A 52292-nucleotide genomic window follows, 5' to 3' on the forward strand; every position below is an offset into this window, starting at 1 on the left:
AGCTCCGCGAGCCGGTCCAAGTGGCCTTTCTCCACGACCCACATGTGGCGCAGGTCGGGCAGCCGGTTGAGCTCCGGGCCGAGCGCCGAGGCCTGTCCCGCGGTCTCCGTGACGAGGGCGACCGCGCCGGAGTCCTGAAGGATCCAGCGGGTCTGGAAGACCGAGGAGGTGGGGTAGATCGGGACGGTGACGAGACCGGCGGCCCACGCGGCGAAGTCGAGCAGGGTCCACTCGTAGATCGTCCGGGCCATGACGGCGATCCGGTCGCCGGGCACAAGTCCCTCCGCGATCAGCCCTTTTGCCAGGGCCAGCACCTCGTCCGCGAATCCCGCGGCCGTCACATCGGCCCAATCCCCGTCCTGCGTACGGCGGCTGAGGACGCGCGCCTCGGGCGCGGCGGCCGCGTTGTCGAACGGCAGGTCCGCGAGCGAGCCGTGCGTGGACGGCATGACGAACGCGGGCACGGACACCTCCCGCACCACCCCGTCCAGCCGCACGATCTCGGGTTCCACGAGCTGAGGCACGCCGTCGTAGTCGGCGGCGGACGGGTAGGGCACGGACATGGCAGCTCCTGGGGCGCGCAGCTCGGTACCGCTCTGCTGCTTTGGTACGGGTATCGCATACCAAGTCGTTCACCGGCGGCCTGCGGCGGAGGGAGTTACCGGCGGTCAGGTTGGCGATCGTACGGTGCCCACGTGGGGGGTTGGTAAGGGTTCGACGGCGATCCGGAGCCGGGCTTGTGCAACCTCGGGGGTTATGTGACAAGAGTTCACGTTCGCTCCAGAACGGCCGTCACGCCCTGGCCGCCCGCCGCGCACACCGAGATCAACCCGCGCCCCGGGCCGCCCCGTTCGGCCAGCAGTTTCGCCAGGGTCGCCACGATACGGGCCCCGGTGGCGGCGAAGGGATGGCCGGTGGCCAGCGACGACCCGGCCACGTTCAGCCTGGCCCGGTCGACCGGCTCAAGCCCCCGCTTCTCCCAGGCCGCGAGGGTCGCCAGCACCTGCGACGCGAACGCCTCGTGCACCTCGACGAGGTCGAAGTCGGCCATGGTCAGCCCCGTCCGCTCCAGCATCCGCGGGACCGCGTACGCCGGTGCCATCAGCAACCCGTCCTCGCCGCCCACGACATCGCCCGCCACGAAGTCCACGGCCGCGGTCTCGTACGCCGTGAGGTAGGCCAGCGGCTCAAGCCCGCGCGCCGACGCCCACTCCTCGGAGGCCAGCAGCACGGTCGCCGCCCCATCGGTCAGCGGGGTCGAATTGCCCGCCGTCATGGTCGGGTCGGGCGCGTCGAGGCCGAACACCGGCTTCAGGGACGCCAGTTTCTCCACCGTCGAGCCGGGCCGCAGATTCTGATCCCGCGCGAGATCCCGGAACGGCACCACCAGGTCCTGGAAGAAACCCCGTTCGTACGCCGCCGCCAACCGCTGATGGCTCGCCGCCGCCAACTCGTCCTGGGCCTCGCGCGCGACGCCCCAGGCCCGTGCGGTCACGGCCGCGTGCTCGCCCATCGAAAGACCCGTGCGCGGCTCGGCGTTGCGCGGGATGTCGGGGACCAGATGGTTCGGGCGGATCCGGGACAGGGCCCGCAGCCGGGCGCCTGCCGACTTCGCGCGCCGGGTCTCCAGCAGGATCCGGCGCAGTTCGTCGTTGACGCCGAGGGGCGCGTCGCTGGCCGTGTCGGCGCCGCCCGCGATCGCCGACTCGGTCTGCCCGAGGGTGATCTTGTTGGCGGCGGCGATCACCGCCTGCAGCCCGGTGCCGCAGGCCTGCTGGATGTCGTACGCCGGTGTGCGGGCGTCCAGCCGGGAGCCGAGGACCGTCTCGCGCGCGAGGTTGAAGTCCCGGGCGTGCTTGAGCACCGCGCCGGCCACGAACTCGCCGACGGCGCCCGGCTCTTCGAGCCCGTACCGGTCGACCAGCGCGTCCACGGTCGCGGTCAGCATCTCCTGGTTCGACGCGGTGGCGTAGGGGCCGTCGGAGCGCGCGAACGGGATCCGGGCGCCGCCGATGATCGCCACGCGGCGCGTCCGCGGGAGTGCGAGGGGCTGCTCTACGGGGCTCATCTCGACCGGTTCCTCATCTGTGACGTAGGCTTACCTACGGTAACCTTACTCCAGAGTAAGCAGCAGGGCTCCGAGTGGGCCCGAGTGGGGAGATGGACATGGCGGACCGCTATCTGAGCTTCACCGGCACCGCACCCGGCCGCTTCCTGACCCGCCGCCTCGGGCTGCCGCAACCGGCCCCGCTGCGCCGCCGGTCCCCCGCGACCCCCACCCTGGCCGGCGGCCTGCGCCATCTCACGGCCGGCAAGTCGGACCTCGACCTCGAACCGGTCCTCTCCCGTACGGAGTTGGCCGCCGGGCCCGCCGACGCGCCCGCGGCCCTCGTCCTCGACGCCACCGGGGTACGGGACATCGAGACGCTCGCCGAGGTGCACGCGGCCCTGCACCCCGTCGTCCGGTCGGTCGCGAGCAGCGGTCGGATCGTCGTGCTGGGCGCGCCCCTCGACGCCGGCGACCACCATCAGGCCGCCGTGCAGCAGGCGTTGGAGGGTTTCGTGCGCTCGCTCGGCAAGGAGATCGGGCGGGGCAGGACCGTGAACCTCGTCCGCCTCACCGACGCCCCCGCCGCCGAGTCGACCCTGCGCTTCCTCCTCTCCCCCGACTCCGCCTACGTCAGCGGTCAGGTGATCTCCGTCGACGCGCGCCCGGTGACCCAACCGGCGGACGCGCAGCGGCCGTTGGGCGGACGCACCGCACTGGTCACCGGCGGCGCGCGCGGGATCGGCGAGGCGGTCGCCGAGACGCTGGCCGAGGGCGGCGCCCGGGTCGTCGTACTCGATGTGCCGCAGGCCGAGCAGGACGCGCGGCGGGTGGCCGAACGGCTCGGCGGCAGCGCGCTCCTCCTCGACATCACGGCGTCGGACGCGGGCGAGCGGATCGCCGCGGAGCTGCCCGACGGGTTGGACGTCCTCGTCCACAACGCGGGCATCACACGGGACCGGCGACTGGTCAACATGCCCGCGGAGAGATGGAGTTCGGTCCTCGACGTCAATCTGGCGAGCGTGCTGCGGACGACGGACGCGCTGCTCGCGGCGGGCACCCTGCGCGAGGGCGGCCGTATCGTCGCCACCGCGTCGATCGCCGGGATCGCGGGCAACGCGGGCCAGACGAACTACGGCGCCAGCAAGGCGGGCGTCGTCGGCCTGGTCCGCTCCCTCGCGCCGCGCGCGCTCGCCGAGCACGGGGTGACCGTCAACGCGGTCGCGCCGGGCTTCATCGAGACGAAGATGACGGCCGCGGTCCCGCTCTTCATCCGGGAGGCCGGCCGCCGCATGAACTCCCTCGCCCAGGGCGGCCTGCCCGTCGACGTCGCCCGGACCACGGCCTGGCTCGCGCACCCGGCCTCCGGCGCGGTCAACGGACAGGTCGTACGGGTCTGCGGCCAGAGCCTGTTGGGGGCGTGATGTCCGTAGTCCTCGCGCAGTCCCCCGCGCTCACGCCGCTCCTCGCCCGGGGCGCCCTGCTCTCCCCCTTCAAACGGCCGCGCCCGGACGCGGAGTTCCCCCACGACCGCCTCGTGCTGCCCGCCCCGCGCATCGACCTCGCCCGCTTGGCGGCGTACGAGCGCGTCTGCGGCTTCGCGACCGGCGACGACGCGCTCCCGCTCACCTACCCGCACGTCCTGGGCTTCCCCCTGGCCATGCGCCTGATGAGCCGCCGGGACTTCCCCCTCCCGCTCCTCGGCCTCGTCCACACGTCGATCGACATCACCCGACCCGGAGCTCTCCCGGCCACCGGCGAGTACGAACTCGCCGTGCGCATCGAGGGGTTGGCTCCGCACCGACGCGGTACCGAGGCGACGGTGGTGACGGAGTTGCTGAGTGGTGGAGGGGCGGTGGTGTGGGAGTCGCGGAGTACGTATCTGGCTCGGCATCGGACCTCGGGAGAGGCGGGGTCGGAGGGGTCGGCACCAGAGGGGCCGGGGCCGGTCCCCGACCAGACGCACCACGCGCCCCTGCCCGCCGTCGCCGAATGGCAGCTCGCCGGGGATGTCGGCCGGCGTTACGGAGCCGTCTCCGGTGACCGCAACCCGATCCACCTCCACCCGCTCACCGCCCGCCTGTTCGGCTTCCCCCGCGCCATCGCGCACGGCATGTGGACGGTGGCCCGCTGTCTGGCCGCGCACGGGACGCCGGACGCGGTGCGGGTGCGGGCCGAGTTCCGGGCGCCGGTGCTGTTGCCGGGGACGGTGACGTACGCGGCGGACGGGGGGCGGTTCGAGCTGCGGGGCCGGGAGCGGGTGCATGTGTCGGGGACGGTGAGCCCGCTCGGGTCCTGAGCGAGCGGGGCTACTGAGCCGTGGAACCGGCCGGCGGCTGCCAGGGCTGCCCCTCCATCAGGTTGCCCAGACCCGCCCATGCGAAGTTCATCAGGGTGGCCGCGGCCTGGCGGGCCGTGACGCCGGGGGTCGCGTTGGCCCAGGCAGCGAGGGACTCGGCCGCGCCGACGAGGGCCTCGGCGAGGCCGGCGACCTCTCGTTCGGGCAGGTCCGGGTCACGGTGCGCCTCGCGGGCGGCGACGACGATGAGCTGGGTGACGAAGACGACGATCTCCTCGCGCATCGCCGTGACCTCGGCCGCGAACGGTTCACCGTGGGTGCGGGCCTGGAGGTGCAGCACCGACCAGCCGTCCGGGTTCTGCGCGGTGTGCGTGAAGAACGCCCGCAGTCCTTCCCAGAGTTGGCGGTCGGCGGGCAGCTCGCGCCGCACTCCGGCCCGTACCGCCTCCACCAGCGCCTTCGCCTCACGGCGGATGCACGCGGTGAACAGGTCTTCCTTCGAGTTCAGGTACAGATACACCAACGGCTTGGAGACGCCCGCCAGTTCGGCGATCTCGTCCATCGACGCGGCCATGTACCCGCGCTGCCCGAAGGTCCGAACGGCGGCGTCCAGCATCTGCTGTTCACGGACCGCTCGCGGCATCCGCTTGGTCTTCACGGCACCCATGAGACACACACTAGTTGGCGCCGGCGCCGAGCAGACCTCCCGCGAGCCGCGCAACAAGGCCTACGGAGCTCACGAAGCCTGCGGTGCCTGTCCCTGCGCGCCCTGCGCCGGCGCCGAGTCGTCCTCGACGTCCTCCTGGCTGCGGTTCGCGTCCAGGTTGGCCTTCATCCGGTCCACGCGCTGGACGACCTGGATGGAAGCGCGGTCCCGTTCCTTGCGCAGCACCACGAAACTGATCGGGGCCGAGATGAGGAGGGCGAGCAGGACGACCCACATGCCGTTGGACTCGCCGAGCCCGCGCGGGAAGACGCCGAAGTAGACGAGGCCCCAGACGACCGCGAGGCAGCCCGCGAAGACTCCGAGGCGCATCAACGTGTAGCGGAACATCTCAATCCACTCTTCCGATTCGAACTGTCCGAACGTCCCAAAGGGGGCACCTTCAGTGAAGCACGCCCCCGGGGCGATCTTGCAGCGGGTCCGGCGAGGCCCCGACCAGTACGGAGAGGCCCCAGCCGGTCCGACGAGGCTCCCGCTCAGACCCGCATCGGCTGCGGTGCCTCCCGGCGCTCCGGGTCCGGACCGTCGTACTCGCGGATGATCTCGTACCGCGTGTTCCGCTCCACCGGCCGGAAGCCCGCGTCGCGGATCAGGTCCAGCAGGTCCTCGCGGGTCAGCTTGTTCGGCGTGCCGTAGTTGTCGGCGTCGTGCGTGATCTTGTACTCGACGACCGAGCCGTCCATGTCGTCCGCGCCGTGCTGGAGGGCGAGTTGGGCGGTCTGGACGCCGTGCATGACCCAGAAGACCTTGACGTGCGGGACGTTGTCGAAGAGCAGCCGCGAGACCGCGAAGGTCTTCAGGGCCTCGGCACCGGTCGCCATCTGCGTCCGCGCCTGCAGCCGGTTCCGTACCTTCCCGTCCTTCATGTCCACGAAGTCGTGCTGGTAGCGCAGCGGGATGAAGACCTGGAAACCGCCGGTCTCGTCCTGGAGTTCACGCAGCCGCAGCACGTGGTCGACGCGGTGGCGGGGCTCCTCGATGTGGCCGTAGAGCATGGTGCACGGGGTCTTGAGCCCCTTCTCGTGCGCCAGCCGGTGGATCCGCGACCAGTCCTCCCAGTGCGTGCGGTGGTCCACGATGTGCTGGCGGACCTCCCAGTCGAAGATCTCGGCGCCACCGCCGGTCAGCGACTCCAGACCCGCGTCGATCAGCTCGTCGAGGATCTCGGACGCGGACAGCCCGCTGATCGTCTCGAAGTGGTGGATCTCCGTCGCCGTGAACGCCTTCAGCGACACGTCCGGCAGCGCGGCCTTCAACTCCCGCAGGGAGCGCGGGTAGTAGCGCCACGGCAGGTTCGGGTGCAGGCCGTTGACGATGTGCAGCTCGGTGAGGTTCTCGCCCTCCATCGACTTGGCGAGCTTCACCGCCTCCTCGATGCGCATCGTGTACGCGTCCTTCTCGCCCGGCTTGCGCTGGAAGGAGCAGTAGGCGCAGGACGCCGTGCACACGTTGGTCATGTTGAGGTGGCGGTTGACGTTGAAGTGGACGACATCGCCGTTCTTCCGCGTCCGCACCTCGTGCGCGAGGCCGCCGAGCCACGCCAGGTCGTCCGACTCGTACAGCGCGATGCCGTCCTCGCGGGACAGCCGCTCGCCGGAGCGGACCTTCTCCTCCAGCTCGCGCTTGAGCCCGACGTCCATACCCACACCTCTCTCAGAATCCCGAAGCAACCGTACGCCCACCCCGATCACACCCTCGCTCAGACCTCTTCGGGCAGCTCTCCCACCCGGTTCTCCCACTTGGTGGAGAGCACGATGGTGGTACGGGTGCGGGAGACGCCCTTGGTCCCGCTGAGCCGCCGGATGGTCTTCTCCAGGCCGTCCACGTTGGTGGAGCGCACCTTGAGCATGAACGAGTCGTCGCCCGCGATGAACCAGCAGTCCTCGATCTCGGAGAGGTCCTTCAGCCGCATGGCCACGTCCTCGTGGTCGGCGGCGTCGGACAGCGAGATACCGATCAGCGCGATGACGCCGAGGCCGAGCGAGGCGGCGTCGACGGTGGCGCGGTAGCCGGTGATGACGCCGGCCGCCTCCAGCCGGTTGATGCGGTCGGTGACGCTGGGTCCCGACAGTCCGACGAGGCGCCCCAGCTCCGCGTACGAGGCCCGGCCGTTCTCCCTCAGGGCCTGGATGAGCTGCCTGTCCACCGCGTCCATGCGATCGAAGCCTTCCACTGAAAAGTTCCTGAAGTGATGAGAGGTACTGCCACGTGCGCGCCGCTGGTCGCTCAGCCGGTACGGCCCCCGCCGCCCAGCTCGCCTTCCCAGCGGCGGTACAGCCGGTGCCCGACGCCCGCCGCGTCGAGCACCCGTCCGGCCACGAAGTCCACCAGGTCCTGGATGTGGGTGGCGCCCGCGTAGAAGGCGGGCGAGGCCGGGACCACGGCGGCACCCAGGTCGTCCAGGGTCACCAGATGACGCAGGGTCTGCCCGTTCAGAGGAGTCTCCCGTACGACGACGACGAGCGGCCGGCGCTCCTTCAGCGTGACGCTCGCCGCCCGCTGGAGCAGGTCCTTGGAGAGCCCGAGCGCGACGCCGGCGACGCACGCGGTGGAGGCGGGCACGATGAGCATCCCCTTGACCGGGTACGACCCCGACGAGGGTCCGGCGGCGAGGTCCCCGGCGGGCCAGTACCGCACCGCGTCCACGTCGGCCGCGAAGGTGCCCGGCTTCCCGTCGGCTCCCCGCGCCAGCCATTCCCGCAGGTCGTCCTGCCAGTGCGCGTCCCGGAAGGCGATCCCGGTCTCGTCCAGGAGCGTGAGCCGGGACGCCCGGGAGACGACGAGGTCGACACTCTCGCCCGCGTCGAGGAGCGCGCGCAGTACGGCAGCCGCGTATGGGGTGCCGGAAGCGCCGGACACCCCTACGATCCAAGGCGTACGCGGCGTCTCTCCTGGCTTGACTGGGTTCACACCCCCGAGCCTATCCGGCACCGCGTGCCGGGAACCGGCCAAGGGTGCCCGGGCGTTCTTCTGTGGGGACGAGTGGACCGTGGGGGGTGCGATGTCCGGTACGGAGTCGGAGTGGTCGCGGGGCGACCGCGCGAAGACCGCGGCGAAGCTGATGGTGGGCTGGGTCGCGCTGTTGTGGCTGCTGGAAGTGGTGGACGTGGCGTCCGGCCACGCTCTCGACAGCCTCGGGATCGTGCCGCGCGAGCCGTCCCAGCTGATCGATGTCGTGCCGGCCGCGTTCATCCACTTCGGCTTCGCCCACGTGGCGGCGAACAGCGTGCCGCTGCTGGTCTTCGGCTTCCTCGCCGCACTGGGCGGCCTGCGCCGGTTCGCCGCGATCTGCGCGGTGATCATCGTGGCCGACGGCCTCGGCGTCTGGCTGGTCGCCCCCGCCCACACCAACACCGCGGGCGCCTCCGGCCTGATCTTCGGCCTCTTCGGCTTCCTCCTGATCACCGGTTTCGTGGAACGCAAGCCCCTGGGCATCCTGGTCGGCCTCGTCATAGGCGCGATCTGGGGCACGTCGATCCTGATAGGCCTGGCCCCGACCCAGTCGGGCGTGAGCTGGCAGGCGCACTTGATCGGGCTGGTGTCGGGGGTGGGCACGGCGTTCTGGCTGGGCCGCCGCACCCGGACCACTCCCGCGCTCATACGGTGACGGCCCTCTCGCGGTGACGGCCCTCGTACGGTGACGGGCCTCGTACGCTGACGCCCTTCAGACAGTTCAGACGGTGAGCCCGCGCACCAGCAGATCCAGCAGCGCGCACACGAACAGCGCGATCCCGATGAACCCGTTGACGCTGAAGAACGCCCTGTTGAGGCGGGACAGGTCATGGGGCCGCACGATCGAGTGCTCGTACACGAACGCGCCCGCGACGATCATCAGGCCGATCCAGAAGAACGCGCCGGCGTCCGTGGCGACGGCGTACCAGATGAGGAGGCCGGTGGTGAGGGCGTGGCAGACGCGGGCGCCGTGGATCGCGGCCGGGATGCCGAAGCGGGCCGGAACCGACATGACGCCGATCTCGCGGTCGGTCTCGACGTCCTGGCAGGCGTAGATCAGGTCGAAGCCGCCGATCCAGATGCCGACGGCGAGACCCAGGATCACCGCGTCCCAGGACCACTCGCCGGTGATCGCGAGCCAGCCGCCGATCGGGCCCATGGCCTGGGCGAGACCGAGGATGGCCTGCGGGAAGTTCGTGAACCGCTTGCCGTAGGGGTAGATCACCATCGGCACGACCGCGATCGGCGCGAGGGCCAGGCACAGGGGGTTGAGCAGGGCGGCCGAGCCGAGGAAGACCACGACCGCGACCAGCGCGCCCGTCCACGCGTGCTTCACCGACATCGCGCCGGTCACCAGCTCGCGGTGCGCCGTGCGCGGGTTCCGGGCGTCGATCTCCCGGTCGATGATCCGGTTCACCGCCATCGCGAAGGTCCGCAGACCCACCATGCAGATGGTCACCAGCAGCAGCCGGCCCCAGTGGATGTTGCCGTCCATCTCGAACATCGCGGTGAGCGCGGCGATGTAGGCGAAGGGCAGGGCGAAGACCGAGTGCTCGATCATCACCAGCCGCAGAAAGGCCTTCGTGCGTCCTGGCTGCGGGATGGCTGCGGATGCGCTGCTCAAAGCCCGTACTCCTTCCACCGGCGGTCGACCGTCGCCGCCGTCTCGGGGTCGGACACCACCATCTCGGGCCAACCCCCGTCGCGCGTGTAGCCCTCCTCGGGCCACTTCCTGGTCGCGTCGATCCCCGCCTTGCCGCCCCAGAACTGCTGGTAGGAGGCATGGTCGAGGTGGTCGACGGGGCCTTCCACGACCGAGAGGTCGCGGGCGTAGTCCGTGTTGCCGAGGGCCCGCCAGGCGACCTCGTGGAGGTCGTGGACGTCGCAGTCGGAGTCCACGACCACGATCAGCTTCGTCAGGGACATCATGTGGGCCCCCCAGACAGCGTGCATCACCTTTTGGGCGTGCTTGGGGTATTTCTTGTCGATCGAGACGATCGCACAGTTGTGGAAACCGCCCGCTTCCGGCAGGTGGTAGTCCACGATGTCCGGCACGATGATCTTCAGCAGGGGGAGGAAGAAGCGCTCCGTGGCACGCCCCAGCGGTCCGTCCTCCGTCGGAGGTCGGCCTACGACGATCGACTGAAGCAACGGCCGCTTCCGCATCGTCACGCAGTCGATCTTCAGGGCGGGGAAGGGTTCCTGCGGGGTGTAGAAACCGGTGTGGTCGCCGAACGGCCCCTCCGGCAGCATCTCCCCCGGCTCCAGCCACCCCTCGATGACGACCTCCGCCTGCGCCGGCACCTGCAGCGGCACGGTCTTGCAGTCGACCATCTCGATCCGCTTGCCCGCGATGAACCCGGCGAACAGGTACTCGTCGATGTCACCGGGCAGCGGGGCCGTGGACGCGTACGTCACCGCCGGCGGGCAGCCGAAGGCGATCGCGACCGGCAGCCGCTCGCCGCGCCGCGCCGCCACCTGGTAGTGGTTGCGGCTGTCCTTGTGGATCTGCCAGTGCATGCCGATGGTGCGCTTGTCGTGGCGCTGGAGGCGGTAGAGGCCGAGGTTGCGGATCCCGGACTCGGGGTCCTTGGTGTGGGTGAGGCCGAGGTTGAAGAAGGACCCGCCGTCCTGCGGCCAGGTGAAGAGGGCGGGCAGCCGGTCGAGGTCCACGTCGTCCCCGGTCAGGACGACCTCCTGCACCGGCGCGTGATCGCCCTTCACCTTCTTCGGCGGTACGTGCGCCATCGCGCCGAGCTTCCCGAAGGCCTCGCGCACCCCGACGAACCCCTGCGGCAGTTCGGGCCGCAGCAGCCCGCCGATCTTCTCGGAGATGTCGCCGTACGACTTCAGCCCGAGGGCCTTCAGCAGTCGCCGGTCGGTCCCGAAGACGTTCATCGCGAGGGGCAGGTCGGAGCCCTTCACGTTCTCGAAGAGCAGCGCGGGGCCGCCCGCCTTCTGCACCCGGTCGACGATCTCCCCGACCTCCAGATACGGGTCGACCTCGACCTTGACGCGCTTGAGGTCGCCCTCGCGTTCCAGTGCCCTGAGCAGGGAGCGAAGATCGTCGTAAGCCATGCGTCCCAGTATCGGCCACCCGCTACCCTGACCCCGTCACCGGGGCCGCCCCACCCGTAGGGAGAACGCTCGAACATGCTCAGGTATCTGCCCTTCCTGCTGGTCCTGGCGCTGTGGATCTACGCCTTCATCGACTGCCTGAACACGCCCGAGGACCAGGTGCGCAAGCCGCTGCCGAAGGTCGCGTGGGTGATCATCATCCTGCTCTTCGGCGAGGTCCTGGTCGGCCCGGTCGCCTGGCTGGTGGCCGGCAAGAAGCGCACCGCGCCGGGCGGCGCCGGGCCCGGCCAGGGCCGCTGGGTGGCGCCGGACGACAACCCCGACTTCCTGAAGTCGCTCGGCGAGGACGACCACAAGAAGCTCGACGAGGACGACCGCAAGCAGGACTGAGGGGCGACGGTCCGACGAGGGCGGCCTACAGGTTGTACGCCGCCGAGCCCCTCGAAGCGGACAATGCGCCCCTGTGCCCGGACCGGTCGGAACCGGACACTTACCTCGCATGACGACAGCACCCGCCGACTCCACCGGCACCCTCGCCCCCGAATACGGTGACAAGGTCATCGCCGTCGAGACGGCGGGCTCCGAACCGATCCCCGACGCCGAACGGCACGGCGGCCCGCTCCAGTTGCTGTGGACCTGGGCCTCCCCGAACATCGAGTTCGCGACGGTCTACATCGGCGTGATCGCGGTCCTCTTCTTCGGGCTGAGCTTCTGGCAGGCCACCGGCGCGATCGTGCTCGGCACCGCGCTCGGCGCGATCACGCAGGGTTTCCTCTCCCTGGACGGGCCGCGGTTCGGCGTACCGCAGATGGTGATCGGCCGCTTCTCCTTCGGCTTCCGCGGCAACATCCTGCCGTCCGCGGCCAACGGACTGGTAGCGGGCGTGGGCTGGTTCGCGGTGAACAGCGTGAGCGCGGCCTTCGCGCTCAACACCCTCACCGGACTGCGCCCGTTGCCCTCGCTGCTCCTCGTGGTCGTCGCCGAGATCCTGATCGGCTTCATCGGCCACAACTTCGTCCACACCTTCGAGAAGTACGCTTTCCCGGCGCTGGCCCTGATCTTCCTGCTCGCGGGCGTGTGGACGTTCAAGGACGCGGACCTCACCGGGGGCGGCACGGGCGGCGGCATCGGCGGCTTCCTGCTCGCGTTCAGCGCGGCCTGGGGCTACGCGGCCGGCTGGAACCCGTACGCCACGGACTACTCGCGCTACCTCCCGCGCACGGCGAACAAGCTGAAGACCGTCCTCTACCCGGCCGTCGGCCTCTTCGTCTCCGTCACGCTCGTCGCGGTCATCGGCGCGGCGTCGGCGACCCTCGTCGCGCCCGAGGACGCCACCCCGACGGCCGCGTTCACCGGTCATCTCCCGGGCTGGCTCGGCGACTTGGTGCTGATCGCCATCATCCTGGGCGCGGTCTCGGCCAACGCCCTCAACGTCTACTCCGGCGCGATCTCCATCACCGCGCTGGGCCTCAACCTCCCGCCGTGGCTGAGCCGCAGCGTCCTGGTCGTGGTCTCCGGCATCGCCGGTACGGCGGCGGCGTGGGCGTCCCTGTCGGACGCGGGGGCGGCCTATGAGGCGTTCCTGCTGGTCATCGCGTACTGGGTGGCACCCTGGCTGGGCGTGGTCCTGGTGGAACGCAGGCTCCGCTCCGGCATCCCGGACGCCGAACTGGCTCCCCGCCTGACCGACCGCTCCTTCACCAACTGGCCCGGTGTGGCAGCCCTGTTGATCGGAGTGGCGGTGTCCGTTCCGCTCTTCTCCAACCAGGAGGACTACGTCGGCTACGTGCCGAAGCACTGGCCGTCCTTCGGTGACATCACGCCGGTCGTCGGCTTCGTGCTGAGCGCGGCGGTGTACGCCGGGCTGTGCGCGGTGCTGCGGCGGCCGAAGTCTCAGCCCGCGTCGGCCAGTTCGGCCTGATCGACGTACTCGACCCTGATGTACCGGGCGTTCTTCTCCCCGTACGCCTTCTTGAGGATCGGCTCGGCCGTGTCGGGGTCGTCGACCCCGACATGGACGAACCCCCGTTCGTCCGGGCCGACTTCGCGCATCTGGAAGGTGCCGTCCCAGCGTTTCATGTCGTCGCTGATGCGGTCGGCGAGCCTGGTCAGCGTCCTGCCGTTGACGTCGGTGTCGTGCAGCCGGAGGGTCACGCCCTTCACGGCCGCCTCGCAGACCGCGGTGTCGAAGGCGTCGGACGGGATGCGCCAGATGTCGGCGGCGGAGTCGTCCTCGTCCACCGAGAGGCCGGTGTAGACGGCGGCGTACCGCTTCCGCGCCAGGTCCTCGACGTGCACGACGACCCGCATCAACGGCGTGCCGTCGTCCCGGTCGGGAAGGCTGTCGACGGGTCGCTGACCCACGCACACGGTGGGGTCGCCGGTCTCCGGCGCCGTCGAGACCCGCACCCCCTCGCCACCGCAGGCCTGGACCGCGCCCAGCGCCAGCACGACGGCCACGGCCGCGCCCACACGATTCCTCATGCCCTGTCCCCCTCCGTCCGACTCGTCACTGTGACGCCGGACGGGGGCGGGACGTTCAGCCCTGCCGGAGGTCGTCGCGCGGGACCGGGCGGGCAGCGCGGGTCAGCGCAGTCGCGACGACGACAGGATCGACAGCAGGTGGGCCGGGACCATCACCCAGGTGATGACGGCGAGGGCGCCCAGGGCCCAGCGGGTGGGTTCGATGCCGTCGGTCAGGGTGTCCGCGATCGCCGCCACGAGCAGGACCAGGGACGCCTCGATGCCGTTGGTCACGCGGTGGATCTTGAAGGCGGCGGCGAGCCGGCGGACGTTCGCCACGCCCTGCGAGCGGGGGCGGGTGGACTCGTCGTCGACGACTCCGAGACTCCGGCGGGCGCGGGCCACGTCCACCAGGTCGGTCGAGGCCTTCAGCAGCACGACACCCAGCGCGGTGGCGATGCCGATCGACAGCCAGCCGCCGACGCCCGACTCGGCGGCCCGGTAACCCGCGCCCGCCATCAGGGCCGCGTCCGCCAGATACGCGCCGAGCCGGTCGACGTAGATGCCGGCCGCGCTGTTCTGCCCCTTCCAGCGGGCGACTTCACCGTCGACGCAGTCGAAGAGCAGGAACAACTGCATGAGAATCACGGCGAGTACGGCACCGGTCAGACCCGGGATCATCAGCGCGGCCCCGGAGGCCACCCCGCACGCCACCATCGTCCAGGTCAGCTGGTCCGGGGTGACCGGCGTGCGCACCAGTTGCCGGGTGAACCGCAGCGAGACGCGCCGCATGTACAGCCGGCCCGCCCAGTGTTCGCCGTTGCGGCTCGCCAGCTTGGCCTGCGGCTGACAGACCTCCCGCAGCTCCTCCAGTACCGGAGCAGCAACCATGACCGTTCCTCCACACCACACCTGGGGTTCAACTGCCGCACACGCGGCGGTGATCGGCACAGGTTAGTCGCCCACCGACCCGTCGTCGGCCTCCGCCCCCGTCGCCATGACCACCCTCTGGACAATTCGCCCCGAATTTTGACAGCGTGACGCGACATGCCCCTCGACTTCCACGCGACCCAGAGCACGTTCTCCGACCCCGGCGAACTGGCCCACCTCTACGCCGACATACCCCGCGACCCCGCCGAACTCGCCCGCATCTCCCGGGACTTGGTGATCCACCGCCTGGAGGGCGACCTCTTCGCCCACACCCACCCCACGGACCGCCTGCACAACGACGCCGAGACCCGCTACATCGACGACATCCTGCGGATCGTCGTCGAGCGCGACAGCGCACCCCTCGGCCAACGGCGCACGCCCGGTGACCGGTTCGTCGGCACCTGCCGGGACTTCTCGCTCCTGCACTGCTCGTTCCTGCGCCACATCGGCGTCCCGGCCCGCATCCGCTCCGGCTTCGCCGACTACTTCGCCTCGGGCGGCTCCGCCGACCCCGCCCCCTTCCACTTCGACCACGTGGTCACCGAGTACTGGGACACCCGGCGCGGCTGGCTACTGGCCGACGCCCAACTCGCCGACCCCTTCGTGACCGCCCACTGGAAGATCGACTTCGACCCGATGGACGTACCCCGCGACCGCTTCCTCGTAGCGGGCGAGGCCTGGCAGGCGATCCGGGAGGGCAGGGCCGACCAGGAGACCTTCGGCCTCCACCCACCGCACGAAGGCCCCTTCTGGGGCGAGTGGTTCGTCGCCGGCAACATCCGCCTGGACCTGGCCGCGCTCAACAAGGTGGAGACGCTGCTGTGGGACGTGTGGGGCGAGCCCGAGGGAGCGGAGGAAAAGGAACCCGGCGGCCAACTCCCGGAACCCGCCCGGCAGTTCTACGACCGTGTCGCCCCGGTCGTCAGCGGCGAGGTCTCCCTCACCGCCGCCCGCGAGCTGTTCACGAAGGACGACACCCTGCGCACGCCCGACACGGTGACGTCGTACGCCCCGTTCAACGGCCCGAGCCGGGTCACTCTGCGCTGACCCACCGTCAGGCCGCCATCAGGCCACCGTCCGCAACCCCCGCACCACCCCAGCCCCCGTCCCCCGCACCACCCGATGCGCACAGGCCGCCGCCAGCAACTCCCCTAGCAGATCAGGGTCGTCGATCTCCAGGCCCAGCAACGACTCGATGCGTTCCAGGCGTTGGTAGAGGGACTGGCGGCCGATGTGGAGGAGGGTGGCCGTGCGGGTCGGGGAGCAGCCGTGGCGGAGGTGGACCTCCAGGGTGCGGACGAGGTCGCTGGGGTGGGCCGCCTCCCAGGCCAGGAGGGGGCCCAGGGTGTGCTGGACCAGGCGGGCGAGGCGGTCGCGGTTGGCGTCGACACCGCCGCGGGTCAGCTCCCGTTCCAGGGCGAGCGCGCGGGCGGAGGTGACCAGCGGGCCGTCGGGGACGCCGGGCTCGGCGGCCGGCACGGTGAGCGCCAGCTCCAGCGTCGTACGGGCCGCCCGCAGCGTGTCGCTCCAGCGCAGCCAGCCGCTGGCGCCCGCGACCGCGTGCCCGACAGCGACCGTGAGCCCCGGTTCGGCGGCCGTGCGGAAGGCGTCCTGGACGGCGCGGATGGGGTCGCCGGCGCGGGTGCCGGGGAGGGCGAGCAGGGCCAGCACGTCACCGGGGAACGCGGCCCGCAGCGCGCCCGCCCCGCCCAGCAGCCGTACCGCCCGGTCCACCGCCCCCACCTCGCGCGTCCCGTGCAGCGATACGCCGATCAGCCGCGCCCCCGGCCCCGGATGGAACCCGGCGAGTGCCGACCGCGCCTCCACCTCGGGCTGGTTCAGGGCGGCCCGGTCGGCCAGGTCGGCGAGCAGGGCCGCCGTATGGTCGTCGCCCCACGGACGTACCACCGACCGCCCGGACAGACCGCGCGCCACGATCGCCCGGTTGGCGGCCTCCGTGATGCGTACGAAGGGCACGACCCGGCGCATGGCCAGCAGGGGCAGACCCAGACGGCGGGCCTCGTCGGTCACCTCGGGCGGCATGCTCGGCAGGGAGCGGCCGATCTCCACCGCGAGCCCGGCGGCGCCGCGGGCGGCCACCTCACGGACGTACCGCCGCCGGTCCTCCTCCTCGGCGTCCATCAGGCCGAAACCGTTGGTGAGCAGCAGTTCGCCGCCGTCCAGGAAGTTGGCGCCCTCGTAGACCTCACTCGAATGCACCCAGCGCACCGGGCGGTCCAGGGCGCTCTCGCCGGCCAGCAGCTCGGGCTCGGCGGCCCGTACGGGATCGAGGTCCAGGACCTCACGGAGGGTGAGTGCGGGCACGGGCTCCTCCAGGGGCGTGGACAGTTCGTCCGGGGGCGGGATGTCCGGAGAGTACTTTCCGCACGTTGCCCTCGTGTTTCGGCCACTGGAGAGTGAGAACCATGGAGCTCATGGATCAGGCACAGGCGCGGACCTGGCTCGCCACCGCCGTCGAGGAGGCCCGCGCGGGGCTCGCCGAGGGCGGCATCCCGATCGGCGCCGCGCTCTACGGAGCCGACGGCACCCTCCTCGGGCGCGGCCACAACCTGCGCGTCCAGGACGACGACCCCTCGATGCACGCGGAGACGGCGGCGTTCCGCGCGGCGGGACGGCAGCGGTCGTACCGGAACACCACCATGGTCACGACCCTCTCGCCGTGCTGGTACTGCAGCGGTCTGGTCCGCCAGTTCGGCATCTCGCGGGTCGTGGTCGGCGAGGCCGCCACCTTCCACGGCGGCCACGACTGGCTGGCCGAGCACGGCGTGGAGATCGTCGTCCTCGACGACTCCGAGTGCATCACGCTGATGCGCGACTTCATCAAGAACAACCCGGCACTCTGGAACGAGGACATCGGTGAGTGACACCTCCGCCCCGCGTATTCCGACCATCGACCTGCGGCCCTGGCTGACCGGGGACGAGCAGACCCGCAAGGACATCGCCCGTACCGTCGACGAGGCCCTCCAGACCGCCGGGTTCCTGCTGGTCACCGGGCACGGTGTGGACCCGGGGCTACGGTCGCGGATCCGGGAGGCCGCCCGTGCCTTCTTCGCCCTCCCTGCCGACGTCAAGGAGCCCTACTCCGCCAAGGTCGGCGGGCGGGGGTGGCTCGGGCCCGGGGCCGAGGCCAACGGGTATTCGGAGGGGACCGAGACCCCGCCCGATCTGAAGGAGTCGCTGACCTTCGCCACCCACCGGCCCTTCGCGGACCCGGTGATCAACGCGGAGTGGTACGCGCCCAATGTGTGGCCCGGTGAGGTGCCGGGGTTGCAGGCGCTGTGCGAGGAGTACCTCGACCGGATGGGCGAGCTGGAGAAGCAGCTGTTGGTGCTGCTCGGCGATGCCCTCGGGCTCGAACCCGACTTCTTCTCCCGGCACATGGACCATCCGACCTACGGCTTCAACATCAACTGGTATCCGGGGGTGGAGGTCGTCGGGGATCCGGAGCCTGGGCAGTTCCGGATCGGGCCGCACACCGACTTCGGGACCGTGACGATCCTCGACCGGCAGGCGGGCAAGGGCGGGTTGCAGGTCTTCACCGACGAGGGCGGGTGGGAGGACGCGCCGTTCGATCCCGAGGCCTTCACCATCAACATCGGTGACCTGATGGCCCGTTGGACCGGCGACCGCTGGCGCTCTGGCCGGCACCGCGTGCTGCCGCCGCCCGCGGACGCGCCCGCCGAGGAGCTGATGTCCCTCGTCTACTTCGGAGAGTGCACCCCGGGGACGCTGGTGGAGTCCGTGCCCGCGCCGGTGGGGCGGGTGGCGTACGAGGCCGTGGACTCGCACGTCTACCTGCGGGAGAAGCTGGACTCGATCACCGTCGACTGAACCGGCTGCTGAAACTGACGGCGCCCGGCGAGGGGTCGGCGCGGGGCCGGTCGCCACTTTTCGTAACCCAACGGTCACCACGCGATCTAGTCCGAACCAACTCACCCTCCTTACTCTTGAGTTGGGGACACCTCCGGGGGGAGCGGTGCGGTGGGCAGACGGTTGCACGGGCGCGGCGCGCTCTTCGACGCCGATCCGGCCGGTCTCGCTCCGCGGCTTGTCGGTCTGCGCCCGCACCAGCACCGCACCACGCCGTACGAGCATCGGCGCGAGCTTCCGTTCGTCCTGCTGACCGGCGCGCGGGGCCTCGGCAAGACCGCGGTCCTCGACGAGTTACGGGCCGCCTACAAGGGGCACACCCCGGTCGCACTGATCGACTGCGCGAGCCCCGAGTTCGCGGCGCCGTCGGGCGGGCGGCCCGCCGAGGCCTGGTCGCCGGTGTCGCAGGCGCTGTTGGTGATCGCGGAGCAGTTGGCGGAGCCGGTGACCGGCGCGGGGCGGATCGTGTTCCCGCGGCTGATGTCGGGCCTGGTCGCGGTGGCCGCCGGGGGCTGGAGCGACGCCGACTCGGAGCGGATCCGGCGCGAGGTGGAGCGGATCCTGCTGCTGAACGAGGGCGGTTCGTGGATCGCCGGGTTCGCCGGGCGGTGGGCGGGGCGGGTCGCCGCGAACGTGGTAGCCGCCGCGACCGGCACCGGGCCGCTGGTCTCCGCGTCCATCGAGGCGACCCTGGAGTCCTTCTCCGACAGCTTCGTGCACCGGCGGCACGCCAAGGCCGCGACCTGGTACCGCGACTACCCGAACGCCGCCGGCAACGCCCGGCGCGGACTCATGCTGCTCTCCGGCCACTTCAGGGCCGGCGGCACCTCCCGCGAGCACGCCGAGCGCCACCTGGTGCGCGCCCTGCTCGCCGACCTCACGGAGGCGTACGCCGGAATGCTGCCGCGGATGCAGCGCCTTGGCCGGCCGCTGGTGCTGATCGACAACGCCCAGTCCGTGTCCGGCCCGGGGCTCACCGACGCCGTCCTGCGCGACCGCGCCGACGGCATCGCCGACCAGGTCGTCTTCATCGGCGCCCTGCGCGGCGACGGCCGCCCGGCCCTGCGCAACGCGGTGCGCAGGGCGCTGCCCGAGGTGACCCGGCGCAGCAGCTGGACGCCCGATCAGGCGGCGCCCACCTCGCGGGCGCTGCTGGTGGCGCTGCCGCCGCTCAGCCCCGACGACACCCTGCACATCGTCGGCGCGGCCTGCGCGGACCTCCCGGTGCCGCCCCAACTCCCGCACGCCACCCACCGCTTGACCGGCGGCAACCCGCTCGGCATCACCCTGCTCGCCGAGTCGGCCGCGCAGAACCTCCCCGAGGCCGCCTCGCTGGGCGAGTTGCTCACCGCGGACGTCCGCCCGCACGAGGAGAGCGACGGAGCGCCGACCTACCTGGAACTCCTCGCCCGGCTCGTACCCGCCGACCGCCGCGAGGAGTTGACGGTGCTGGCCGCCGCCCACGACCACGACTCGGCGGCGGCGCTCGCCGAGGCCCTCCTCCCGGACGATTTCGGCCCGGCGGACATCCGCTCCCTGCAGACCCGCCTCGCCCGCGAGGGACTGCCCGAAGTGCCGGGCCAGTTCGTCGGCGACGCCTTCGTCCGCACCCTGCTGCTGCTCGCCCTGCACCACCGCGACACGGACCACGGCCAGTGGCGTACGGCGCACGAGACACTGATCGCGCACTACGCGCCGCCTGAGGACGGCGAGGGGGACGGCTCCGGGAGCGGCAGTGACGATCCCGTCCGCGCCCGCTACCGACTGCACCACGAACTCGCCCTGGGCGACGCAGAGTCGGCGGTCGCCTACCTGCGGGACACCTTCCCCACCCTGCCCGCCGCCACCTGGCTGCGCTCCCTGCGCTTCATCGCTTCGGCGCCCTACTTCCACGCGCACGACGCCGACGGCCACGACTTCACCGGCCGCGACGACCGCCGCGCCGATGTGGCCCTCGGCCGCACGGACGCCGGGCATCCGCCGCCGGCCGGCGTGGACGGCGTACTGCATCTGCGGGTACGGCGGTTGCTGCACGCGGTGTGGCGGCTGACCGACCCGCTCGCGCTGCCCGACCCGAAGGTGGCCGACCGGCTGCGGTTCGAACTGGAGCAGCTGTCCAACCTGCGCCCGGCCGGCAACGCGCTGCTGTGGCGGGCCTCGCGGGACTGGGCGGAGGACGCGGCGGCGGGCCGGTCCCTGCGGGTGCCGGACGACGACGAGGCCGATGACGAGGGGGTGGCGTGTTGGCCGGCGGAGGCTTCGGGACGTGGCTGCGGGAGGGTGTGTGGGCGATTCCGCTGCGCCGGTATCTGGCGGTGGCGGTGAGCGTTGCGCTGGTGGTGGGCCTGGTCTTCGCCGTCCGGGCGCTGACGCACGACGACCGCGCGTGCGCCCCCGGGGTGGCCCACCCGGAGGACAGCGACGACTGCGTGGGCGTCTCGACGACGGCGTACGACTTCGGGCGGCCCCAACTCCGGGACGCGGCGCGGGCGATCGACCGGGAGAACGACTCGCTCAAGCCAGGCTCCTATGTCACCGTCGCCCTGATGCTGCCGTACACGGCGTCCACCCCCTCCACCCTGAGCGACATCCAACACGAGCTGCAGGGCGCCTACTTGGCGCAGTGGGAGGCCAATCACGCGGCCAACGGGCAGTCCCCGGCGATCCGGTTGGTGCTCGCCAACCCGGGGGCGACCAGTGAGCACTGGAAGCAGCTGGTGGACCAGTTGGAGCCGATGACGAGGAGCGCCGACCGGCTGCGGGCGGTCGCCGGTGTCGGCATGAGCACCGACAACAACAAGAAGGCCGTGGCCGAACTGACCCGGCGGGGCATCCCGGTGGTCGGCTCGTCGATCACCGCCGACGACCTCGCGAACGGACAGGACGGCAAGGACCCGTTCCCCGGACTGGCCCGCGTCTCCCCGACCAACACGGACGAGGCCCGCGCCCTCGCCTCCTTCGCCAAGGTCAGCGCCGGGCGGGCGCTGCTGGTGTACGACAAGCCGGGCGACCCCTACACCCGCACGCTCCAGGCGTCGTTCGCGAAGCTGATCAAGGGTTCGCCGTACGAGCCGCAGCCGTTCACCCCGCCCGCCGACCGTACCCAGGAGGGCACGACCGCCAACACCTTCCGGCAGATCACCCACCTCGTGTGCGACACCTCGAAGGAGACGGACACGATCCTGTTCGCCGGACGGCACACCCAGTTGCGGCAGTTCATCAACGCGCTGGGCGGACGCGGCTGCCAGGACCGGAAGTTCACGCTGCTGACCGGCGACGAGGGCTCCTACCTGACCGGCGAGAAGGCCCTGGACCGCAGCGCCCTCCAGCACAATCTCTCGGTCCGCTACACCTCCCTCGCCCACCCGGACGCCTGGGCGAAGGACACCGCGAAGACGGGCGGTTCGGCGCGGGACGCGAAGGTGCTGAGCGATCTGCTGGCCAGGAGCGGGCGGGCACCGGTCGGGCCGATCGGCTCGGTCGCCCTGGACGACGGCCAGTTGATCATCGGCTACGACGCCATGAACCTGGTCGTGCACGGCATCCGCGAGGCGACGCCGGACGGCCGCACGGCACCGCCGCTCGCGGACGTGGGACTTCAGTGGCCGCAGGTCAAGGGCTCGCTGCGGGTGAGCGGGGCGAGCGGCTGGATCTGCCTGGACGTGCACGGCAACCCGTACGACAAGGCCGTGCCGATCGTGGAACTCACGCCCGAGGGCGACTCACGCTTCGTCAGGATCGCCTGGCCGGAGGGCAAACCGCCGGGCAAGGAGTGCCTGCCCCCGTCGTCCTAGGCACTCCCCGCCCGCTTCGCGAAGCAGCCGCCGCGGTCAGACGCCCGCGTACGAGTGCTTGCCCGAGACGAAGATGTTGACGCCGTAGTAGTTGAACAGCCAGCAGCCGAACGCGAGCAGCGCGAGGTACGCGGCCTTGCGGCCCTTCCAGCCGGCCGTGGCGCGGGCGTGCAGGTAGCAGGCGTAGGCGACCCAGGTGATGAACGCCCAGGTCTCCTTCGGGTCCCAGCCCCAGTAGCGGCCCCACGCGGACTCGGCCCAGATCGCGCCCGCGATGATCGTGAACGTCCACAGCGGGAAGACGGCCGCGTTGACGCGGTAGGAGAACTTGTCCAGGGACGAGGACGCGGGCAGCCGCTCCATGACGGAGGTGGCGAAGGTGCCGGGCTTGCCGCCGTTCTCCAGCTTGGTCTCGTAGGAGTCCTTGAACAGGTAGAGGACCGTGCCGACCGCGCCCACGTAGAAGACCGCGCCGCACAGGATGGCGGTGGAGACGTGGATGTACAGCCAGTACGAGTGAAGGGCGGGAACCAACTGGTCGCTGGCGGTGTACAAGACAGTGACGGCGATGCCGAGATCGAGGAGGACCGTCGTGATCAGGAACAGGCCGAGCCAGCGGACGTTCTTCTTCAGCGCGAGCAGCGTGAGGTACACGGCCACGGCGACGGTGGAGAACGTGATGTTGAACTCGTACATGTTGCCCCACGGCGCCCGCTCCACCGAGGCCGCACGAGCGAGCACCCCGGCGAGCTGCACGAGGAAGGCGAGCACGGTGAGGGACACGGCGATACGACCGTAGAGATCACCCTGCGCGTCCCCGCCGTGCGCCCCGGGCCCGTCCGGCACGTCCCGCGCACCGGCGGCGGAGCGTACGACGACGGTGGGCCGCTCCAGCACGGCGGTACCGCCGGCCTGCTGCACGGTCACGGCCGGGCGGCCCTTGGCGGCGGCCTTGGCCTCCGGTGTGAGCGCGGCGGCCGTGCGGCCGACCCGGCTGCGGCTGCCGAAGAGCCATTCGGCGATGTACGCGAAGAAGGCCAGCGTGTAGACGGCCATCGCGGAGTAGATCAGCGTGTTGCTGATGTTCGCGAGGTGTTCGTTGGTCGCGGTGGCCAACTCGGTTCCGGCGGCGAGAGTCACGTCTCAGCCCCTTCGGCAGGTACGGCTTCGGGTTCGGGGGTGGTGGGGTCTTGGTCTGCGGAGTCGGCGACGGCACGGTCGCCGTCACCGGACGGGGGTTCGGGCGGCCCCGGCGTCTGGTCGTACAGGATCCCGGCGAGGTCGCCGAGTTCCTCGGGCAGCTTGGCGGACTCGCTGCGGCCGAGGCCGGCCATCTCGACGACGGTGACGCCGTCGGCGCCCTGGGTCGCGCGCACCCAGACCCGGCGGCGCTGGATGAACAGGGAGGCGGCGAGGCCGAAGATCGCGGTGAGGGCGGCGGCGAGCGCCCAGTCGGTGCCGGGCTGCTGGACGACCTGGAAGTTGGCCCACTGCTTGGTGCCGGTGTAGGTGATCGACCCGGCGCCGTTCGGGAGTTGCATGGTCTCGCCGGGCTTCAGGTTCTCCCGGAGCTGGGCGCCCTTGGCGTCCTTGAACTCCTTCACGTGCGACTTGTCGAGCTGGTACACGCTCTGCGGGATGCCGGAGTCGATGCCGAGGTCGCCGTGGTACGGCGTCAGGTTGAGCACCGGGTTGTTCAGTGCCGGGAAGGTGGAGGCGGTCTCGCTGCCCTTGGTGTAGGTGGGCAGGAAGAAAGCCGAGACACCCAGCTGTTCGGTGACGCCCTTGGCGTTCTTGTAGCCGTCGAGGACCTTGACCACGCCGGTGGAGGTGACGTTGGAGTCGAGCGGGAGCATGGCCACGGCGTCGTCGTAGACGACGTTGCCCTTGCCGTCGCGGACGGTGATGACGGGGGCGTAGCCGTGGGCGGTGAGGTAGACCTTCGCGTCGCCGATGGTCAGCGGTTCGTTGACCTTGACGAGGGTCTTGTGGTCCTTGCCGTAGGCGCCCTCGCTGTAGGTGATGGCCGCCTGGTAGGTGCGCGGTGTGCCCTTGTTGGGGCCGCTGGTCTCGTAGGTGCCGGTGAACTTGTCCAGGTTGAAGCTGAACGGCACCAGGTCGTCGGAGCTGAAGAGGTTGCCGGACTTGAAGTCGTCGTAGGAGATGAGGGTGTTGGAGAAGCCGTCGCCCTCGACGACGAGTTTGTTGCCCTCGGACTTGAAGAGCTGGCCCCAGGCGAAGGCGGTCAGCATCACGATGAGGGCGATGTGGAAGGCGAGGTTGCCGATTTCGCGCAGATAGCCCTTCTCTGCGGCGACGGCGTCACCGGCGAGGTGGGCGCGGAAGCGCCGCTTCTTCAGCAGGGTGAGCGCGGCCTCGCGGACCTGCTCGGGCTCGGCCTCGGTGCGCCAGGTCGTGTAGGCGGGCAGCCGGGTCAGCCGCTTGGGCGCGCCCGGCGGCCGGCCGCGCAGCTGGCCGACGAACTGCCAGGTGCGCGGAATGATGCAGCCGATGAGGGAGACGAACAGCAGGATGTAGATCGCGGAGAACCACACCGAGCTGTAGACGTGGAAGAGCCCGAGCTTGTCGTAGATCGGCGCGACGAAGGTGTGCGTCTTGCGGAAGTCGGCGACCTTGGTCTCGTCGGTGCCGCTCTGCGGGATCAGCGAGCCGGGGATCGCGCCGAGCGACACCAGCAGGAGCAGCAGCAGCGCGACCCGCATCGAGGTGAGCTGGCGCCAGAACCAGCGGGCCCAGCCGATGACGCCGAGGGAGGGCAGGTTGGGCAGCTCCTCCTTGGGCGCGGTGGACAGCTGGGAGCCGGCGGCGCCGAGGTCCTCGTCGGGGCGCTCGGAGTTCGCGCCGGGCCGGGTCTTGGAAGGCGTGCTCATCGATCAGATCCCCACAGTGAAGCCGGCGGACCAGGACTGCATGTCCTGCACGAGACTGTCCCAGGCGCCGGTGACCAGCAGCAGACCGGTCACGATCATCATCGTGCCGCCGATCCGCATCACCCAGACATAGTGGCGCTTGACCCAGCCGAAGGCGCCCAGAGCCTTGCGGAAGGCGACCGCGGCGAGCACGAAGGGCACGCCGAGGCCGAGACAGTAGGCGACGGTCAGTATGGCGCCACGGCCGGCGCTCGACTGCTGCGAGGACAGCGCGAGCACGGACGCGAGGGTCGGACCGATGCAGGGCGTCCAGCCGATACCGAACAGCGCGCCCAGGACCGGGGCGCCGGCCAGACCGGCCACGGGCCGCCGGTGGAAGCGGAACTCGCGCTGGGTCATCCAGGGCATCAGACCCATGAAGAAGACGCCCATGAGGATCATGAGCGAGCCCAACACCTTCGACAGGACGCCCTTGTTGTCCTGGAGGGTGTCGCCGAAGTAGCCGAACAGGGCGCCGCTGGACACGAACACGGCGGTGAAGCCGAGGACGAAGAGGGAGGCACCGGCGACCATCCGGCCGCGTCTGGCCTCGGCGAGGTCGGTGCCGGTGACCCCGGTGACGTACGAGAGATAACCGGGGACCAGCGGCAGGACGCACGGGGAGAAGAAGGAGACGAGGCCGCCGAGCAGGGCGACGGGCAGGGCTACGAGGAGGGCGCCGTTGAGGACCGTGCCGTTGTATCCGGTCGCGGCGAGCGTGCTGACCGCGCTCGCGCCCGAGGTGACCGCGCTCACGTCACTTCTCCGCGAGGACCGGGTCGATCATCTTGCGCAGCTTGTCCTCGCTGAGCGCGGCCAGCGAGCGGGCGGCGATCTTCCCTTCCCGGTCGAGGACGAGCGTGGAGGGGATGGCCTGCGGGTTGAGCGTGCCCTTCTTGAAGCGCAGCATCAGCTTGCCCGTCGGGTCGTACAGGCTGGGGAAGGTGATGCCCTGCTGCTTCTCGAAGGCGGCGGCGCTGGAGGTCTTGGTGTCCCGGGTGTTGATGCCGACGAACTGGACGCCCTTGGCCTGGAGGTCCTGGTAGACCTTCTCCAGGTTCGGTGCCTCGGCGCGGCAGGGGGCGCACCAGGAGCCCCACACGTTCAGTACGACGATCTTGCCCTGGTAGGAGGCGACGTCGAGCTGCTTGCCGTCGACGGTCTTGCCGGACAGATCGGGCGCGTCGGCCCGCTTGCCCTGCTCTGCGGTGGAGATGCCGTCCTTGCCCATGACGAAGTTGGTGTCACCGCCTCCGCCGGAGGTGCCGCCGGAACCGCACGCGGACAGGGTCAGCGCGGCAGCTGCGGCCACAGCGCCGATCGCGGTGGCACGGCTACGGTTCGAGCACAGGGGGGCGCGGCTGGCGGCACTCATGTGAAAAGTTTCGCATGCCCGTTCTGGGGATCTTGCCCACCCCCCTCACAGGCGCCTTGCGGGCGGAAACCCGCATTTCAGGCGGCCTTGTTCGAGGACGGGGTGCCCGAGGGAGCGGTGATGAAGTTCTTCCAGCCACTGGCCGGCGCCTGCCCGACATCGAGGGTGCGCAACTGCTCCAGCACCTCGGGCTTCTGCACGTCCATCCAGTCGGCGAACTGCCGGAAGGAGACCATGCGTACGTCCTCGCCCTTCTCCTTCTCCCGGGCGATGTACTTGAACGCCTCCTCGACGGCGTCCATGTAGATGCCGCCGTTCCACTGCTCGAAGTGGTTGCCGATGAAGAAGGGCGCGCGGTTGCTCTCGTAGGCCCGCTTGAAGCCCGATATGTAGGCCTGCGCGGCCTGGGTGCGCCAGCCCGGGTAGTTGTAGGAGGGCGCGTTGGTCGAGTTGACGGACTGGTTGGCGAGCATGTTGTAGTCCATCGACAGGACCTCGAAGCTGTGCCCGGGGAACGGCACCGCCTGCAGCGGCAGGTCCCACACGCCCTGCCTCTTCGTGGGCCAGACCTGGCGGCCGCCGGGCGAGGAGGCGTCGTAGCGCCAGCCGAGTTCCTTGGCCGTGGGCAGCAGGTTGTCCTGACCGAGCAGACAGGGCGTACGACCGCCGACGAGTTCCTTCTCGTAGTCGAAGGGCAGGCTGGGCAGATCGGTCCACCCGGTGTTGGTGCGCCACTCCTTCACGAAGGACTTCGCCTGGTCGATCTCGCTCTTCCACTGCTGGGGCGTCCAGTTGCCGACGGTGCCGTTGCCGCCGCAGAAGTGGCCGTTGAAGTGGGTGCCGATCTCGTGCCCTTCGAGCCAGGCGCGCCGGACGTTGGTCAGCGTGGCCTTGACGTGCTCGTCGGTGAGGTAGCCGATGTCGGAGGCGCCCTGCGGGTTGTTCGGCGGGTTGTAGAGGCGCTTCTTCGACTCGGGCAGCAGATACAGGCCGGAGAGGAAGAAGGTCATGGACGCGCCGTGCTGCTTCGCCAGGTCGAGGAAGCGCGGGAAGAGGCCGTTGCCGACCTCGCCGGCGCCGTCCCAGGAGAAGATCACGAACTGGGGCGGGGTCTGGCCGGGCTCCAACGGCTCGGGCCTGGCGGGCTGATGGGGCTGCTTGCCGGTGAAGGAGGTCGAGCCGTCACCGAGGGGGCGGACGGGGTGGGTCGTCGGCTTCTTGGTGCCGCCGTTCTTGGTCCCGCCGGCACCTCCGGAGGCGCTGAAGGGGTCCGACGTCATCGAGCCGCATCCCGCGAGCCCCAGTGTGGCCACGGCGCCCGCACCGACCCCGAGCATTCCCCGTCGCGTGAGATTCGACATTGCTTCCCCATCCGTCGCGTCCTCTGTGGTCAACCTGTGAGAGGACGCGCCGGACGGGAAAGTTCGGAGCGGACGATCCGCGTTCCGAAACAAATGTCACGGGCGTGTGATGGAACGCAAAGGGCATTCCGTACGTACCCGTGTCGCGGTGAATGCTCAGGCGCCGAAGGCCTTGCTCTTCCCCTTCACCGGCTTGGCGCCGGCGAGGAGATGGGCCGGGACGAGGTCGCGGGCCGGCTCGGTGTAGCCGACGGACACGATCTTGTCGCCCTGGTAGGTGAAGGTCGTCAGCGAGGCGAGCGTGCACTGCCGCTTGCGCGGGTCGTGCCACAGCCGCCGCTTCTCGACGTACGAGCGCACGATCCAGATCGGCAGCTGATGGCTGACGACGACGGCCTCGTGCCCGCGCGCCCGGTCCTTGGCGGCGTCCAGCGCGGCCATCATCCGGACCACCTGGTCGACGTAGGGCTCACCCCACGACGGCCGGAACGGGTTGACGAGGTGCTTCCAGTTCTCGGGCTTCTTCAGCGCCCCGTCCCCGACCCCGAACGTCTTGCCCTGAAAAACATTGTCGGCCTCGATGAGCCGCTCGTCGGTCGCGAGGTCGAGCCCGTGCGTCTTGGCGATCGGCGTCGCCGTCTCCTGCGCCCGCTCCAACGGCGAGGCGACGACGTACGTCACATCGCGCGGCGCGAGATGCTCGGCGACCCGGTCGGCCATCTGCCGCCCGAGCTCGGACAGGTGGTACCCGGACAGCCGCCCGTAGAGCACCCCGTCCGGGTTGGCGACCTCGCCGTGCCGCATCAGGTGTACGACGGTGAGGTCGTCGCCGGCCGTGTTGTTGCTGTCGCTCATGCTGAGGTGGCCTCCGCCGCCGCTCGGGCCGCCGCCGGGAGGGCGTCGGCGATGCGCTGCACGGCTCGCTCGTCGTGGGCCGTGGACACGAACCAGGACTCGAAGGACGAGGGCGGCAGATAGACGCCCTGCGCCAGCATCGAGTGGAAGAAGGCGGTGAAGCGGAAGGACTCCTGCGCCTTCGCGTCCTCGTAGTCGCGCACCGAACGGTCCACGAAGAAGACGGAGAACATGTTGGAGGCGTTCTGCACGCGGTGCGCGACGCCTTCCTTGCTGAGCGCCTCGGTCACGAGCGCCTGGATCTGCTCGGACACGGCGTCGACCTTGACGTAGGCAGCCTCGTCGAGGAGCCGCAGCTGCGCGAGGCCGGCCGCGGTGGCGACGGGGTTACCGGAGAGGGTGCCGGCCTGGTAGACGGGCCCGGCGGGCGCGAGCCGCGCCATGACGTCCTCCCGCCCTCCGAAGGCGGCGGCGGGGAACCCACCGCCCATCACCTTCCCGAAGGTCATGAGGTCGGGCCGGACACCGTCGATCCCGTACCAACCACTGCGACTGGTCCGGAACCCGGTCATGACTTCATCGGAGATGAACAGCGCGCCGTTCTTGGCGCACGCGTCCTTCAGACCCTGGTTGAAGCCGGGCTTCGGCGGGACGACGCCCATGTTGCCGGGCGAGGCCTCGGTGATCACACAGGCGATCTCACCGGGGTGCCGGTGGAAGGCCTCGTTGACGGCTTCGAGATCGTTGTACGGCAGCACGATGGTGTCGGCGGCCTGGGCACCGGTGACACCGGGGGTGTCGGGCAGGGCGAAGGTGGCCACACCACTGCCGGCCGAAGCGAGCAGCGAATCGACATGCCCGTGATAACACCCGGCGAACTTGATGACCTTGGACCGCTGGGTGAACCCACGAGCGAGCCGAATGGCGCTCATGGTCGCCTCGGTCCCACTGCTCACGAGCCGCACCTGCTGCACGGGCTCGACCCGGGCGACGATCTCCTCGGCGAGCTCGACCTCGCCCTCACCGGGCGTGCCGAAGGAGGTGCCGCGCGAGACGGCCCGCTGCACGGCGGCGATCACCTCGGGGTGCGAGTGCCCGAGGATCATCGGCCCCCAGGAGCACACGAGGTCGACGTACTCCCGCCCGTCCGCGTCCGTCAGGTACGGACCGGTACCGGACACCATGAACCGGGGCGTGCCGCCCACGGCGCGGAAGGCGCGCACCGGCGAGTTCACGCCGCCCGGTGTGACGACGGCCGCACGGTCGAACAGGGCCTGTGAGACAGGCGCTTCGTATGAATAGGGCAGTTCGCTCATGACCTGCGACTTCTCCGACCTTCTCCGTCTTTCTCCGACTTCACGGACTCCGCTTGCCTGTGACCTCCTCAGGGTAGGCCAGGGGGCGCGGGGCCTCGGGGGCGCGCCCGCGCACCGCAGGCCAGGCCACCTGATCGAGGATCCGGTCCCGCACCCTTGGGCCACTATTCGGCCATCGGCCGACCATGCCCCGACCATCCGCAGGCCACCGCCCCCGGACCATCTGCGAGACTGGAACGTGATACACACAGCTCACAGATGCCATCGTGTACGGGGGCTGCGAAGATCCTGCGGACAGGTGTTTCAACGCACGTTTCGGCGAGCGGCCGTGGGGGAGGTCACTGACACGATGATCGGGTTGCGCGGCGGGGGCCACGCGTCCTAGAAAAGCAGTCGGGTGGAGATATGCATCGCGGTGGCGGACTGGGCGAGGGGACCGACGACCTGGGTCCTCGACGTGCCCGAGGGGGAAAGCACCGACGCGAGGCGGAGGATTCGAACGAAGCACGTCTGCCGGACGCGCGTCAGGCACACAGTGAGCGCCTCAGGGCGGGGAGCAGGAATGGTGGTCGGGTGGGGGTGACGTACAAGTACTTCGGCGCGCCGGACGGTGCGACCGCGGCCCGCGTCCCGATCTCGATGCGCCCCGAGGAGCTGGGCGGCGACGAGCTCGGGATGAACGGCATGTTCACCAAGATCAAGCCGGAGACGATGGCTGCGATGGTCCTGACCGGCATCGAGGGCGTCCCCCTCCACAAGGTGCCGCCGCTGGAACTGGTCGTCCTGCACCCCGACTACGCCGTGGTCAAACTCCCGATGACGGTCGTGGACCCACTGCGCGGCATAGGCGAGGAAGCGGTAGGCGCGGCAGCCTTCATCTGGTCGACGGTCCCGGACCGGGGCGGCCCGCGGGACGCGTTCAACGTCTACCAACTGCTGCACGAATGGCAGGACTTCAGCCACCGCCTGCATGAGGCGGGACATCAGCCGTACTGCCTGGTGTGGCCCTGAGCCGGGTTTTCACAGGTAGCGGGTTTCACCGGTAGCGGGCGGGGTCTTCGGGCCTCGCCCTTTTTGGTGCCGAAGCCGGAGCCGGGGCACTGGCCGGGGGCACTGGCCGGTCGCCCGCCGTTGGCGCCCCCGTCACTCTGTATCCCTACTGTGCGCGCCATGAGAAGACTTTCGATCATGGTCACCGCCACGGCGCTGACCCTCGGCCTCGCCTCCCCCGCGATGGCTGACCGAGAGCCCACGGAGCATGACCGGGCCACGTACGGCCAGGCCACCCTGACCGGCTTCGCCTCCCTGCCCGCGGCGACCTTCGTACCGGGCAGCGAGCCGTCCGGCTCCGCCATCGGCACGGGCCCGTTCAACGGGGTCACGGCGCCGTTCGCCCACCAGCCCGTGCAGGGCTTCAGCGGTGCCGTGAACCGGCACGACGGCACCTACGACGTGCTGTCCGACAACGGCTACGGCAACAAGGCCAACAGCGCCGACTTCCTGCTCCGGGTCCACCGCGTCAAGCCGGACACCCGCACCGGCAAGGTCACCGTGGTCGGCGGGTTCAACCTGAGCGACCCGGACCACCACGTCGCGTTCCCGCTGACGCGGGCCGACCGGGTGCTCACCGGCGCCGACTTCGACGTCGAGTCGATCGTGCGGACCGCCGACGGCACCTACTGGATGGGCGACGAGTTCGGCCCCTTCCTGCTGCACTTCTCCAAGTCCGGCCGCCTGCTCCAGGCGCCGATCCCGCTGGCGGGCGTACAAGCGCCGGAGAACCCGTACCTGAACGGCGCCCAGCCCACCCTCAACAGCAGCAAGGGCTTCGAGGGCCTGGTCCGCGGCGTCGACGGCCGCCGGCTCTACCCGCTCACCGAGGGCACGGTCGTCGGTGACACCCCCGGTGACCTGCGCTTCAGCGAGTTCGACATACGCAAGGGCAAGTACACCGGCAAGCGCTTCGTGTACCGCCTGGAGTCGACCGACAACGCGATCGGCGACGCGATAGCGGTCGACAAGCACCGCTTCCTGGTCATCGAGCGCGACGGCGGACAGGGCGACACCGCCAAGTTCAAGCGGCTCTACCTGGTCGACACCCGTGACCGCGACGGCGACGGAGTGGTCGACAAGACCCTGGTCGCCGACCTGCTGAACCTCGCCAACCCCAAGGGCCTGGGCGGTTTCGGTACGACGTTCCGCTTCCCGTTCCAGACGATCGAGGACGTCGTCCTCCTCGACGACCGCACCCTGGCCGTCCTGAACGACAACAACTTCCCGTTCTCCTCGGCCCGCACGCCCGGCCGGCCGGACAACGACGAGTTCATCACCATCCGCCTGTCGGCACCGCTGCATGCGGACGGGAGGGCGTTGCGCTGACGGGAGCGCCGACGGGGTTTTCGCGGTGTGCGGGCGGGGTTCTCGGACCCCGCGAAAACCCGTTGGCGGCGCACAGCACCCCCTGCTATCTTGCCGGAGGCCGTGCGAGAGAACGAGGAGGTGGTACCCGTGATCACAGTATCGACGTGGGTGCTCTCCTCCGGGGTCACGGTCGGGCGATAGGTCGTCCGGGAGCGCCGTTCTGCGCACTCCCGAAAGGGCACGACCATGCATTTCACTTCCGAACGACGCCTCGAAGACGGCGTCCTGGAACGCGACTTCACCCTCGGCGAGATCCCGGGCACGTTGTGGACCCCTGCCTCCGCATCGGCATCCGCCCCGGCACCGCTGATCCTGATGGGCCACCCCGGCGGACTGCAGAAGATGCATTCCCGGCTGGTGGGCCGCGCCCGGCACTCCGCGTCCCAGGGCTACGCCTCCGTCACCATCGAACTCCCCGGCAGCGGCGACCGCCCCAGTCTTCCCGGCCCGGAGCAGGCCCGCGCCGACCTGCGCCAGGCACTGCAGGCCGGCGAGCCGGTCACCGACGACATCGTGGACCGCCTAGTCCTCCCGCTGGTCGAACAGTCGGTCCCGGAATGGCGAACCACCCTGGACGCGCTCCTCTCCCTACCGGAGATCGACGGCCCGGTCGGGTACTCGGGGGGAGTGATCGCCATCGGGACGCGACTGGCGGCGGTCGAGCCTCGAATCTCGGCGGCGGTCCTGTTCGCAGGCAGTTTCGTACCGCGCGTGACCCTTGAGGAGGCCCGCCGGGTCACCATTCCGCTGCACGTCCTGCTGCAATGGGACGATGAGGGGAACGACCGCCAGGTGGCCCTGGACCTGTTCGACGCGTTCGGCTCGAAGGAGAAGACGTTGAACGCGAATATGGGCGGTCATACCGGGGTTCCGCAGTACGCGGGGGATGCGGCGGCGGAGTTCTTCGGGCGGCATTTGAACTAAGCGCCGAGGTCCCTCGCCGTCAGGTTGGCAACGTACGCAGTGGTTGGAGCGGACCCGGAAGTCAGCCAAGCCGAATTCGTCCTCAATCTGCTTGTAGCTCTGTTCGATTTAGAGCTTCAGCTCGTGGAGGCGGACGACTTCGGCGAGGTTGGCCAACGGGTGCGGACTGAGGGCGGCGTGTGGTACCTCGGAGTTCGGCAGGCTGGGGGCCAGGTACCCGGTCGCCTTCTCCAGCAGGGTGGCTGGGTCGGTGGTGGTCATGACCTGGCGGCAGGGGTGTCGAGGCTATATTTGCCAAGGCGGCATCTTCGGCCCACCAGGTCTCGCTGATCCCGTTTCGGAAGTGGCATTCGACCGGTGTCCACTCGTCGAGGCAGTCAACATCCCGCTCGGCAAGAGCTCATGCGGTGTGGATCGATCTGTGGGGCTGGCCGACGGGGGCCGCCTACCGTTACGCCGCTGACAGAGTAGGCGCAGTCGGCGGCCACCCATGGTTTCGTGCGGAACACCGGGCCAAGCCGAGAGCGAGCGAAATGGTGGGCGTGCGTGCAGGGAGTCGCATGCAGCGGAGAGCGCGGCCGCCGGGCGCCACCCTGGCCATCATGACGATGCCGTTGTCTGTGATGCCCACTCGACCCAGCCACTGCCGATCCACGTGTGCGGTCGCAGTGCCGTCCTTACGGTCCCTCGAGTCGTCGATCTCTATCACTCCGTCCATGATCAGGGCGTTCACGCCCTGATCATGGAGCAGGTCGAGCCGTGGGTCGATGGCGTCTTGATCCACTCCTGCGGCGCGAGCAGCCCAGCGAGGTAGTCGCCGAACCCTTGCCAAGAGCCCGTAGGCACAAATCCTCACGATGCCCGGACATGATTTTCCGGGCAAATTATCCTGAGAAAAATCGCTGACCCGCGAGAAATACGGCGATGAATTTTCTTCAGGTAACAGCCGAACTGCCCCGCCTGATCACGAGGCGAAGATTCAGCGGGGTGACTAGCAGCGGGTGAGGGCACAGAGCCTACGACTTACCACGATTTGTCGCCCATCAGAACGATCACTACCTCGTCTGGCTCATCGGTGCCGTCTCCATAGACTTCGACTCGATTTTCTACGTTCGGAACTGGAATCAACAACCTAACCGATTCATTTGGATCGGAAATTTCGAGAGATGCCTGAGGAAGTATCAATTCTCCCGAGTACACGAGAGTTTTCCCGTTCGGCTCGTACGGTCCCTGTAGACATCGGACTGACGCTGGACCGCTGGCAGCCTGCTGGACTGAGATGAACAAGGAGTCTGCACCACCATGGACCACATCGGTCGCGGGATCCCAGCTTTCATGCGCGTCGACGCTCCCGGGTGCGGCAGCAACAACGAGGCCGTGCGCGAATCTCGTCGTACACGCGGCGAAGAGCATCATTGAGTCCACCTACTGTTACGGTTTCCACACCGGGAAGTCATAGTACTCCTTGAGCAGCGTCCGCACGATTCCACCTTGCTGTTTGGAACATGCCTTGCAATGCGGATAAAGGGTCCACGGGCCGCTGGTTGAGAGCTTGTTCGGCGGATTATGATCGCCAGTCCAGTGACCGTCCTTGTACCCCGATTCGGCTGCCCCGCACGAGGCACAGCCATTTCGGTCACCGAATTCATTCATCATCCGTTGCTCATGAGCCAGGACAGTATCGCCGCGCTCAGCGGTCACCCCCTCCGCTTTCCGCCCCCTAATGGCAGGTCCAAGAGTCACGTTGCAGAGCGTGTCTTCATTGACGTTGTGAACGAGAACCGGAGTCTCGCCCGCCAGCACATAGTACGTATGGAGAACGCCAACAGTGAGGTCGTAAGTGGTCCGGTGCTGGTGGAAATTATGGACCTGGGCCACCGTGGCGACGGTCCCGTCCGCGGTGCGGAGTTGCGTGCCGGCAGTCAGGTCGCGGGCATCCGTCCACCGATGACGCGTAGCGTCCCAGAACGGGTGGTGCCAAGTGGTCGTCAGGGTCTCGGTGTGGGGCTTCCCGTGCTGGGGCGGACCACGCACCGGTGCCGTGTCCAACGTCAGTGTCGTGAAGTCCTTGTCCGTCTTCGTGACTATGACGTTCTGGACCTTCTCCGGGGCCGTGACGCCTGTTTGCGGGTCCGTCGCCAGGACCGTGTCGCCGGCCTTGACCTTGCTGATCGGTTTGGACGAGCCGTCGGCCAGGCGGACTTCGGTCGCGGGTACGAAGCTGTGCACCGAGCAGCTGGCCGCTTCCGCTCCCGCCCCCTCCGATCTCTCCGCGTCCACCAGCATGTGCTCGGCCTTGACCGCGTCCTCGGCCACCTTCGCGGCTTCCTCCGCGTCCTTGACCGCCGTATAGGCGCGGTCGAGGGCCCGCCAGATCTTGAACGCCTCTACACCGACCTTGATGGCCTTGAAGACCTTCCCCCAAGGCACCGCTGTCAGGGCCGTGTTGACGCAGCCCATCACGTCGCCCTTGGTGAAGCAGTTGTAGGCGTCGGTCAAACCGATGACGTCCGCGACCAGACTGACCAGGCGATGCTTGAAGCCCGACGCCTGTCTCTTCGCCGCGGCGGCCGCCGCGTCCGCGGTGGCCTTCTGCCGCTCCAGAGCGCGCTCTTCCGCCCGCGTGTTTGCCGCGCTGTTGCTGATGTCCGCCTTGTACTGCTTGGCGTACGCCTTGGTGTTGCTGGGTGTGCTGCCCGAGCCGGGCCGGTCGTGCAGCGCCTGCTCCGTGGGGTGCCCCGGCGTGTAGTTGAGGCAGGCGGGGCAGTTCCGCGTCGGGCAGTCCGCGTCCGCGCAGCCACCGCTGGGGTCGGACGCGGTCACCGGGGTGTCGTCGGCGTAGTCGTAGGCGTTCCACGACTGCGGGGAATCCGGGGCCAGGATGGGGTCGGGGCTGAGGAAGCGGCCGATGGACGGGTCGTACTCGCGGGCGCCGAGGTTGGTCAGGCCGGTGTTGTCGTCCTGGGTGCCGCCGACGAAGCCCTGTTGTCCGACCCAGGTCCCGGACTGGTCGCGCGTCTCGCCGAAGGGCTTGTACTGGCGCCGGGTCACCTGCTGGGTCTGGGAGTCGATCTCCAGGGTGCCGGTGCCCTGGCGGTCGGGGATCAGGTAGCTGATCTTGCCGTCGGAGGAGTGCGTGGCCACGGTCTCGCCGGCCATGGAGATGTACCGCACCCCGTCGGCACTGGCGGCCCCGGTCTTGAGAGTGATCTCCTCGTCGCCCGTGTAGAGAGTGGTCGCGTCGGGGCTGTGCCGGATCAGCAGGCTGCCGCCGGCGTCGTACAGATACTTCGTGTCACCGCTCGACCCCGTCGAGGACAGTTCCGAGAGGTTGTCCTCCACGTCGTAGGTGAAGGTGTCGGTACCGGCGCGAGTGGTGCGCGTGCGGACGTTGCCGTCCTCGTCGTAGGTGTAGGCGTTGGTGGTGTCGGCCGTCGCGTCACCCGGCACCACCTTGTCCACCTGGGACACCGCGTGGGCGGGGCCCTTGCCCGCCGCGAACGGGGTGTACGAGGAGGTCGCGTCGTGGGAGGTGTCGCCGGCGGTGTCGTGGTCCACCTGGGAGGAGCGGGCGCCCGTGGCGTCGTAGGACCACGACTGCCAGTACGGTGACGGGCCGCCGACCGTGCCGGCGGCGCCGGACGCGGGGGTGGCCGCGCAGTCGTCCGTGGCCGTCCACGCGTCCTTCAGGCGCTGCGCCCAGTCGTAGTCGAAGCACTGGGTGTCGGTCGAGCCCGTCTCCAGCTTGTCGGTGATCTTCGTGACGTTGCCCGACGGCTGATAGGAGTAACTCGTCTTGTCGGCGATCGCGGCACCCGACTGGGTGATCGTGGTCGAGTCCGTCAGACGGTGGGTCTGGTCGTCGTAGTTCAGGGTCTGCTGGGCGAAGTTGCCCGAGGTGCCGTAGGTGAACTGGTACGGCTCGTCGAACTCGGTGTAGCTCAGCTTCTGGACGTATCCCCAGGTGTCGCCCGCGACGGCCTTGGGGCGGTCGAAGTCGTCATAGGTGTAACCGACCGTCTCCTGCGGCAGGTTGACCGTGGCCGGCACGGCATCGGTGTACGAGGAGATCGTGCCGGTGAGGTTGTAGCGGTTCTGGGTGGTGTACGTCCCCTGCAGCGCGCCCTCGGCCGCCGGGATCACCAACTGGGTCGCCTGCGGCCAGCCGTGGCTGTCGTAGCCGGCCACCTTCTCGGTGTAGGCGGAGCCGCCGGTGCCGCCCACGTACCGGACGGAAGAGGTGGGCTTGCCCTTCTTCAGCGTGTCGTACGTCCACGCGGCCAGCTCGTTGGTCGTCGACTGCGCGACGCCGCCCGTGGTGTCGAACTCGGCCTTCTTGCGGCCCATTTCGTCGTACGTGTAGCTGAGGGTCTTGCCGCGGGCGTCGGTCGTGGTCAGCAGCTGGCCGGCGTTGTCGTACGTGGAGCCGGAGGAGCCGGTGTCCGGGTCGGTCTGCGAGGTGCGGCGGCCGAGCAGGTCGTAGCCGCTGGACCAGGTGTGGCCCTGGCCGTCGTCCTGTCCGGTCTGGTTGCCGGCCGCGTCGTAGGAGTAGGTGACGGTGTCGGCGGCGCCGGAGGCCGTGGTGCCGTGGTAGCGCAGCAGCTTGACCAGTTGGCCGCGGGCGTCGGTGTACGTGGTGCTGGGCGTGGCGCCGAAGGGCGTGGTCCCGGCGGACGGGGTGACGTCGACGCGGTCGGAGCCGGGGTAGGCGGTGGTGGTGCGCCAGGTCTCGGACGCGAAGTGGTAGGCGATCGAGGCGGTCGTGCGGCCCGCGCCGTCGTAGACCGTGGCGGTCTGGGACGGCGTCTTGTTGTCGGGCGCGTCGACCAGCGTTCCGCTCGGGGCGCCGGTGTTGTAGTACGCGTCGGAGGAACTGACCGCCCAGCCGTGCGAGTCGTAGACGGTGTCGGTGATCGTGCGACCGCCGTCGACGGTCGCCGTCTGCGTCTCGCGCGGGCGCAGCATCGCGTCGTAGAGCGAGACGGAGGTGCGGTAGGCGTTGGCGCCGGTGAGGGTCTGGGTGGTGACCGTGGATACCGCCGACGGCGTGAGGTTGTAGCTGTACTTGATGTTGGGGTTGTTGTCGGTGGGGAAGCCCGGGCTCCACACCGAGGTCAGCCGGCCCAGCGCGTCGTAGACGCTGGTGGTGGAGTATCCGGCCGCGTCCGTGGTCTTCAGGTCCAGGCCGCGGGCCGGGTCCAGGGTGGTCGTGGTGGCGAACCCCGCGGTCTGGCCGGTGACCTTCGGCTGGGTGACCTTGATCGAGGTCGGGGCCGCGCCGGTGGTGGGGGTGTACGCGGTGGTGGTGACGCGGCCGTCGGCGTCGGTCTCGGTGAGCTCACGGCCGTAGGAGTCGTAGGTGTTCTTCAGCGCCGTGATGTAGTGCGCGGTGCCGTCGGCGGCGACCGAGTCGGCCTTCTGGACCATCGTGACATCGCCCTTGGTGGGCGTGGCGGTGTTGTCCGTGGAGCCGTCGAAGAAGGTGAGGTCGTCGCTGAGCAGGTCGTGCGGGTACTTCGGGCTCGCGGAGCAGGAGACGGCGACCGCCTGGACGCGGCGCGGGATCGGCAGCAGGTTGCCGGAGGCGTCCGTCGCGTACCAGGTGCGGGAGCACTTGTCGTCGGTCGAGGTCGCGGTGTCGCCCAGGTCGTCCACGGCCTTGGGCAGACCGGTGGCGTCGTCGATCGTGTAGTCGGTCTCGGTCGTGCGCTTGGTGCCGTCCGCCTTGGTGGTGACGGTGCGGGTCCGCTGGATGTTGGTGCGGTGCGCGACCAGCGGGTCCAGGTTCGCCTTCGTACGGGACTGGGTGGCCGTCGCCGTCGAGGTCCAGGGGTCGGTGACGGTGTCCGAGAGCAGTGCACCGCCGTCGCCGTTGTAGGAGAGCTCTTCGTAGGTCTGGCCGGCCAGCCAGTCGGAGTCCTTCTGCGGGTCGTCGCTCGCGGTGTCGTCGAGCGTGACGCTGCGGGTGCCGCTGGAGGTCTTGTCACCGTCCATGCCGCGGAAGTACGTCTCCCGGGACAGGGTGATCTTCTCCGGGGCGGTGCCGGTGCGGGACTCGACCGTGCCGTAGCCGCGCCACTGGTTCCAGGTGCGGTACTTGGCCTGGGTCATCGGGTCGTCGTTGTAGTGCCAGGCCGGGTCGCCGACGTACTTGTACGACGTCTGGACGGGGAGCCCGCTCGCGGTGGGGTCCTGTGTCGTCACGGAGTTGACGAGGAACTTGTTGAACCAGTCCAGCTGCGGCGAGGTCTGGCCCGGCGGGGTCCAGTACTGCGGATAGCAGCGGAGGGTGTTGCCGTCCTGGCTGGACGGCAGCACCGGGGTGCCCGTGCGATGGCACTGCGGCGCGGTGTAGTTGACGGTGATCACTTCGCCGGACTCGGTGGTGACCGTGGTCATCCGGTAGCGGGTGATCGGCTGGTAGCCGTCGAGGCCGTCCACGCGGTTGGCGAGCGCCTGGCCGGCGAACTTCACCGGTGGCAGGTCCAGGCTTCCGCCGTCCTTGCCGGTGTGCACGATCTGGCTCAGCCACAGCGACGGAGTGGTGGTGTCCCCGGTCGGCGGGAAGGTGTGGGTCAGCGTCCACGCGTCCACATCCTGGTAGCCGGTGCCGACCAGGGTCTGGGTGCGGATGCCCGTCAGGCGTTTGGTGGTGAAGAAGGCCGGGCCGTGGTTGTTGCAGGTGCCCGTCGAGGCGCAGGTCTGGTCGACGGGGACGTCCGGCCAGTGCGAGGCGTTGGCGGTCGTCATCTTCGACGTGGCGCAGTCGAAACTGGAGTCGGCCAGGCAGCGTTCGGAGGTGTCGAAGAAGACCTGGGCGGCGGCCGGGGCGGTGCTGTCGTAGACCTTGCCGGCCAACTGCCCGTACTGGATCTTGGAGAGGTAGCCGCCGCGCGCGTACGTGGTCGGGGTGGTCGCGTTGTCCCGGCCGTAGTAGCCGGTCTCGGGCGTGTACCAGTAGCTGATGGCGTCGCCGTGCGGGTCGACGGTGTAGTCGAGGTTCCAGCGGTAGCCCTGCTGGCACCAGGAGGCGGCGAAGGTGGACGCGTGGCACGGCTCACCGGTGTCGTTGCCGTACACCGGCGTGGTGAACACCGAGTTGGTGGTCGCGTTGCCCGTCGCCCAGCCCGGCAGGCGGTTCCTGCCGAAGTAGTACTGCGTGCCGTCGGCCGTGGTGACGACGAAGTACTCGTTGTCGTTGTCGCCGTTGACCGTGTCGGTCCTGACCTCGATCTTTTCGCCGTTGTCGCCCTGCGGGTGCCAGGTGCCCGACTTGTCGTCGTGGACGAGCGTGTTGGACGAGCCGTTCAGCGACAGGGTGAGCGAGTCGACGTCGTCGGACCAGCACTCGTCCGCGGTCTTGGGGGAGCCGTTCGCCGTGTCGTCGGAGCAGGAGGCGTAGCTGCGCTCGACGAAGCCCGGTGAGTAGTCCCAGCCGTCGCCGATCCAGGAGGACTGGGCGTTCGTGGCGGAGGTGCGCCCGTCGACGCCCTGCGAGGTGTAGCCCAGGGAGACGTTCGGGGCCAGTCCGCCGGGGACGTCGGGGACCGAGATGGGGTAGGAGTAGCTGAACGCGCCGGCCGAGCCCCCGGCCGACCACTGGCCGGACGCGGACAGAGACGTGGCCGAGTAACTGCCGCCGCCACCCGCGGCGGCCGCCTCCGCCGCGAGCACCACGGGCTGCGCGGTGGTGGTGGCGGGCAGCGCGACCTCGGCGGAGACGGTCCGGGTCTTGACGTCGTTGGTCGAGGTCAGCGGGGTCTGTTTGCGGCAGGCGGCGGCCTGCGGAGTGGTCAGGGCACAGGCCGGCAGTTGTACGAGGCGCAGTCGGCCGGCCCAGTCGCCGCCGTAGGCGTCCTTGAACGCCGAGTAGTCCAGGCCCACTTGGGCGGTGCCGCCCGAACTCGCGCTGTCCGGCCGCACGGTGAGTACGACACCGTGCAGGGCGAGCTTCTGCGCGGCGGTCTGGCCCGGCAGCGACACGTGGACGCGGCTGCCCGCATCCGCGCGATGCGCTCCCTTCGCCGCCGCCACCGTCACCGGGACGCCGACGGCCCGCTCGGCGGCGGCGCCTCGCGCCGGTACCGCCACGTCGGCCGCCCCCTTGGCGGGCCAGGTCCGGTGCGCCTGGGCGGCACTCCAGCGCGCCATCTGCGGCACCTTCGCGGCCTTGCCCTTGACCGGCGAGACGGGAACCGACGGTTCCTTCTTCGCCTTCACGAGGTGGTTCGCGTGCTGTACGCCCGCAAGCGCGTCCGTCGGCGAGATAAACCCGACGAGGAGGGCGAGCGCGCCGATTGCGACGATCCACACAGCGGGCACCCTGCGTATCCGCATGGTCTTTCTGTAAATCCGCCAACGTGAATTCCGACGCACTCCGGACCCCCCAATTCCAGCACGGCTGCCGACGAATTATTGGATCAGACCGGAGGAGCCCATCACAGCCCCTTCACATGTTCAAAAGGTATAGAGATCGCCATGTACCGCCCTCCGTTCGACCAAAATCGGACGGCAAATCCGTCAACTCCCCCATGAAAGCCATCGATTACCCAATAGGAACTCCAACCGGCCTACTGGACAGCAAAGTTGTACAGTTCATCTACCCTGTTGTAGTCGCACCGTGATTACGGGTAGCCTCCCTCGCGCCTATTGGCGTATTTCCACTCGGACTCACACTGGGGGGCAGATGTCCGACCGTTTCCGCCGACTTTCCTCAGGGGACTCATTCAGAAAGAGTCCTCGAATACCGGGCAGATTCCTGGTCCTCGCGACGGTCGGCGCACTCTGCCTGGCTCCGCTCGCCGCTCAGCCGGCCGCCGCCGACTCGGCACCGGGCTCCGTCGCGGATGTCGACGCCGGTCGGCCGGAGCTGACTCCGGCGCCGGCGAACGACACGAAGGCGCCGGAACCGACCGGCTCGTTGCGCCCGAGCGATGACGGCGACGGGCTGACGACAGCCGAGGAGTCGGCTCTGGCCGACGCCCAGAAGCAGGCCGCGGCGACCGGCAAGGCGGTGCGCGTCGACGCCCTGACCACGGAGACGGCCACCACGACGGCCAACCCCTCCGGCACCGTCACCTACGACTCCAGCCTGCTGCCCGTCCGGGTGCGCAAGGCCCACCGCTGGGTCCCGGTCGACGCCACGCTGGTGCGCAACGCCGACGGCACCTGGAGCCCCGCCGCCACCGCAGAGCCGCTCGCCTTCTCCGGCGGCGGTACGACCCCGCTCGCCACCATGACCAAGGGCACCGCGTCCCTCGCCCTGTCCTGGCCGCACGCGCTGCCGGTCCCGCACGCCTCCGGCGCGAGTCTGACCTACCCGGACGTGCTGCCCGATGTGGACCTGCGGGTCACGGCCGACACCCAGGGCGGTTGGTCCGAGGTCCTCGTCGTCAAGAACGCCGAGGCCGCGGCCGACCCGGAACTCTCCCAACTCGCCCTCAGCACAAGGGCGAAGGGCGTCGACGTCACCGACGACGGTCACGGCAACCTCTCCGCGACCACGCCCGACGGCAAGGTGCTCTTCAGCGCGCCGCAGCCGGCGATGTGGGACTCCAGCGGCATCGGCGCGGCGCACACGGCCCCGGAGTCGGGCCCCGCGCCCCGGTCCCGGGTGGCCCGGGTCGAGGGCCGGCTGCACGGCCGGACCCTGTCACTCGTCCCCGACGCCAAGCTGCTCGGCGACACGCACACCAGGTTCCCGGTCTTCATCGACCCGACCTGGAACCCGCACTACGCCTCCGGCGCCAAGCAGCACTACGTCGAGACCCAACAGGGCTGCGCCACCGCCAAGAACTACGACTCCACCCAGTACGGGGACCCCGGCGTCGGCTACAACAGCTGGTCCGGTTGCATCGGCGGTGAGCGCTCCTACTTCCAGCTCGCGGTGCCGTCGGGCATCTGGGGCTCGCACGTCGTGTCGGCCACCGTCGACGCGAAGGAGAACTACTCCGCCAGCTGCAGCCTCTCCTCGGACGTCTATCTCTACTGGTCCGGCGCGATCAGCTCCGGCACCACCTGGAACAACAAGCCGTCCCTGACCGGCAAGCTGGCCACCAAGAGCTTCGGCCCGGCCTGCACCAGCGAGCCCTCCGGCGGGTTCTCGGTGACGTCCACGATCGCCAAGGGCGCCGCCGCGCACTGGACGAGCTGGACCTTCGCCCTGGTCAACAGCCAGAGCAGCAGCGGCGACGGCAACTACTTCAAGCGCTTCGCCAACAACCCGTCCATGTCCATCACGTACAACCACGTGCCCGCCAAGCCCGGCACCCTGGCCACCAAGGTCGGCTCCACCTCGCTGGGCTGCGGCACCGCCACGCCGTACCCGATCGTCGGCAAGACCCTGGCCACCACTCCGCCCACCCTCAACGCCAAGATCAGCGACTCCGACAAGGACGCGCTGGCCGCCACCTACTCGTACTGGGTCGGCAGCGGTACGGCCACCACGGCCACCAGCGCCACCGTCGCGAGCGGCGCCAACGCGCCCAAGCAGCTTCCCTCGACGTTCATGAGCGGGCTCGCCGACGGCAGTGTGGTCAGCTGGAAGGCCACCTCCTCCGACGGCGAGGACACCTCCGCCGCCTCGGCCACCTGCCACTTCACCGTCGACCTGCACAGCCCCGCCCAGCCCACCGTCAAATCCGCGGACAAGCTCTACCCCGAGGACGGAGAGGGCATCACCGCGGCCGGCACTCCGGGCCAGTTCACCCTCTCGGTGAACCCCGGCACCAACGGCAACAACGCGGCGAAGTTCCTCTTCGGCCTCGACGCCGCCCCGCCGCTCTCCAACACCCCTGCCGCGCAGACCAAGACGGCCAGCAACAACACCGCCACGATCACAGTGACCCCGGTGGCACCGGGCACCCACACGCTCTACGTCTACGCCGTCGACTCCGCGGGCAACACCTCCTCCCAGCAGCAGTACGAGTTCACCGCGATCGGGCACGCCACGAAGACGTACGCCAGTCTGCAGGCCGCCTTCAACAACACCGCCACCACAGACGACGGCGCCCGCACCACCGGCGACGCGGACGGGGTGGGCGCCACCCTCTCCCTGCAGTCCCTCAAAGCGGCCGGCTGGCAGCCCGGCGGGAAGATCACCGTCGATGGGGCCGACTTCACCCTTCCCAACTGGGGCTCCGCGAGCGGCGACAACGTGATGGCCGCCAACCAGACCATCCAGCTGAACGGCGCCCACGGCCAGGCACTGGTCTTCCTGGGCTTCTCCACCTATGGGTTCGTCGGCTCCGAACACCAGCTGGGCGACCTCACCAGCCCGGTCGTCCCCGACAACACCAACGTCTCGGCGTCCAACTGCAGCCTGGGCAACGGCACTTACGAGGACTGTGTCACCCCACAGGGGTCCATCTCCTATGGCGACGGCGACTCCCGGAACTTCTACCTGGCCATGCCCGACTGGGTGTACGGCTCCGATTCCCTGGCCACTGTCAACCTGCTGCACCGCAATACCCCGAGCGCTCAGGAGACCCGGAGCACCAACATCTACGCCTTCGCCGTACCCCTGAAGGCCGGTGCCACCGTCAGCTCCGTGACCCTGCCCGATCTGGCCGACGCCGCCCGAAAGTACGTACCCGGGCTGCACATCATCGGCATGTCCGTGCGCGACACCGCTGCCGCGGCAGGCGGCGCCTCCTGGACCGGAAGCTGGAGCGCACCGACCGAGGAACGGTTCCAGTTCTCCGGTACGGGCGGCTTCAGCAACCAGACCATTCGCACGGTCACCCAGACCAGCGTCGGCGGCGACACCGTCCGGCTGCGGCTGTCCAACGCTCTGGGCACCGACCCGCTGACCCTCGACCACGTCACCGTCGCCCCGTACGGCAGCGGTGCGACGACCGCCTCCACACCCGTCGACGTGACCTTCGGCGGAAGCGGATCAGTCGTGATTCCCGAAGGCGGCGAACTGTACAGCGACCCGGTCCCGTTGAGCAGAGCCCCCGGCACCTCGCTGACGACCAGCATGCATCTGGTCAACAAAGTCGCCTACCTGGTCATGCATCCCTGGGCCGCCACCGACACGCTCAGCTACGTCAGCCCCGCCGGAAGCGGTGACCACAGCACGGACACCGCCGACACCGCCTTCAAGGCGACGGGCTCCACCTCCGGCCGCTTCGCCGACATCCTCACCGAAGTGGACGTCACGACCACGGATCACCGGTCGGCCGTGTCCGTGCTCGGCGACGGCCTCATCAACACCCGTACCGCGGGCAACACGGCCGGCTACAACACCCAGCGCGTCAACCAGTGGCTGTCCTACCGGCTGCGCACGAACACCGACGGCATCCCCGTCCACGGCGTCCTGGCCTCCGGCATCGAGAACAACTACCTGGGGACGGACCAGGGAGCGGGCGCGGGCGGGCGTGCCGCGGTCACCCGCCTGGACCGGGACGTGCTCTCCATCCCCGGTCTGCGCACCGTGGTGGTCACCCAAGGCCTGGAGGACATCGTCGCCGGCCACGACGACGTCGACATCGACAGTGCCCTCGGGCTCCTGCGCGATCAGCTCAAGGGCTGGGGCATCAAGGTCGTCTTCGCCACCCTGACCCCCTGCGACGGCTACGCCGCCTGCACGGCGGCCGTCGACCAGAACCGCATCGACACCAACACCTGGATCACCGACCAGACCGACCTCACCTCGCCCACGGTGAGTTACGTGGACGCGGAGGCGGTCGTCGCGGTCACCGACACGGCGAGTACCGCGGACCCACAGGCGCTGAAACTGGGCAACGACGTGGCTCCGGCCGACTTCGACTCGGGCGACCACGTCAACCTGACGGCGGACGGCTACAGCTCGATCAGCAATGCCTTCGATCTGGCGTCGCTGGGGCCTGACGCATGACGTAGTGAAAGCGGCTCAGAATGTCGGCCGCCCAAGGCAACAGGGCCGTCAGCGACACCCGTTCAGGGACGTGGCTGGCGGCCCTGTGCCGTGGACACAAGTGCTCGCGTGATGGCACCGCACGTGGCCGGCGCGGGTCATGGCGAGGGCGGCAGGTTCCGCGCGGGAGTCTCCACCCGCGCCGTCGAGAGTCCGCGCGCACGCCGCCAAGCCGCCCGAGCCCGCGGATGGTACCGCCGTTCGAACGGCACCAGATGCCAGCCGAGCGCGATCGTGCGGCCCAGCAGCCACAGGGCGGCGGCGCTGCGGCGGGACCAGCGGTAGCCGAGGCGGGTCCGTATCGCCGGTGGGTACATCCCGATGGTGAGCCAGATCATGGGGCGGGTCACCGGGACGCGCAGTACTTTCCAGAGGGCGTCCGGTAGTCGGCGTAGGGCTGGAGGTTTCGCTATGTGGCGGATGTCCAGGACCGCGCGGGTCGGCCAGTTGTCCTCCAGGACCTCCACGCACATCCGGTCGAAGTAGGCGCAGAAGTCGGGCCAGTTGGCGGGGGCGGGGCGGTCGCTGACGCCGTACAGGCGGTACCACTGGAGGCTCTCGGTGTAGAGCTGTTCCTTCTGTGCCGTCGTCAACGGGCGGCCGAAGTACTGGCACAGGAGCACCGGGATCATGACGAAGGTCGCGTGGGCCCAGAAGAAGGTGTCGGGGTCGAGGGCGTGGTACGGGCGGCCGTGGCGGTCCACGCCCTTGATGCCGAGGTGGTAGTCGCGGACCTGGCGGGCGGTACGGGCCGCGTCCGGGCCGTCGTAGACCACTCCGGCGATCGGGTAGAGCGAGCGGAACAGCCTCTGCCAGCGTTCCTCGAAGAAGTGCGAGTGCTCCTGGACGCCCGCGCCGAGACCGGGGTGCATGTTCTGCATCGACCCGGCCCACAGGCTCAGCAGCAGGCTCCGCCAGTCGCTGAAGTACCGCCAGACCAGCGACGACGGGCCGAGGGGTTCGGGCGGCGGGTCCGGTATCAACGGAGGTGCCTGTCCAGGTGTCTGCGGGGGTGCCCGTGATTCATCTGCCCAGCCTCCCGCTCACACCGGCCCCGCACAATGCGCCTGCCGGGCCCGGACGACAACGGGACTGCCGGGCCCCGAAGTTCGGGACCCGGCACGCTCCTCGTCGTCGCTCAGCTCGCCGTACCGCCCGGCGTCTGCTTGATCCCGTCCACGACCGCGCGCTGCGTGATCGCGCTGGTGAAGGTGACGGTGCCGGCCTTGAACTCGCTGTCCTTGCCCGGGTCGACGACCACGATGCGCTCGCCGAGCAGCCGCAGGCTCTTCTTGTCGAAGATCCACTCCTCGCGCTCACCGGTGTTGTCCTGCCGCGCGATCGCCACCCCGTGCCGCCCCACCGCGTCGACCGCGTCGTCCACCGCGACGACCCCCGGGATCTTGGCGGCGGCCTTGTAGAGAGTGGCGGCGACATCCGCCGGCGGGTAGCTCTCGGTCAGCAGGTCTCCGATGGCGACGAACGCGGCCTGGTCGCGGGGGACTTCGGGGTCCCGGTTGGCGTCCGACTCCTTGTAGATCCGGCGCAGCAGTTCGTCGGGGTCGGTGGGCAGCTTGACCAGGGCGTCGTACGCACCGCTCAGCGGGACATTGCTGTCCAGGGTGATGCCGTCCTTGCTCGTCTGGCCCGCTTCGATCAGCCAGCCCTTCCTCCCGTCCGGGGACATCCAGGTCTGCCGGTCGTGCAGTTCCTCGCTGACGATCGAGTCCTTGCCGTCCACGGACTTGGGGTAGGTGCTGGCCACCTTCGAGGCGATGTAGACGAACTGGCCTTCCTGCACCGCGGTTTCCGAGGTGTCGGCGGCGGCGAGCGAGATGCGGTCGAGCAGCTGGGGGGCGCCCTTGGGGTCGGCGGCACCGATCGTGGTGGTCAGGGCGGGGCCGGTGGCGAGGGGCATCTTGTCGTCGCCGTTTCCGCCGCTCAGGGCGAGGCCGCCGACGACCGCGCCGGCCAGTGCGCACGCCATGGCGGGCAGCAGGATCGCGCGGCGCAGGAACGGGTTGCGGCGCTGCGGGGCGACCGTCGGGGCGGCGGGGCGGGCGCCGGCAGAGGTACGGAGGTCTTCGTGGATCTGGGCCATCATCTGCTCCTTGTGGAACTGGTGGCGGCCCGCCGGCAGATCCCGTTCGACGGAGGGCAGGAGGTCCTGGGTCTCCGTCCACTCAGCCGGATGCGGCTGGGAGGGGCTGGCGTTCATCGGTTTCCTTCCTGTGCGGACCGGACCGCGTATCCGCGATCACCTGTTATCTGCCGGTTCGTGGAGGTGGGTTCCCGATTCTTTCTGCCTTTTTTCTTCAACTCGGCGTCCGCGAGCTTGCGCAGCTTGCCGCGGGCGCGGGACAGGCGGGAGCGGACGGTACCGACCGGGATGCCGAGGGCGCGGGCCGCGTCGGCGTACTCCATGCCCTCCCACAGACACAGCACCAGCACCTCGCGTTCGGGGCGTCTCAGGGAGCTGAGGGCGGTCAGCGTGGCGGTGATCCGCTGCCGGTCGTCCAGCCGCCCGGCGGTCTCCTCCGCATGGTCGGCGACCTGCGCCTCCCCCGCGCCCGCCTCCGCGGCTGCGGTGGCCGCGGCCCGGTAGCGCCGGTTGCTGCGGTAGTGGGAGCGGGCGACGTTGGTGGCGATGCCCAGCAACCACGGCCGCAGGGAGCCCCCTTCGGCCTCGACCGACGCATGCCGCCGCCAAGCCTCCATGAACGTCGCCGACATGACGTCCTCGGCCACCGACCAGTCGGCGGTCAGTCGAAAGGCGTGGTTGTACACCGCGCGGGCACAGTCGTCGAAGAGCTCCGCGAAGGCGTCCGGATCTCCGGCCCGTATCCGGGTTCGCATATCTGTGGTCACGTTCTCAACTGACCGCCCGGATCACCGAGTTCCCGTGATGCCCGTCACATACGACCACGGCGGCTACGACGGTCCCGACAGCCCCGCCTCCAACTCACGCCACCCGCACCCCCGTTACCCCCGCCGCCCCGAGCACCCGCCCCTTCATCCCGACCCGCTCATACACCCCCACCGCCCCCGCATTCCCCACGTCCACCATCAACGCGGCCCGCCCGTAATCCCGTACGAGCGCCCCTACGACGAATCCCGACACCGCACCCCCCAACCCCCGCCCTCGCGCCCCCGGATGCGTGACGACCCCGGCCAGGAACCCACATCCGACCCCCGACCAGGCATCGGCAGCCACGGCGAGGAGCCTTCCGTCGGACTCGTCGCGCGCCCCCGCCCAGCGGCGCACGCCCGGGCGGCCCGGTTGGGCGTAGGAGTCGGGAAAGTGTCGGGCGAAGAGGTCTCCTGCCTCCCCTTCACCCCGCGCGTCCAACCAGTCGACGTCCCCCGGACCAGACACCGTCGGCCGCTCCTCCGTCTCCATCCACAGGAACGGCCCACCCCCGCGCCCGAGTTCAGGAATCCCGCGCACCAGCCCGTCGATCAACTCCACCTCGCCGAAAGGGCGATACGTCGGCCCGACCTCCCGCAGCACATCCCGTACGAGGATCAGCGCGTCGCCCTCAGTCCCGGTCACCGCGATCCGGTCCCGCCCCGAGAGGTCCGGGCTCGCCACCGCCGTAGCGGAGCCGTGGTGGAAGGTGCGGACGCCGGGTCCCGGGGAACCGTCGGGGCGGAACTGGGCGGCCCAGATCAGGTGCCCGTCGACCAACTCGCAGCTCCCGGCGGCCCTTTCGCGAACCCCGCCAGTCACCTCGTACGACCCGTCGCTCAGCCCGTACGACCCGTCGCTCACCTCGTAAGCCCCTCCGGCCCCCCACCCACCGTGAACCCGATCACCGACCCCCCGCCCTCCCGCCGGTAGGCGAACGGTGCGCCCGCGTGGGCCATCGCGACCTCTCGGACGATGGAGAGGCCAAGGCCGGAGCCGGGGAGGGAGCGGGCGTCGGCGGCTCGGTAGAAGCGGTCGAAGATGCGGATGAGGTCGGCTTCGGCGACGCCCGGACCGCGGTCGAGGACCTCGACGCGGACCGTGCCGGGGCGGGCGGGGCCGGAGACGTTGATCTCGATCGGGTCCGTGCCGTCGCGGTCGAACTTCGCCGCGTTCTCAGCGAGGTTGGAGATCGCCCGGGTCAGCGCGCCGGGGCGGCCGTCGGTGGTCGTGTCGCCGCTCGCGCGGACCGTGATCTCGCGGCCGGTGCGGCGCCGGGCCAGGCCCGCGACGTCCTCGGCGATGTCGGCGAGGTCCACCCGCTGGGGCGGTTCCGTGTCGGACTGGCCGGCCGCGAGGTCGACGAGTTCGTTGACCAGGTCGGTCAACTCCCGTGCCTCCTGGGAGAGATCCGCGACCAGTTCCAGGCGGGTGGCGGGGGGCAGTTCGTCTATGCGGCGGAGCAGGGAGATGTTCGTACGGAGGGAGGTGAGGGGGGTGCGGAGTTCGTGGCCCGCGTCCTGGACCAGGCGGCGCTGGTCCTCCTCGGACTGGGCCAGGCGGCCCAGCATGCGGTCGAAGGCGCGGCCGAGGCGGCCCACCTCGTCGTATCCGGCGACGGGTACGACGATGCCGAGCCGGCGCGTGCGGGCCACGTCCTCCGCCGCCGAGGTGAGGACGATCAGGCGGCGGGTGATGCGCCGGGCCAGCCACCAGCCGACCAGACCCGCGCCGGTCACCACCGCGGCCATCAGGATCAGCGTGCGTTGCTGCAACGCCCGCAGCAGATCCTCGGTGTCGCTGAACTCCTGCGCCACCTGCACCGCGCCCCGCCGGTCACCCAGCGAGACGGTCGCCACGCGGTAGACGTCGGCGCCGACGTCGACCTCCTTGTGCTCGGCGATCGTCCCGGCCGCCCGGTCGGCCGCGATCCCCCGGTCGGCGGCCGTGACCGGCAGCGCCGGACTGCCCGAGTCGACGACCGAACCGTCAGGACCCAGCACCTGCACATCGGTCCGGGCCGGCCGCACGATGTCGTGCCCCGGCGCCGACGAGGAGAAGTCGGCCGGGGTCATCTTGTGCTGGCGCACCTCGTCCCGCAGATCCTGCACGACCTGGTCGAACACCGACTCCTGGTCGACCCTCACCAGCCGCGCGGCCGCGCTGTACGACAGCACACCGACCAGCACCGTGACAGCCGCGGTCACCGCCGCGAAGGACACCGCGAACGTGGTGCGCAGGGAGACCAGGCCGGGCCGCCGTCTGACCAGCAGGCGCCGCAGCCGCCCCACTCAGTCCTCCCGCAGCACGTAACCCACACCGCGCACCGTGTGGATCAGCGCCGGCGCCCCCGGATCGTCGAGCTTGCGGCGCAGGTAGCCGACGTACACGGCCAGGTTCTTGGAACCGGGCCCGAAGTCGTAGCCCCAGATCCGGTCGTAGATCGTGGAGTGGTCGAGGACGATCCCCGCATTGCGGACCAGCAGCTCCAGCAGCTCGAACTCGGTCCGCGTCAGCTCCAGCTCCCGCCCGTCCCGCCAGGCCCGCCGCGCCTGCATGTCCATCCGCAGCCCGGCCGCCTCGATCTGCCGGTCGGTGTGCTGCGGTTCCTTCGGTACGTCGACCAGGGCGCCGTTGCCCGAACTGGTCCGGCGCAGCAGCGCGCGCAGCCTCGCGAAGACCTCCTCCACGTCGAAGGGCTTCACCACGTAGTCGTCGGCGCCCGCGTCCAGGCCCGCGATACGGTCGGCGGTCTCCACGAGGGCCGTCAGCATGAGGATCGGGGTGCGGTCGCCCTCGGCGCGCAGCACCCGGCAGACCTGGAGGCCGTCGATGCCGGGCATCATCACGTCCAGCACCAGCACGTCCGGCGGGGTGCGGTGGGCCTGCGCCAGCGCCTCCACGCCGTCGGCGACCGCCGTGACCTGGTAGCCCTCCAGGCTCAGGGCGCGCTCCAGGGCGTGACGGATGGCGCGGTCGTCTTCGGCGAGCAGCACAGTTTGGGACACGTCTCCCAGTCTGCCAATGCCTCCGGCGGATCGGCGGGGTGTGTGGGCCTACGATCAGCCTTTTTACCCGGATCTCACCCTTGGGGAGCCGTCTGCTGGGGGCTGCCGCCCCCAGACC

General features: G+C 69.9%; 40 protein-coding genes and 1 pseudogene. 14 read left to right on the forward strand and 27 right to left on the reverse strand.

The window, feature by feature from the left end; translation table 11 throughout:
* A partial coding sequence (locus ACWDR3_RS26585; protein ID WP_450355092.1) for an AMP-binding protein occupies positions 1-563 on the reverse strand: 563 nt, incomplete at its 3' end.
* 206 nt (positions 564-769) lie between these two features.
* Positions 770-2068: an acetyl-CoA C-acetyltransferase gene (locus ACWDR3_RS26590; protein ID WP_450355093.1), complete on the reverse strand. Its 1299-nt coding sequence runs from the start codon at positions 2066-2068 to the stop codon at positions 770-772.
* Between the two features lie 98 nt (positions 2069-2166).
* Between ACWDR3_RS26590 and ACWDR3_RS26595 the strand changes: the two genes are divergently transcribed.
* Both ACWDR3_RS26595 and ACWDR3_RS26600 read left to right on the forward strand, forming a co-directional pair.
* Positions 2167-3471 carry a 3-oxoacyl-ACP reductase gene (locus ACWDR3_RS26595; protein WP_450355094.1) on the forward strand — a complete coding sequence of 435 codons (1305 nt, stop codon included), beginning with the start codon at positions 2167-2169 and terminating at the stop codon, positions 3469-3471.
* Positions 3471-4346 carry a MaoC family dehydratase gene (locus ACWDR3_RS26600; protein ID WP_450355095.1) on the forward strand — a complete coding sequence of 292 codons (876 nt, stop codon included), beginning with the start codon at positions 3471-3473 and terminating at the stop codon, positions 4344-4346. The genes ACWDR3_RS26595 and ACWDR3_RS26600 overlap by 1 nt, the downstream gene beginning before the upstream one ends.
* A gap of 10 nt (positions 4347-4356) precedes the next feature.
* Here the strand turns inward: ACWDR3_RS26600 and ACWDR3_RS26605 are convergent, their stop codons facing one another.
* From ACWDR3_RS26605 to ACWDR3_RS26625, 5 genes are all read right to left on the reverse strand, one after another.
* On the reverse strand, positions 4357-5013 hold the full coding sequence (locus ACWDR3_RS26605; RefSeq protein WP_450355096.1) for a TetR/AcrR family transcriptional regulator: 657 nt from the start codon (positions 5011-5013) through the stop codon (positions 4357-4359).
* 69 nt (positions 5014-5082) lie between these two features.
* Positions 5083-5400 carry a DUF4229 domain-containing protein gene (locus tag ACWDR3_RS26610; RefSeq protein ID WP_450355097.1) on the reverse strand — a complete coding sequence of 106 codons (318 nt, stop codon included), beginning with the start codon at positions 5398-5400 and terminating at the stop codon, positions 5083-5085.
* A gap of 146 nt (positions 5401-5546) precedes the next feature.
* Entirely contained in the window at positions 5547-6710 is a 1164-nt protein-coding gene (gene mqnE, locus ACWDR3_RS26615) for an aminofutalosine synthase MqnE (RefSeq protein WP_450355098.1), read from the reverse strand.
* A 59-nt stretch (positions 6711-6769) separates the two neighbouring features.
* A complete protein-coding gene (locus tag ACWDR3_RS26620; RefSeq protein WP_123999343.1) occupies positions 6770-7225 on the reverse strand; it encodes an Lrp/AsnC family transcriptional regulator in 456 nt (151 codons plus the stop codon).
* A gap of 71 nt (positions 7226-7296) precedes the next feature.
* Positions 7297-7980, reverse strand: coding sequence for a UbiX family flavin prenyltransferase (locus tag ACWDR3_RS26625; protein WP_450355099.1), 684 nt, complete (start codon positions 7978-7980; stop codon positions 7297-7299).
* Between the two features lie 91 nt (positions 7981-8071).
* Here ACWDR3_RS26625 and ACWDR3_RS26630 point away from each other — a divergent pair, with 91 nt between their 5' ends.
* The gene (locus ACWDR3_RS26630) at positions 8072-8677 is read left to right on the forward strand and encodes a rhomboid family intramembrane serine protease (RefSeq protein WP_450355100.1); all 606 of its coding nucleotides are present in this window, start codon (positions 8072-8074) and stop codon (positions 8675-8677) included.
* Between the two features lie 66 nt (positions 8678-8743).
* Here the strand turns inward: ACWDR3_RS26630 and mqnP are convergent, their stop codons facing one another.
* Positions 8744-9646 (reverse strand): menaquinone biosynthesis prenyltransferase MqnP, encoded by a 903-nt coding sequence (gene mqnP / locus ACWDR3_RS26635; RefSeq protein ID WP_402353758.1) that lies wholly within the window; start codon positions 9644-9646, stop codon positions 8744-8746.
* Positions 9643-11100, reverse strand: coding sequence for a menaquinone biosynthesis decarboxylase (locus tag ACWDR3_RS26640; protein ID WP_450355101.1), 1458 nt, complete (start codon positions 11098-11100; stop codon positions 9643-9645). The genes mqnP and ACWDR3_RS26640 overlap by 4 nt, the downstream gene beginning before the upstream one ends.
* A 75-nt stretch (positions 11101-11175) precedes the next feature.
* On the opposite strand from ACWDR3_RS26640, the gene ACWDR3_RS26645 reads away from it, so the two are divergent.
* Together ACWDR3_RS26645 and ACWDR3_RS26650 are read left to right on the forward strand one after the other, a co-directional pair.
* Positions 11176-11490 carry a PLD nuclease N-terminal domain-containing protein gene (locus tag ACWDR3_RS26645; RefSeq protein WP_402353764.1) on the forward strand — a complete coding sequence of 105 codons (315 nt, stop codon included), beginning with the start codon at positions 11176-11178 and terminating at the stop codon, positions 11488-11490.
* Positions 11491-11599: 109 nt separating this feature from the next.
* Positions 11600-13021: a purine-cytosine permease family protein gene (locus tag ACWDR3_RS26650; RefSeq protein WP_450355102.1), complete on the forward strand. Its 1422-nt coding sequence runs from the start codon at positions 11600-11602 to the stop codon at positions 13019-13021.
* Here ACWDR3_RS26650 and ACWDR3_RS26655 read toward each other — a convergent pair.
* A complete protein-coding gene (locus ACWDR3_RS26655; RefSeq protein ID WP_450355103.1) occupies positions 12994-13584 on the reverse strand; it encodes a hypothetical protein in 591 nt (196 codons plus the stop codon). The two genes, ACWDR3_RS26650 and ACWDR3_RS26655, sit on opposite strands and share 28 nt — an antisense overlap.
* Before the next feature lie 102 nt (positions 13585-13686).
* Positions 13687-14454 (reverse strand): CDP-alcohol phosphatidyltransferase family protein, encoded by a 768-nt coding sequence (locus ACWDR3_RS26660; RefSeq protein ID WP_450355104.1) that lies wholly within the window; start codon positions 14452-14454, stop codon positions 13687-13689.
* Positions 14455-14610: 156 nt separating this feature from the next.
* On the opposite strand from ACWDR3_RS26660, the gene ACWDR3_RS26665 reads away from it, so the two are divergent.
* Positions 14611-15540, forward strand: a complete 930-nt coding sequence (locus ACWDR3_RS26665) for a transglutaminase-like domain-containing protein (RefSeq protein ID WP_450355105.1) — start codon at positions 14611-14613, stop codon at positions 15538-15540.
* A gap of 18 nt (positions 15541-15558) precedes the next feature.
* Here ACWDR3_RS26665 and ACWDR3_RS26670 read toward each other — a convergent pair whose 3' ends face one another.
* Positions 15559-16818 (reverse strand): PucR family transcriptional regulator, encoded by a 1260-nt coding sequence (locus tag ACWDR3_RS26670; protein ID WP_450355106.1) that lies wholly within the window; start codon positions 16816-16818, stop codon positions 15559-15561.
* A 101-nt stretch (positions 16819-16919) separates the two neighbouring features.
* Here ACWDR3_RS26670 and ACWDR3_RS26675 point away from each other — a divergent pair, with 101 nt between their 5' ends.
* The 4 genes from ACWDR3_RS26675 (at position 16920) to ACWDR3_RS26690 (ending at position 22178) form a co-directional block, all read left to right on the forward strand.
* The gene (locus ACWDR3_RS26675; protein WP_450355107.1) at positions 16920-17378 is read left to right on the forward strand and encodes a nucleoside deaminase; all 459 of its coding nucleotides are present in this window, start codon (positions 16920-16922) and stop codon (positions 17376-17378) included.
* On the forward strand, positions 17371-18345 hold the full coding sequence (locus tag ACWDR3_RS26680) for an isopenicillin N synthase family dioxygenase (protein ID WP_450355108.1): 975 nt from the start codon (positions 17371-17373) through the stop codon (positions 18343-18345). Before ACWDR3_RS26675 ends, ACWDR3_RS26680 begins: the two co-directional genes overlap by 8 nt.
* Before the next feature lie 150 nt (positions 18346-18495).
* Entirely contained in the window at positions 18496-20709 is a 2214-nt protein-coding gene (locus tag ACWDR3_RS26685) for a hypothetical protein (protein ID WP_450355109.1), read from the forward strand.
* Positions 20628-22178, forward strand: a complete 1551-nt coding sequence (locus tag ACWDR3_RS26690; RefSeq protein WP_450355126.1) for a hypothetical protein — start codon at positions 20628-20630, stop codon at positions 22176-22178. The genes ACWDR3_RS26685 and ACWDR3_RS26690 overlap by 82 nt, the downstream gene beginning before the upstream one ends.
* Before the next feature lie 36 nt (positions 22179-22214).
* Here the strand turns inward: ACWDR3_RS26690 and ccsB are convergent, their stop codons facing one another.
* From ccsB to hemL, 7 genes are all read right to left on the reverse strand, one after another.
* Positions 22215-23318, reverse strand: a complete 1104-nt coding sequence (ccsB, locus tag ACWDR3_RS26695; RefSeq protein WP_450355110.1) for a c-type cytochrome biogenesis protein CcsB — start codon at positions 23316-23318, stop codon at positions 22215-22217.
* Positions 23315-25069 (reverse strand): cytochrome c biogenesis protein ResB, encoded by a 1755-nt coding sequence (gene resB / locus ACWDR3_RS26700; RefSeq protein WP_450355111.1) that lies wholly within the window; start codon positions 25067-25069, stop codon positions 23315-23317. Before resB ends, ccsB begins: the two co-directional genes overlap by 4 nt.
* Before the next feature lie 3 nt (positions 25070-25072).
* Positions 25073-25864 carry a cytochrome c biogenesis CcdA family protein gene (locus tag ACWDR3_RS26705; RefSeq protein WP_450355112.1) on the reverse strand — a complete coding sequence of 264 codons (792 nt, stop codon included), beginning with the start codon at positions 25862-25864 and terminating at the stop codon, positions 25073-25075.
* Between the two features lies 1 nt (position 25865).
* A complete protein-coding gene (locus ACWDR3_RS26710) occupies positions 25866-26483 on the reverse strand; it encodes a TlpA family protein disulfide reductase (protein WP_450355113.1) in 618 nt (205 codons plus the stop codon).
* 77 nt (positions 26484-26560) lie between these two features.
* A complete protein-coding gene (locus tag ACWDR3_RS26715; RefSeq protein ID WP_450355114.1) occupies positions 26561-27844 on the reverse strand; it encodes a hypothetical protein in 1284 nt (427 codons plus the stop codon).
* Between the two features lie 156 nt (positions 27845-28000).
* On the reverse strand, positions 28001-28699 hold the full coding sequence (locus tag ACWDR3_RS26720; RefSeq protein ID WP_450355115.1) for a histidine phosphatase family protein: 699 nt from the start codon (positions 28697-28699) through the stop codon (positions 28001-28003).
* Positions 28696-30015 carry a glutamate-1-semialdehyde 2,1-aminomutase gene (gene hemL, locus ACWDR3_RS26725; protein WP_450355116.1) on the reverse strand — a complete coding sequence of 440 codons (1320 nt, stop codon included), beginning with the start codon at positions 30013-30015 and terminating at the stop codon, positions 28696-28698. Before hemL ends, ACWDR3_RS26720 begins: the two co-directional genes overlap by 4 nt.
* 573 nt (positions 30016-30588) lie before the next feature.
* On the opposite strand from hemL, the gene ACWDR3_RS26730 reads away from it, so the two are divergent.
* The 3 genes from ACWDR3_RS26730 (at position 30589) to ACWDR3_RS26740 (ending at position 33360) form a co-directional block, all read left to right on the forward strand.
* Positions 30589-31026 (forward strand): hypothetical protein, encoded by a 438-nt coding sequence (locus tag ACWDR3_RS26730; protein ID WP_003974483.1) that lies wholly within the window; start codon positions 30589-30591, stop codon positions 31024-31026.
* Positions 31027-31185: 159 nt separating this feature from the next.
* The gene (locus ACWDR3_RS26735; protein ID WP_450355117.1) at positions 31186-32394 is read left to right on the forward strand and encodes an esterase-like activity of phytase family protein; all 1209 of its coding nucleotides are present in this window, start codon (positions 31186-31188) and stop codon (positions 32392-32394) included.
* A 228-nt stretch (positions 32395-32622) separates the two neighbouring features.
* Positions 32623-33360, forward strand: coding sequence for a dienelactone hydrolase family protein (locus ACWDR3_RS26740; protein WP_450355118.1), 738 nt, complete (start codon positions 32623-32625; stop codon positions 33358-33360).
* 30 nt (positions 33361-33390) lie between these two features.
* Here the strand turns inward: ACWDR3_RS26740 and ACWDR3_RS26745 are convergent.
* Both ACWDR3_RS26745 and ACWDR3_RS26750 read right to left on the reverse strand, forming a co-directional pair.
* Positions 33391-33929, reverse strand: a pseudogene (locus ACWDR3_RS26745) (IS701 family transposase); the annotation flags it as partial.
* Positions 33930-34791: 862 nt separating this feature from the next.
* The gene (locus ACWDR3_RS26750) at positions 34792-41697 is read right to left on the reverse strand and encodes an RHS repeat-associated core domain-containing protein (RefSeq protein WP_450355119.1); all 6906 of its coding nucleotides are present in this window, start codon (positions 41695-41697) and stop codon (positions 34792-34794) included.
* A gap of 583 nt (positions 41698-42280) precedes the next feature.
* On the opposite strand from ACWDR3_RS26750, the gene ACWDR3_RS26755 reads away from it, so the two are divergent.
* Positions 42281-46219, forward strand: coding sequence for a hypothetical protein (locus tag ACWDR3_RS26755; RefSeq protein ID WP_450355120.1), 3939 nt, complete (start codon positions 42281-42283; stop codon positions 46217-46219).
* 137 nt (positions 46220-46356) lie between these two features.
* Here ACWDR3_RS26755 and ACWDR3_RS26760 read toward each other — a convergent pair whose 3' ends face one another.
* From ACWDR3_RS26760 to ACWDR3_RS26785, 6 genes are all read right to left on the reverse strand, one after another.
* Entirely contained in the window at positions 46357-47241 is an 885-nt protein-coding gene (locus tag ACWDR3_RS26760) for an oxygenase MpaB family protein (RefSeq protein WP_450355121.1), read from the reverse strand.
* A 155-nt stretch (positions 47242-47396) separates the two neighbouring features.
* The gene (locus ACWDR3_RS26765; RefSeq protein ID WP_450355122.1) at positions 47397-48476 is read right to left on the reverse strand and encodes a CU044_5270 family protein; all 1080 of its coding nucleotides are present in this window, start codon (positions 48474-48476) and stop codon (positions 47397-47399) included.
* Entirely contained in the window at positions 48473-49126 is a 654-nt protein-coding gene (locus tag ACWDR3_RS26770; protein ID WP_450355123.1) for an RNA polymerase sigma factor, read from the reverse strand. Before ACWDR3_RS26770 ends, ACWDR3_RS26765 begins: the two co-directional genes overlap by 4 nt.
* 94 nt (positions 49127-49220) lie before the next feature.
* A complete protein-coding gene (locus ACWDR3_RS26775; protein ID WP_450355124.1) occupies positions 49221-50030 on the reverse strand; it encodes a GNAT family N-acetyltransferase in 810 nt (269 codons plus the stop codon).
* A complete protein-coding gene (locus tag ACWDR3_RS26780; protein WP_450355125.1) occupies positions 50027-51457 on the reverse strand; it encodes a HAMP domain-containing sensor histidine kinase in 1431 nt (476 codons plus the stop codon). Before ACWDR3_RS26780 ends, ACWDR3_RS26775 begins: the two co-directional genes overlap by 4 nt.
* Positions 51458-52162 carry a response regulator transcription factor gene (locus ACWDR3_RS26785; RefSeq protein WP_450355127.1) on the reverse strand — a complete coding sequence of 235 codons (705 nt, stop codon included), beginning with the start codon at positions 52160-52162 and terminating at the stop codon, positions 51458-51460.
* Between the last annotated feature and the right edge of the window lie 130 nt (positions 52163-52292).

This window comes from Streptomyces sp. NPDC001002 (assembly GCF_053599215.1).

Excerpts from the sequence above, each read along its gene's own strand:
- ACWDR3_RS26590 (WP_450355093.1), bottom strand. The coding sequence starts at position 2,068 with ATGAGCCCCGTAGAGCAGCCCCTCGCACTCCCGCGGACGCGCCGCGTG.
- ACWDR3_RS26595 (WP_450355094.1), top strand. The coding sequence starts at position 2,167 with ATGGCGGACCGCTATCTGAGCTTCACCGGCACCGCACCCGGCCGCTTC.
- ACWDR3_RS26600 (WP_450355095.1), top strand. The coding sequence starts at position 3,471 with ATGTCCGTAGTCCTCGCGCAGTCCCCCGCGCTCACGCCGCTCCTCGCC.
- ACWDR3_RS26605 (WP_450355096.1), bottom strand. The coding sequence starts at position 5,013 with ATGGGTGCCGTGAAGACCAAGCGGATGCCGCGAGCGGTCCGTGAACAG.
- ACWDR3_RS26610 (WP_450355097.1), bottom strand. The coding sequence starts at position 5,400 with ATGTTCCGCTACACGTTGATGCGCCTCGGAGTCTTCGCGGGCTGCCTC.
- mqnE (WP_450355098.1), bottom strand. The coding sequence starts at position 6,710 with ATGGACGTCGGGCTCAAGCGCGAGCTGGAGGAGAAGGTCCGCTCCGGC.
- ACWDR3_RS26620 (WP_123999343.1), bottom strand. The coding sequence starts at position 7,225 with ATGGACGCGGTGGACAGGCAGCTCATCCAGGCCCTGAGGGAGAACGGC.
- ACWDR3_RS26630 (WP_450355100.1), top strand. The coding sequence starts at position 8,072 with ATGTCCGGTACGGAGTCGGAGTGGTCGCGGGGCGACCGCGCGAAGACC.
- ACWDR3_RS26640 (WP_450355101.1), bottom strand. The coding sequence starts at position 11,100 with ATGGCTTACGACGATCTTCGCTCCCTGCTCAGGGCACTGGAACGCGAG.
- ACWDR3_RS26645 (WP_402353764.1), top strand. The coding sequence starts at position 11,176 with ATGCTCAGGTATCTGCCCTTCCTGCTGGTCCTGGCGCTGTGGATCTAC.
- ACWDR3_RS26650 (WP_450355102.1), top strand. The coding sequence starts at position 11,600 with ATGACGACAGCACCCGCCGACTCCACCGGCACCCTCGCCCCCGAATAC.
- ACWDR3_RS26655 (WP_450355103.1), bottom strand. The coding sequence starts at position 13,584 with ATGAGGAATCGTGTGGGCGCGGCCGTGGCCGTCGTGCTGGCGCTGGGC.
- ACWDR3_RS26660 (WP_450355104.1), bottom strand. The coding sequence starts at position 14,454 with ATGGTTGCTGCTCCGGTACTGGAGGAGCTGCGGGAGGTCTGTCAGCCG.
- ACWDR3_RS26665 (WP_450355105.1), top strand. The coding sequence starts at position 14,611 with ATGCCCCTCGACTTCCACGCGACCCAGAGCACGTTCTCCGACCCCGGC.
- ACWDR3_RS26675 (WP_450355107.1), top strand. The coding sequence starts at position 16,920 with ATGGAGCTCATGGATCAGGCACAGGCGCGGACCTGGCTCGCCACCGCC.
- resB (WP_450355111.1), bottom strand. The coding sequence starts at position 25,069 with ATGAGCACGCCTTCCAAGACCCGGCCCGGCGCGAACTCCGAGCGCCCC.
- ACWDR3_RS26710 (WP_450355113.1), bottom strand. The coding sequence starts at position 26,483 with ATGAGTGCCGCCAGCCGCGCCCCCCTGTGCTCGAACCGTAGCCGTGCC.
- ACWDR3_RS26715 (WP_450355114.1), bottom strand. The coding sequence starts at position 27,844 with ATGTCGAATCTCACGCGACGGGGAATGCTCGGGGTCGGTGCGGGCGCC.
- ACWDR3_RS26720 (WP_450355115.1), bottom strand. The coding sequence starts at position 28,699 with ATGAGCGACAGCAACAACACGGCCGGCGACGACCTCACCGTCGTACAC.
- hemL (WP_450355116.1), bottom strand. The coding sequence starts at position 30,015 with ATGAGCGAACTGCCCTATTCATACGAAGCGCCTGTCTCACAGGCCCTG.
- ACWDR3_RS26735 (WP_450355117.1), top strand. The coding sequence starts at position 31,186 with ATGAGAAGACTTTCGATCATGGTCACCGCCACGGCGCTGACCCTCGGC.
- ACWDR3_RS26740 (WP_450355118.1), top strand. The coding sequence starts at position 32,623 with ATGCATTTCACTTCCGAACGACGCCTCGAAGACGGCGTCCTGGAACGC.
- ACWDR3_RS26750 (WP_450355119.1), bottom strand. The coding sequence starts at position 41,697 with ATGCGGATACGCAGGGTGCCCGCTGTGTGGATCGTCGCAATCGGCGCG.
- ACWDR3_RS26765 (WP_450355122.1), bottom strand. The coding sequence starts at position 48,476 with ATGAACGCCAGCCCCTCCCAGCCGCATCCGGCTGAGTGGACGGAGACC.